This window comes from Bradyrhizobium sp. B025 (assembly GCF_042257955.1).
Taxonomy (GTDB): domain Bacteria; phylum Pseudomonadota; class Alphaproteobacteria; order Rhizobiales; family Xanthobacteraceae; genus Bradyrhizobium; species Bradyrhizobium diazoefficiens.
In genome coordinates, this window is record NZ_CP170150.1 from 8,359,951 (window position 1) to 8,414,820 (window position 54,870).

Here is a 54,870-nt window from a genome sequence, read left to right on the forward strand (position 1 = left end):
CCTGGAGCGCGCCGAGCGAGGAGAAATCCAGCTTCGAATTGCGCCATTGCAGCATCTTCACGCTGTCGAAGGTGTGGTTCTGCAGCGCGTTGACGAGCTCGGGCTCGAACGGCGCGCAGCGGCCGGTGGTACCGAACGTTCCATTTCGCGTGGCGCGGCCGGCACGGCCGGCAATCTGCGCGAACTCAGACGGCGTCAGGCGGCGGAACTGGTAGCCGTCGAACTTGCGGTCGGAGGCGAAGGCGACGTGGTCGACGTCGAGATTGAGGCCCATGCCGACGGCGTCGGTGGCGACGAGATAGTCGACGTCGCCGTTCTGGAACATCGACACCTGCGCATTTCTGGTGCGCGGGCTGAGCGAGCCGAGCACCACGGCGGCGCCGCCGTGCTGGCGGCGGATCAGCTCGGCGATGGCGTAGACTTCATCCGCCGAGAACGCGACGATGGCGGTGCGGCGCGGCTGGCGGGTGATCTTGCGGTCGCCGGCAAATTCCAGCTGCGACAGCCGCGGCCGCGTGATCATGGACACGCCGGGCAACAGCCGCTCGATGATCGGGCGCATGGTCGCAGCGCCCAGCAGCAGCGTCTCGTCGCGGCCGCGACGGTTGAGGATGCGGTCGGTGAAGACGTGGCCGCGCTCGAGATCGGAGGCGATCTGGACCTCGTCCACGGCGAGGAAGGAGACGTCGAGATCCCTAGGCATCGCCTCGACGGTGGAAACCCAGTAGCGCGGGTTCTTCGGCTTGATCTTCTCCTCGCCGGTGATCAGCGCGACGCTCTCCACGCCCTTGCGATCGGCGATCTTGTTGTAGACCTCGCGCGCGAGCAGGCGCAGCGGCAGGCCGATCATGCCGGAGGGATGCGCGAGCATCCGCTCGATGGCGAGATGGGTCTTGCCGGTGTTGGTCGGCCCGAGCACCGCAGTGACGCCCGCGCCGGGTGCGCGCTCGGAGGCGAAGGGGGAAGGGGGAAAAGCCATTCTGTACGATTAGGTAGTGCCGATTTCGGCGAATGTCAGTGCTGTTTGGGGCGGCGCGGCGGCTGGGCGCGATTAGGGCTAGGCGCGAAGCGCTTGGAAGTCACCTCGCCCCGCTTGCGGGGAGAGGTCGGATCGCGAAGCGATCCGGGTGAGGGGGACTCTCCACGAACCAGCTATCACCTATTCCGTGGAAGCAGCCCCTCACCCCAACCCTCTCCCCGTAAGAACGGGGCGAGGGAGAAGAAGGAGCCGCCCGAACCTCGCGCAACTGTCTCACTTTGCGACGCTTTTCCCTGTGTCCTTAAGCTTCGGAACGACTCTAGAACGAATCGCGGCCGAATCGCTGACTCCCTGTTGAGTCCTGTTACGTTCACGCAACATGTCGCGGCGCCCTGTGCTTGATTGCACTAGATGGAGTTTTGGGCTGCCGCACAAGCGACGTTTCGATGGCGGGTTCCTTAAAATTGGGGACGGCGCGGAGTCGAATCAGAATCGGGGAGGAGTCAAATGGATTCACGGATCGAGGGCGCCAAAACAAAAACTGCGAAAACAACCCCATGCACAGTAGAAACGGCGCGCGCGGGATTGGCGGGGGTGACGGCGGGTAAGGCGTTGGAGCTGCGTGCCGAATCGCTCCGCTCGTCATTCCGGGGCGCGACGCTGGTCGCGAGCCCGGAATCCATCAGGCCGCAGGGTTTGTCTCACCATGGATTCCGGGTTCGCGCCAAGTGGCGCGCCCCGGAATGACGGAGGAATGGTAGCCCGTATGGCGCGGCTTTTACTGCGTCTTCGCGACCCGCGGCGGCTGGGCGGATGTGATGAAGCTGGTGGCTTCGAGCATCGCGGGGCCGAGCGGCGTCGGCACTTTCAGCCAGAACGGAACCAGGATGCGGGTGCCGGCGACGGGCGCAAACGCGATCTCGATGTTGCGCTGGGCGGCGAGGTATTTGATCACGGGGCGGTCGGGGATGTAGCCGGCGACAGGCACGAAATAGAGCGCGCAGACCACGACCGGGCCGCGATAGCCCTTCTCCGCCTTCACGGTCTCCATGCGCTTGAAATCGAGCTTGAGGTCGTAGCGCATGCGGCCATCGAACACCGGCGCTGCGTTGTGGCAGGCGTCCGGCGTCACGGGGTCGCCGGTGCCGGGCACGCGCAACAGCGAGGCCGTCATCGGATCCCAGACGCCGCGGCGATGCGCCTCGGTGACGACGATACGATCAGGGTCGACCGGCGGCTCCGGCACGATGCCGAACTCCTTCACATTGCCCTTGTCGAGCGTGATGTGGATCTCTTCGGTCTTCTTCGAGGTGGTGGTGGAGGCCTGGTAGCCGGTCGCAACCAGCGCGCCGTTGACGACCCGCCCCTGGCTGGCGCCGGTGCCGGACCCGCCCGCGAACGACTTGAGCAGCCCCGTGGTGCCGCCGGAGGCGGCCGCGGCAAACACGTCGTCCTGGATGTCGATGTTCCAGGCGCCCCGGCCGACCGGAATGCCTGCCAGCGTCGCCTCATACTGCGCCTCGAGCTTGCCTTGCGCGGCGGCCGGCTTCGCCTCCCAGGCGAAGACCAGCCCGCACAGGGCCGCCATGGCCAGCCGGACGGCGGACCGCGGGCTGGCGATGCGCGGCTTGGGCGCAAATCGGGAGGAAATGGGCACGAAACGATCCAATCGGGGCGCGACGGTTGTTACTTAAGCCAAAAACCGCGGCAAACAATGTGTTCGGGCGCAACAAGCGCGGAACTCCACCTGATACTTCGGGGGCGAATACGCCCTTTATGTGATGGTAAGGCACTTTAAACATTGCCGTTTTGGTGATCGGGGCGCTTAGCCGCGGACTCTGAAACCTCTCCCGCTTGCGGGAGAGGTCGGCGCGTAGCGCCGGGTGAGGGCTCTCTCCCCTTGGGGACACCAACCGTAATAACGACTGCCCCTCCGCGGAGGCACCCCCTCCCCGGCCCTCCCCCGCAAGCGGGAGAGGGAGGACACCGCCCGGGCGGCCTCAAATCCCGCCCCAAAAACTTGACGTCCCGCCGCTTCCCCCCTATACGTCCGCCGCTCCCTGCAAGGACAGAGAATTTGCCCCCGTGGCGCCCCGAATGGCGGCCGCAAATCGTTGGGGGCTTAGATTGAGGAATTGAGACATGTCTCGCCGCTGCGAACTGACGGCCAAGGGCCCCCTCGTCGGCCACAAGGTCAGCCACTCCAACATCAAGACCAAGCGCCGCTTCCTGCCGAACCTCGTCAACGTGACGTTCATCAGCGAAGCCCTGGAGCGCAACGTGCGCCTGCGCGTCTCGACCAACGCGGTGAAGAGCGTGGACCACAATGGCGGCCTGGACGCCTTCCTGCTCAAGGCCAGCGCCGACGCCCTGTCGCCGCGCGCCCTCGAGCTGAAGCGCGCCATCCAGAAGAAGGTCGGCGTCACCGCCCCGGTCAAGAAGGCCAGCTAAGCGATTTTTTCGAGTTGGGCGGGGGCTAAGTAGCGTCGCGTGGCGTAGGCTTAGCCAGTAGAGTTTTGTGTAGCGGCCGGATCGGAAGATCCGGCCGTTTTTGTTTTTGCAGTGCACTTGATCCGCCGAAAGATTGAGTGGCTGTTCGGCATTATTTGCTGGATTCGGTGCCGCGATAGGATAATCAGGAAGAATACTCAGGGTTGTACCACTGATTCCAATAATTACATTGCGAGGGGAACGTGATCGATTTCTTGCTCAACCATGCAAACGAGATTGGAGCGTTCATCGGCGGCCTCGCGACCGGCGGTGCAGGCGGATCGTGGCTAACTTTGCGCATGTCGCGCAAGAACCAACTCTCAGGAGCTGGATCAATAGTTGACCAGAGCGGCGCACGCGCCGGAGGCAATCTTGCCGGGCGCGACAACACCACGATCAACAACCGACGATGAGTTGCTCAAATGCCGATTGAGCATGGCGGAACAGTTGCTGTCTCCGTTGACCAATCCAATGCTACGGCGGAAGGCCATATTGCCGGACGCGACGTCTATAACATCACCAACAATTTGGGGGAGAGATCGGCTCCACGGGCCGCCGGAATCGTTGAGCAACTGCTACAGAGACTGGACGAGGAACTAAAGAACGACCAGAAGGCACAAAACACAATCGAGAAGCTGCAGAGATATCACCGGAACAAAGCTCTCGATGGAGTCGTAGGCCTTGAAGCGAAGCTGAAATATGCCGGCCGCGAGGCTAACTACTACGATGCCATCGAAATGAAGGAGATGTTCGTCAAACTTCTCCATCAGTGGTCACTCTACGCATCGGCCCAGCAGATCTTTGTCTATCTCCTTGCGCGAGCAGAGCGGAACTTCAACGATATCATCTTGCCTCAAATCCCAGCCTTAGGAGTTGCGCAAGTAAATTCGCTCGTGAACGAACTAATCGTCGAACCGACCGTCAGCGAATGCGGAGCCAGCGTCTTTGAAATAGATCACAACACGGCCCTCGGCATGGTCTACTGGCTGGCTGAGCAGTGCTTCGTGCGGTGGCACAAATGAGCCAGCTTGTATTTCAACCCGCGCTCGATCCGTTTCACGCCGTATTCCGACTTATACGCCTGTTGCCGCTTTTGAAAACTGCAGGGCCTCTTCCGATCGACCACGTTCGAATTCTGGATTTCTATCTGCTATTCCCATTTCGAATTCGCTTGATTCGACTTGCGCAAAGCCACCAACACTTCAAGACACTCTCTGAAGAGTACGCGCACCTAGCGCCGTACGGCGAGCAACCCGACCCACCCCTCCTGTTCGAACGCATGCACCCTCTGCAATTGGCCGCAATCGAAACCCTAGCCGCCAACAACTACATCGATAAGGACGCCTTTCTCGATGACACTTTCAAAACGTCCGACGCAAAGGTGCCCGAGGCAATTTTCTCTCGTGCAGAAGAACTCAACGCCGCTCAAGCCAATCTAATGGAGTTTATTCGTACGCTCGCCGAACACTACACGTTATCCGATGGACTAAATGGCCTGAAAGCGCGAACCGGGCTGATGGAGTATCGCTATGATGCGATATGAGCCAACACTGATCGTAACACGAATGGTGATCTACCGTTCGGACAAAATCGTTTACGACGCAGCGTTCCATGCTGGCGTAAATATCGTGCGCGGAGAGAACTCGTCTGGCAAATCCACCGTACTTAACTTCATATTCTACGGGCTTGGTGGCGACCTTACCGATTGGAGCACAGTCGCTCGACTCTGCTCGAGAGTTGTCCTTGAAGTCAGCTTAAATGGAAAAAAAGCCACGCTAAGCCGCGACGTCTCCGAAGCTGGCACTATGCAGCCAATGGAAATATTTGGCGGCTCTTATCTCGATTCGATAAAGGCGCCCAGATCGCAGTGGATCAAATATCCGTACCGAAGCGGCGAAAATCGAGAGAGCTTCTCCCAAGCCATTTTCGGTCTATTGGGGATCCCCGAGGTCTCAAGCGATCTATCCGGTCACATTACGATGCACCAGATTCTTCGCCTGCTTTATGCGGATCAACTTAGTCCGGTAGAGCAGCTCTTCAGGGCCGTTCCATTCGACCGGGCGGACTTACGAGACACCGTCGGAAGATTGTTGTGCGGAGCTTACGACAGCGCTGTTTACGACAACGAACAAAAGATACGAGAACTCTCGAAAGAGTTCGACACCATCAACGGGCAACTTCGCAGCCTTTTTTCGGTCCTTGGAAAAGCAGACCAGGGATTTACCCTTGAGTGGATTGACGCCCAGCGAACGTCACTCGAGCAAGAGCAAGCGGCAACGCAGCGCCTCATCGAGGAGGCAGAACAGAAGCTCTACACATCAACTAAGAACGATAAGCTGACACTTTCGCAGCAAGAAAACGTTTATAAGGCTGTTCAAGCGCTACAAAGCGAATTGATACGACTAAAACAAGATCGGGACGCGCTAGCCCTTACCATTGCGGACTCGAATGCATTCTTGGCCGCCCTAAAAAACAAAATCGAGGCACTGCGCGACTCCTCCGCCGTCGTCGACCATATCGGTGAGGTAAGATTTCAATGTTGTCCTGCTTGCTATTCTCCGATCGATGGCGAGCTCGCAAAGCATGCGTGCCACCTTTGCAAGACGCCATTTGAATCAGAGCAAACTCGCAGCAGAATAGCCGCGTTGATATTGGATACTTCACTCCAGATTAGACAATCTACTCTCTTGCAAAGTAGGCGCGAAGACCGAGCACGGACGGTAGACCAAGAAATCAGAGATACAGAGACCAAGTGGAAAGACGCATCACGCCGACTTTCCGCCCTCCAATCCCTTCCCTCAACGAATGACCGCGGGAAGCTTAGGGATCTTCATCGTCGGTCTGGATACTTGCAGCGGCAAATTGAGGATCTGGATCAAAAAGCTCAACTGGCGGCGACGGTTCGGCAATTGTCGGACCGCAAGTCGGAGCTCCAAGCAACGATAACAAAGTTACGCAACACCAACGACACACTGCGAGCACAGCAGGCCTCTACCCTTGCGAAGGCCTACACTTTGATCGCTGACGAGGTAAAGAAGCTACTAGTTCAGGACCTAAGGCGGCAGGACGTGTTCGAGGACCCAAGAAGCGTGAACTTCACATTTGAAGGCAACCAAATAACCGTCGACAACGAAAGCTACTTCTCGGCCAGTTCTAGGACAATCCTACGGAGCAGCTTCTTTCTAGGCTTCCTTGCGGCGGCAACAAAGAATCCCTTCTTCCGCCATCCGCGCTTCTGCATGATAGATAGTCATGAGAACATGGGTGTCGAAGCCATTCGTAGCCAGAATTTTCAGCTGCAGATTCTGCGAGTTTCAAAAGAAAGCAAAGTAGAACATCAGATCATATTCGCTACTGCCATGATCGAGCCCGAACTTGAAGATGAAGCGTACACTGTGGGCGCATTCTCAACGAACGTAGACAAGACAATCGGAATCAAACTCGACTGAACGCCCGCGTTCGGGACGCGCCTGCAAATCGGCCAACCGATCAAGATCAGGCAAGAGCTATTCGACAGGACAGGAAATGGCTCTAGATCACTATGTTTCGCAGGTTCATCTAAAGCGTTTCTATTCCCCATCGCTTGATGAACTCATGCACGCGACGCGCAAAAGCGACCTTAAAACGTTTACACCGAGATCGAACGATGTGTGCCGGACCGACGAAGGAAATACAAACGATTTCCTGACCGAGCCTCGAGCAATCGAAGAGTTCTTAAAAACGGTTGAAAGAAAATACAATGATGCCGTCACGCTTCTAGAGACCGGAAGGCCTAACAACGAAGCGATATACGTAGTTGCAGGCTTCCTGAGTTATCTACTGACATGCACTCCGGCCGCCATGCGCATGAATGCAAATCTAGTCGAAGAGCATATCGAAGCGATGACAAAGGCCGCTGACGCTAAAGCAGCGTTCGAACCGCCACCTAGCGAACTGGCGGGAGATAGCCTGACCGAATTGCTGGACAGCGGAGGAATCAAGGTCGTGGTGGATCGAAAAGTGCCTCAAGCAGTCGGCATCGCCACCATCCTGAGTCACGTCGCCTCGTTCGGAAATTCCTCTTGGGAAATCCTGGTCAACAACAACAAAGATTGCCCATTCTTCACAAGTGACTTTCCAGTCGCGAACGAGCAATCCGAAAATCAGTTCATCCTAAATCGAGTTGTTCCTTTGACCCCCACGCTAGCAGTCAGGATCAAGCCAGACATCAACCATAACGCCCCCGATTTTAGCTTTGAAAATTTCTCGTATGTAAGACGGCACATTTCTCGGCAAGAGGCGATCGAAATCAACAGGTCACTCGTTCGATCCGCTGAAGACACTGTGTTCTACTCTGAGGCTCAGGGTTGGGTTAGTACCTTTGTAGAGAAGAACCGCAACCACCGTATGGAGACGCAGGAGGTGAACCCCGGTACGGGCCCTCTCAAGCATTACCGACAAGTCGCGGCAAAGTTCGACCGTGCGGCTCAACAAAAGGAGCAGTCGGCGAAGATGGCCGCTCCAATTTCAAGGGCTACGGCAACCGATGCACCTAGCGGCGTTGCGCCGAGGAAAGGCATGACGTTCTCAACGTGGACGAGGCGTGGCGAGCCAAAGCCTCTAAAGTAGACAGTCCCAGCGCCCCACTTCGGGCTCGCCAACAACATGTCCGCAGCTCCGTAAGCCCGCCTCCCCCTACCCCCGAAAATCAATGCTCCGAAGCACGATCCCCGGCGGGGTGCCCTCGAACTCCGTCGCCCGGTACTTGCTCGCGGCGCGCGCTTCGATGCGGTCGCGCAGGCGGGTGAACTGGGCTTCGCGCTGCTCGGGGCGGGCGCGCACGCCCGGCGTTAGTGTCCCCCGCGCGTTAACCGTCCATTAACCAACGCAGCCTAGCCTGCTGTAATCGTCCAGCCATCATTAGCCCGAAATGCCTTCCCGGTTCGCTCCAGGAGAAGCGCCGATGTGCGTTGCGTTGTTGACGTATGCTGATCTGGGTGCCCGCCTCAAGATCTCGCGCGAGGCCGCTCGTTCGCTGGCGAGACGTCGCCGGTTGCCGCGCTCGCGGTCGGATGATGGCAAGGCCCTGATCAGCGTTGATTTCTCCGAGCTCCGCTACACGTCCCGCCCGCGACGTGCCCGCCAGGCAGGCCACATCGATGCCGCCATGGCAAAGATCGAGGCGGTAGAGCCATTTCCGTTCCGACGAAGTCGGAACGGGGCTCTAGATTCCTGTTCTGACGCGTTTTCTTCACGCGAACCGGCACCCACTTCGCTCGAAAACGCTCTGGAGATCAACGCACTCAAGGCGGAGGTCGCGCGGCTCGAAGAAGTCGCAGCCGCCTACAGGGCCGTGTTCGAGCGAGAGCGTGAGCGCGCCGATCGCCTGGCCGTCGAGCTGATGCAGGCGGCGGCCGAGACGGCGGCAGCCAATGCGTGGGCGGCACGACTGGAAGACGAAGTGGCGGACTTACGGACCGGTCGCCGCCCTGGCGGCGGGATCGCGGGACAAGCCGCGCTTCGATTGGGACATCTGGCCGCTGCGATCGTGCAAGCAGATCGCGCGGCTCGCAGGTAGCACTCGAACCTTTCCCCATTCCCGGCCGCCGGAGCAACCGCGAGGACAGAATGACTGGCATCACCGACATTCGCGAGATGAAGGCCCGCATCGTCGTATTCGGCGTCGGCGGCGCCGGCGGCAACGCCGTCAACAACATGATCACGGCCGGGCTGCAAGGGGTCGAGTTCGTCGTCGCCAATACCGACGCGCAGGCGCTTGCAATGTCGAAGGCGACGCGCCTCATCCAGCTCGGCACAACGGTCACCGCAGGCCTCGGCGCCGGCTCGCAGCCGGAATTGGGACGCGCCGCAGCCGAGGAGGTCATCGATACGATCCGCGAGCACCTGACCGGCGCGCACATGGTGTTCGTGACGGCCGGCATGGGCGGCGGCACCGGCACCGGGGCTGCACCGATCATCGCCAGGACCGCGCGCGAGCTCGGCATCCTCACCATCGGCGTGGTCACCAAGCCGTTCTACTTCGAGGGCCAGCGCCGCATGCGCTTCGCCGAAGCCGGCGTCGAGGAGCTGCTGAAGACGGTCGACACCCTCTTGATCATCCCGAACCAGAACCTGTTCCGGGTGGCCAGCGAGAAGACCACGTTCGCCGATGCCTTCGCCCTTGCCGACCAGGTGCTCTATTCGGGCGTGGCCTGCATCAGCGACCTCATCGTCAAGGAAGGTCTGATCAATCTCGATTTTGCCGACGTCCTCTCCGTCATGAAGGAGAAGGGCAAGGCGATGATGGGACGGGGCGAGGCTTCCGGCGAGAAGCGCGTGCTCGCCGCCGCCGTGGCCGCGATCTCCAATCCGCTGATCGAGAATCCCTCGATCAAGCGCGCCAGTGGCCTCATCATCTCCATCACCGGCGGCAGGGATCTCATGCTGTACGAGGTCGACGAAGCCGCGACCCGCATTCGCGACGAGGCCGACCCGGACGCCAACATCATCGTCGGTGCGTCGTTTGACGAAAGCCTCGAAGGCATCGTCCGCGTCTCCGTGGTGGCGACCGGAATCGATAATCTCGATCCGGCGCAGCAGGCGCTACCGGTGGAAACCGCCCTCACCCAGCTCGCCGGCAGGCTGCGCAACGACGGCCGTCGCATCGCCGATCGCATCGAGCGCAGTGCCCCCCTTCCGCAAGCGGCAAGCCCGCCGCTCCGCCCGCAGCCGCACCACCCCGTGGGGCCACCGGCAAGGCCGGGTCTGGACTATGCGCCGCAGGCGGCGCTTCAGCCGCTCGATCCTTACGGCCGCGCCCCTGCGCGCAATCTGCCCGACGAGGCCGCTCTCGATATCCCGGCCTTCCTGCGCCGCGCCGCCAACTGAGCGGTGGCGAGCGGGGGAGTTACCTGCTCGGCAACCAGCGAGCCCAACAACAGCTCGTCATCCCGGGGCGCGACGAAGTCGCGAGCTAGGATGCGCAATTGCGCACCTGAGGATCCATTTGGCCGCAGTGCGTGTTGAGGGATGGATTCCGGGTTCGCGCCAAGAGGCGCGCCCCGGAATGACGGCGTAGAGCGTGCGCAGCGCGCCGATGTTTCAAGCCGCCGTGCTGCGCGGGCTCTCGGCGGTGTCCTTCTTGTCCGTCTCCCTGTCGCGGGACAGCCACGCCGGAAAACGAAGCAGGCGCTCGTTGGTGTCCTTTGGCAGCTCGATGGGCGGCGCTTCAATGGCCGAACTCGGCAGGTCCAGCGCTGCCTGTCCGGTTCGCACCGCATCCGCGCGCTGATCCAGTTCGCGGAGCAGGGGATCGAGCACGCTGTCGATCTCGGTCGCCACCGACACCAGGAAACTATTGAGCTCGCGCGCCTCGGGCACAACCGCCGCAGCCTGCTCGACCGCCCTCGAGAGACCATCGACGACAGGCGCAAACGCGCCCGCGGCTTGCTTGATTCGCGTCTTGATCGCTTCGACCTCGCTCAAGACGCGCTCACGCTCACGCCTTTTCTTTTCCTCCGAAAGACGGGCTTCAATTTCGGCGATCTGGGCCGTCAGGGTCGTGGCTTCGGATGCAAGCGCATCTCGTCTTCCGCGCGCGCGATCGAGATCGCGGCTGAGATTGTCCACTAAGTCGTCCTTTCCGAACATGGCTTTGCTCCGTGGGACAGGCGCTTTGCCCTGTAGGACGGCCTTGGCGCGAACCGCCAGCCTCGCCACCGACCGGATGGCCGGATCGGCCGAAACAGGCATCAACCTCGGTCGCGTCACATGGGCCGACATGGTGATCCCCCATCGTCAACATTAGGCAACCGCATGGTTAACAGACGGTTAATGTCAACAGACGATGCGGCCATGGGGCGTGACGGCACCGGCAACGAGATCCCGAAGAACATCTCCAACGTCCCGAAGCTCCATCGCTGCCTGCGCAAGACGGACAAGTCGCAGCCGCGGTAGCCCGCCTCCCCTACCCCCGAAAATCAATGCTCCGCAGCACGATCCCCGGCGGCGTGCCCTCGAACTCCGTCGCGCGGTACTTGCTCGCGGCGCGCGCCTCGATGCGGTCGCGCAGACGGGTGAACTGGGCTTCGCGCTGCTCGGGCCTCGCCTGCGGGCCGCGCTCGAGATAGTCCATCGCGGAGGTCGAGATCGCGCAGGCGATCTCCTTCGATCCGTCCTGCATCAGGAACTGGACGATGCCGCGGTCCTGTTCGTAGCCGACGAAGCGGCTGCTCGTGAGTGTCATGGCTTACTCCCTTACGCGATTGCACCTTGACGGTCGCCGCGGGGCTTCGATGCCGCCGCGGCCCGCGAATTCTCCGACGTCGTCCCGGCCTGGTGCGCAATTGCGCACGGGAGCCAGGACCCATTATCCCGGTCAGCGTTGTGGAGGCTCGCTGTGGCCGCGTTCGTTCACAATAACTCGGTTCGGCGGTTATGGGTCCTGGCTTTCGCCAGGACGACGGCTGTGTTCCACGAGCGCGCGGCCGTTGCCGCGCTGCGGCCGGCCTGCCGCAATCGCCATTGAGCCTCAGCTGTCGCCACTGAGCCTGGCGAAATCGTCGAACAGCGCCGTCACCAGCGCGCGGTGGCGGGTGTCCTCGGTGGAGAGGCTGGCGGCATAGAGGTTGAGCAGATAGCGCGCCTTCACCGCGGCCTCGGGCCACGAGGTGGCGGGCACGGTCATCAGGCGATTCTCGAGATCGGCCTCGCGCTCGCGCAGCTCCCTGACATTGTTCTCGACCTCGGCCAGCGCGCGGCGCAGGTCGGTCGCCTTCTGGGCGGCCATGCCGCGATGCCTGTCGAGATCCACCGGGACGTCAGTCATGGGCGACCCTCTGGGCGACGCTCGCCGGCGCGGCCTGCGCATCCGCGGCTTGCGCGTCCGCGAGGTCGACCGAGCCGATCGACAACATTTCCGTCATGCCGGCGCCCCCGCTTTCGGCCGGCACCGTGATCATGGTGGCGACACGCCGCCAGCACGGGAACGACAGGCCCTCGATCATCTCTTCGTCGGTGACGACGTCATAGCTGCCCGCGGGCAGCAACCGGTCGATGCCGTTGATGCGGAACGGATGCCTGAAGGTGACGGTTTCTCGCCGCGAACGGATGGTCATGGACGCCTGCCTTCCTGCGAGCGAAGCCCCAACCGACGCCGGCTGTGACAAGCATGCGCTCCCTGGGCGGATATAGCCAGCACTATCGTCGCCGCGCCGCGCGCGGCGTTTTAGTCCTCGCTATTGGCATGGGGTAGGCGTAGGCTCGCTTCTATCACCGCACTTCCTGCAACGGCATCGACCGGTGACTGAGGGTCACGTGCGCTCCCGCCGTAGGACCAGTTAGCGGAGCATGGTGTTGCCCTGCTCTGGCAGGAGCGTGCGATGTCGCGGTTTCGCGTCCCGGAATGGATCGTTCCACAGGTCGACGTCGCGCTGTTCCTTCTGCTCCTGGTCTGCGCGGCGGCCATCCTCAATGGCTAGGACAATGCGCGTGCCCTATCTCGTCAGCGGCACCAACGAATATGGCTGTTCCAATCTCGGCCGCGGCAGCGCCACCGTCGCGCTGCGGCTGGCGCGGAAGCTGCTGCGCGAGGGCTACATGGACGTGCGCGTCTGCACGCCGCGCGGACGCGTGCTGCAATCGGACGAACTGGACGAACTCAAACCCCCACAGGAGACCGACGCCATGGCCAAGGGACAGCAACGCGGCAACCGCGAAACCAAGAAGCCGAAGAAGGACAAAACCAAGGTGATCGCCGCGGCCCCGAGCCGCAAGGACGCGGCGTGGCAGCCGGATTTCGGACCGGCGAAGAAGAAGTAGGGCTTCTTTCGCCTCTCCCCGCTTGCGGGGAGAGGCCGGGATTTGCGCAGCAAATACCGGGTGAGGGGGACTCTCCGCGAGTCCAGCTCTCACCTCCCCTGCGGAGACTCCCCCTCTCCCCGCAAGCGGGGCGAGGGAGCGCACCTTCGCTGCGGCAACCACCACCGTCTCCTCGCCGTCGCGCTTTTTTGCTATACTCGCCCCGGTAGCATTGCCGGGAGGGGCCGACCTGTGGAGCACGAGCGCAGAACCGAACCGAAGACCGAGCCGAAGCACCTCGTCATCTGCTGCGACGGCACCGGCAACGAGATCAGCGAGAACATCTCCAACGTCCTCAAGCTCTATCGCTGCCTGCGCAAGACCGACAAGACGCAGCCGCGGCAGATGGTGTTCTACGATCCCGGCGTCGGCACGGTGACGGAGCCGACGACGTGGCACCGCCTCAAGGCCAACGTCAATCTGGTGCTGGGGCTCGCCACCGGCTACGGGCTCGATGACAACGTGCTGTCGGCCTATTGCTTCCTGGTCGAGCATTACGCGCCGGGTGACAAGATCTACCTGTTCGGCTTCTCGCGCGGCGCCTATACCGTGCGCGTGCTGGCGGGGCTGATCCACAAGGTCGGCCTGATCTCGCCGGAGCAGGCCAACCTCGCAGGCAGCGGCCTCGTCGCCTACAAGCAATATTCCGGCTCGGGGCGCGGCAACGACATCGCGGACCTCAAGGACGTCGGCTCCGACGACGACGGGCCGCTGCCGCAGGACAAGTTCGACCTCGCCGCGCAGTTCGCGCGCATCACCTCCTCGCGCTGGCCGACCATCCATTTCATCGGGGTGTGGGACACCGTGGCGAGCGTGATCGTGCCGCGTCCCGACCGGCTGTACTGGCCGAGCTTCGAGGAGCTCGCCTTCACGCTGCGCAATCCGAGCGTGAAGATCTTCCGGCAGGCGATCGCGATCGACGAGCGGCGCTGCATGTTCCGCCTCAAGCAATGGCGGGAGCCGCAGGAATATTGGAGCAACCGCTTCGTGCCCGACGACAAGAAGGAGCCGCAGGACATCATGCAGGTGTGGTTCGCCGGCGTGCACAGCGACGTCGGCGGCGGCTATCCGGAGGCCCAGAGCGGCGAGTCGAAATATCCGCTGATCTGGATGATCGACGAGGCGGGAAAGGCCGGGCTAAACTTCAACCCGCGCACCGTGAACCAGCTCGCCTGGGGCGTCCATCGCAAGAACTCCCCGTTCCAGTACGTGCCGCCCGCCTACACCGGCAAGACCGGCGAATTGCACAATTCGATGACGGCGGCCTGGCGGCTGCTGGAATATTTGCCGAAGAGCGCGAAGTACAAGGAGTGGCCGGAGCGAAAGGTGTTTCTCGGCTTCTACATCCCCGATTGCGAGCCGCGCCTGATTCCCGAAGGCGCGCATGTGCACGAGAGCGTCGTGAAGCGGATGGCGGTGGAGCCGGACTACCGGCCGGTGAATCTGCCGAAGACCTACGAGACGGTGCCGATGCCGGTGCCGCCACATGTGGGTGTGGCGCCGGAGGCGGAGACGGTGACGGGGTGAGATGGAGCGCTGGCGCCGACGGCGGAGCTTGAGGCAACGCCGTCGCACCCCGCTACCGCCGCTTTCGCCATTCGCCGCTACTTTTCATTAAAATTCTCCCGCCCACCTTAGTCGGATCGCATCAACTCCCGTCGATCATTGGGAAGAGACCACCCGCGCTATCCGCGGAATTGGAGGAGATGTGCCAATGCATCCGCGAAAGTTCGCCCGTGTAAAACCCGCAGGGCTGGTATCGCGCCAGGCCAAGATCATCACCGACCCGCGCGCGCCGGTGATCCCCTGCACGCTGATCGACTATTCGCCCGGCGGGGCCTGCGTCGATCTCGGCGGCCAGGTGAGCATCCCCGACAGGTTCGAGCTGCTGCACGTCAACACCAAGAAGCGCTGCCGCATCGCCTGGAAGCGCGGCTCGCGGGTCGGCGTGGTGTTTTGAGGCGCGAGCTGCCTCCTTGGCTCTGCCGTAGCCTCTCGCTCCATGGTCGTCCTGGCGAAAGCCAGGACCCATACCGCGGAATCTATCGGTTGTGGATGGTAGGCGTACCGGACGACGAGTCTCCGCCAAACTTCTCCCTGGGGTAATGGGTCCTGGCTTTCGCCAGGACGACACCGGAATTTGCGGCGACGGCTTTGCCTACGTCCGCATCCTGGCCTTCGCACCGGCGACGATCTGCATGGCGACGCCGCCGATCCAGCCGAACAGGGAGAGCCAGGTCCAGGCCAGGTGCGGATCGAGCCGCAGCACGATGACGGCGACGGAGGCGAGCGCGGTGAGCGTGGCGCAGAGCGTGCCGGCGGAGCTCAAAAATTCCGCGGCGTCGATGGCGCTGTGCGCCTCGTCGAAGGGCAGCTGCGGCGTGTCGATGCCGAGATAGAAGCCGACCGCGCCCAGCGCCATCATCAGCACCAGGAAACCCTGCGTGGTGAGCACGGGGATTGCCGACCCGACATAGGCGCCGACGAACAGTCCGCACGCCGCGCCTGCCATCGCTAGGCCCACGCGCTCGAAGATGTGAGCAGCTTTGCGGACAGGATAACGCATGGCGGGCCTCCGTGAGGCGTTGAACGTGCGAAGGTTAGGCCAGTTTTGCGGGAGGTGGAAGCCGAGGGATGTTACGGATGCGTGAGGGAACGGCTGCGATCCCGCAACTTAAACCTATCGAGTTACTCCCTGTGGTGATGCCGCTGTCCTTGCGCCTCGCATGCGCCCCCTACCTCGCCCCGAACGTCGTCTTGCCGAACAGCGCCTTCTGCGTCGACGGCTGCGAGCGCCAGTATTGCGGCGGAGCTTCGACCTCGCCGCCGAGCTCGGCAGCGGCGTGCCAGCCCCAGCGCGGGTCGTAGAGCATGCCGCGGCCGAGCGCGACCATGTCGGCCTTGCCGGAGGCGACGATCTCCTCGGCGTGCTTGGCATCGGAGATCATGCCGACGGCGATGGTGGGCAGTCCCGTCTCGCGGCGGATGGCGTCTGCGAAGTGCACCTGATAGCCGGGGCCGAGCGGAATCTTCTGCAGCGGCGAGACTCCGCCGGAGGAGGCATCGATCCAGTCGATGCCGCGCGCCTTCAGCGCGCTGGCGAATTCGATGGTCTGCGCCAGATCCCAGCCGCCCTCGACCCAGTCGGTCGACGACACCCGCATGCCGATCGGCTTGTCGTGCGGGAACACGGCGCGCACCGCGTCGTATACCTCGAGCGGGAAGCGCATGCGGTTTTGCAGGCTGCCGCCATATTCGTCGGTACGCCGGTTCGAGATCGGCGACAGGAACTGATGCAGGAGATAGCCGTGCGCGCCGTGCAGCTCGATGGCGTCGATGCCGATCCGCTCCGCGCGTATCGCAGCCTCGACGAAGGCCTCGCGGATGCGCGTCAGGCCCGCGGCATCGAGCGCGAGCGGCGCGGCCTCGCCCTCCTTGTGCGGCAGCGCGCTTGGGGCCACCGTCTGCCAGCCGCCGTCACTGACCGGGATCAGCTGGCCGCCGTCCCAGGGCCGCGCGCTGGAGGCCTTGCGGCCGGCATGGGCGAGCTGCATCGCGACCGCGGTCGTGGAATGCTTGCGCACGGAGGCGAGAATCTGCTTCAGCGCGGCTTCGGCGGCGTCGCTGTAGAGCCCGAGGCAGCCCGGCGTGATGCGGCCGATCGCTTCCACATGGGTCGCCTCGATGCAGAACATCGACGCGCCCGAGAGCGAAAGATTGTTGATGTGGGTGAAGTGCCAGTCGGTCGGAACGCCCTCGTCGGCCGAATACTGGCACATCGGCGACACCACGACGCGGTTCTTCAAGGTCAGGCCGCGCAGCTTGATCGGGGAAAACAGGGCGCTCATGCAGGGAGTTCCGGGGGATGGAGGGCAATCATGGAAGTGTAGTGAGCGGATGCCGGATTGCTAGCCGCGCGGCGGACATGCCCGCCCGTGGCGGCATGCATTGCGCGCGTCATATGATCACGGGATCGCGACATCAACTCAGCCGCCGCCCTACTCCAGCTCCTCGAACTGGCCCGCCCTGGGCTTGCCCATGCGGATGCGGCCGTCGGGCAGCAGCTCGCCGTCGGCCTCGGCGGAAAACTGGATCGTGGTGCGGCCATCCTTCATCGCCGTCGCCTTGCCGAGCGGGCCGAGCTTGTCCGCGAACGCGGTGTCGTCGAGGACGAACACGCGGTAGTCGGTGAGATGGAAGCGGCGCTGCGCCTGCCATGTCAGCGCGGGTACCGATGTGCGCATATCGCCGTCGGTCTTGCGATCGATGCTGCGGCCGGTCGCGTCGCGGAACAGGTCCGGCGCATCGACGAGGCGCGCGCGGCGGTCGTCGACGGCGTAGAGGTTCAGCGTGACGATGTGGCGCTCGCTGCGGAAGGTGACGGCGACGTAGCGCGAGTCCGCCGACCAGGCGGCGTGGAACGCATCCGGCGCAGTGTCGAGGATGTTGTCGTCGTTGACGTTGTCGAGCGTCATAAGTCGGCGATGACCCGGCTCCGCCATCAGATAGGCGTGAAATTTATCATGCGCGCCGTCGCCCTCACCATGGACGGCGATGGCGAGCCGCTTGTTCGGCGCCCACCCGCCCGAGATGATGCCGTACTCGCCCTTCGCATAGGTGTGCTCGGCCGTGGCGTGCGCCTGCGGCAGGTCGGCAAGCACGACGAAGAGCGCAGCAGCGATGGCACAGCGGAATTGCATGATGGTTTGTCGCGGCCAAAAGCCACCGCGTTCAACGATGACTTCACTCCACCAGCGTGAACTGGAGCAGCAGCGTACGCTGGAGCATTGAAAAATTGTCGTCCGAGACCAGCGTCAGCACGGTGTCGCCCGCGGGCGTGACGTGGGCGTCGATGCCTTCCATGTTGTCGATCTCCTGGCCGAGATCGGCCTTGAACAGCGCAGGGCCGTCGACCACCGCGCCCGGCGCGATCGATTTCAGGGGAATCGAGCGGATGCGGATGTCGACGCCGGTGAACCAGGAGAATTTGCGTTCGAGAATGAGCAGCTCGCCCGACGGCAAGAGCACCGCGTCGCTGATGTCGAACTTCTCGGTGCGGCGGACGCTGAACTGGCCGGGCGTGGGGCCGCCGATCAGGAACGCGACCAGATTGCCGTCGGCGTCCAGCCCGCGCTCGGAGAAGGCGATCAGGGTGCCGGCGAGCGGCTGGCCCTTCGGGACGAAGACCAGCCCCTCGAGCCCCTTGTTGTGCGGCAGCTTGCGCAACGCGGGCGGCACCTGGATCACCTCGCCGCGGGCGCGCGTGCCGCCTTTCGAAAAATCGTAGCGCAGGATCTGGTTGACGCGCTCGAGCCCGACATAGACGACATTGCCGTCGCGCGTCAGCGACTCCGAATCCCACCAGAGGCGCTTTTCCGTGATCGGCCGTCCCTCCGCATTGAGCAGCGGCGCGGCCTCGACGTCGTCGAGCCCGGTCATCCTGCTGCCGGAATAGCGGATGGCCCCGGTGAACCAGCCGCCCTGGTCGGAGACCGCAAGGAAACGTTCGCCTTTCGCATCCAGCCGGATGCCGGACAGGCCGCCGAAGCCGCGATAGGGCGAGGTCAGCACCAGGCCGCTGCGATACTCCAGCGAACCGAAGCGCGTGCGCGAGCGGTCGCGCGGCTCGAAATTCGGGATCGGCCGCGCGTTGACCTCGATGCTGACGGGCTCGGCGACGGCGCGCTCGACCTGGAGCGGCCGCGGCGGCGGCTCGGTCGTGGCTTGCGCCTGCGCAAATCGGGACAGTGCGAAAGTGGAAAATCCCGCCGCCGCGTGGCCAAGGAAGCTGCGGCGGGATCGAAGCGTGCTCACGAATGCAGTTTGCGGCGCGGACGGCTTGCCGAGGGCTGCGGTGCGGTCGCCGTCTCGCTGAACAGCTCGGCAAGCTTCTCGGTGATGGCGCCGCCGAGCTCCTCGGCGTCCACGATCGTCACTGCGCGGCGATAGTAGCGCGTGACGTCATGGCCGATGCCGATCGCGATCAGCTCGACCGGCGAGCGGGTCTCGATCTCCTCGATGATGTGGCGCAGGTGCCGCTCGAGATAGTTGCCGGCGTTGACCGACAGCGTGGAATCGTCGACCGGCGCGCCGTCCGAGATCATCATCAGGATCTTGCGCTGCTCGGGCCGGCCGAGCAGGCGCTTGTGCGCCCAGTCCAGCGCCTCGCCGTCGATATTCTCCTTGAGGAGTCCCTCGCGCATCATCAGGCCGAGGTTCTTCCGCGCACGGCGCCAGGGCGCGTCGGCGGACTTGTAGATGATGTGGCGGAGATCGTTGAGACGGCCGGGATTGGCCGGCTTGCCGGCCGCAAGCCACGCTTCACGCGACTGCCCGCCCTTCCAGGCGCGCGTGGTGAAGCCGAGAATCTCGACCTTGACGCCGCAACGCTCCAGCGTGCGGGCGAGGATGTCGGCGCAGGTCGCCGCCACCGTGATCGGGCGGCCGCGCATCGAGCCGGAGTTGTCGAGCAGCAGCGTCACCACGGTGTCGCGGAACGTCGCCTCCTTCTCGTGCATGAAGGACAGCGGGTGATAGGGATCGGTCACCACGCGCGACAGCCGCGCGGGGTCGAGGATGCCCTCTTCGAGATCGAACTCCCAGGCGCGATTCTGCTGCGCCATCAGCTTGCGCTGCAGCCGGTTGGCGAGGCGGGCGACGATGCCTTGCAGATGCGCCAGCTGCTTGTCGAGATAGGCGCGCAGGCGCTCCAGCTCGTCATGGTCGCAGAGGTCTTCGGCGGCGATGACTTCGTCGAATTTCGGCGCGAAGGCGTGATATTCCGGCCCGCGCGGCTCGTTCTTCCCGTGCGCGTTCGGACGCGTCGCCTCGCCCGGCGTCTCGTCGTCGCCGAGCTCGCCGTCGTCGAACGTGTCTGACGTCGAGGCCTGCGCGCTTTCCATCGCGCTCTCGCTCATCTCCTCGCTCGACGCCTGCGCCTGGTCGGCGCTCATCTCCTGGGCGGCATCGGAATCGGGCGAGCCCTCGGCGCCGGACTGGTCGTTGTCGCCGTCGCGGTTTTCGTCGTCGTCGTCATTCTCTTCGCTGTCGGCGTTGCGCTCGTCGCCGAGCTCGAGCGCCGACAAGAGGTCATGCACGGCGTCGCCGAACCTGGTCTGGTCCTCGACCACGCCGTCGAGCCGGTCGAGGCGCTTGCCGATCTTGTCTTCGAGAATCGGCCGCCAGAGATCGACCATCTTCTTCGCAGCCGTCGGCGGCGCCATGCCGGTGAGGCGCTCGCGCACCAGCATCGCCAGCGCATCGGCCAGCGGCGCGTCGGCGCGGTCGGTGATCTCGTCGAACTTGCCGCGATGGAAATGGTCGTCGAGCATCGCGGTGAGGTTTTTCGCAACGCCCGCCATGCGGCGCGCGCCGATCGCCTCCACCCTCGCCTGCTCGACCGCTTCGAACACACCGCGTGCCTGCGGATTGCCCGGCATCAGCTTGCGATGCAGCTTCGGATCGTGACAGGCGAGCTTCAGCGCGATGGAATCGGCGTGGCCGCGCACGATGGCGGCATCGCGCTTGGTCATCTTGCGCGCCGGCTCGGGCAGCCGCGCCTTGCCGGGCGCAAGGCCCGGCCGCTCGGCGGCAAAGGAGACCTCGAGCTCGGGCGATTTCGCGATCGCCTTCAGGCAGGAAGCCACCGAGCGCTTGAACGGCTCGGTCGGCGCTTCCTTGCTGTTACGGAATTTGGAATTGGATGATGATGTGCTCATAGCGACTTCGTAAACGAATGGCGCGTCACGCCGCCGGGATAGCCCTTGAGAGTGCCGAATTCCTCGTACCCGCAGGAACGATAGAAGCCCGGCGCCTGGAAACTCATCGTGTCGACATAGGCCTGGATCGCGCCATGCCGTCTCGCCTCATCCTCGATCGCCGCGATCAGCTTCGTCCCAAAACCCTTGCCGCGCTGCTTCTGGTCGATCCAGAAGTACTGGATGAACAGAACCGCGGCCCAGAGATGCCCGACGATGCCGCCGACGATCTTGCGGCGGTCCTTCAGTGAGACCGCGATGCTCCTGACCTTCTGCTTCCCAAAGTGCTCGTCGTTATAGGCGCCGAGCCCGGCGAGCACAGCCTTCTTGGTCGTCCCAATGGTGCGCTCGACGGTGATGGTGGCCATGGGTCAGCTGAGCGCCACGTTGACTGCCGATTCCGGCAGCTCCGCATTGAAGCAGCGCTGGTAGAACTCCGCGACCAGGGGACGCTCGAGCTCGTCGCACTTGTTGAGGAAGGTGACGCGGAAGGCGAAGCCGATATCGCCGAAAATGTCGGCGTTTTCCGCCCAGGTGATCACCGTGCGCGGGCTCATCACCGTCGACAGATCGCCATTGGCGAACGCGTTGCGGGTGAGATCGGCGAGGCGCACCATCTTGTTGACGATGTCGCGACCTTCCTGGGTGCGATAGTGCTTGGCCTTCGCCAGGACGATCTCCACTTCCTCGTCGTGGCTGAGATAGTTCAGCGTAGTGACGATCGACCAGCGGTCCATCTGGCCCTGGTTGATCTGCTGGGTGCCGTGATAGAGGCCCGAGGTGTCGCCAAGGCCGACCGTGTTGGCGGTCGCAAACAGCCGGAAGGACGGATGCGGCTTGATCACCTTGTTCTGATCCAGGAGCGTCAGGCGGCCGGAGACTTCCAGCACGCGCTGGATCACGAACATCACGTCCGGACGGCCGGCGTCGTATTCGTCGAACACCAGCGCGACGTTGTGCTGGAGCGCCCAAGGCAGGATGCCGTCGCGGAATTCGGTGACCTGCTTGCCGTCGCGGACCACGATCGAGTCCTTGCCGACGAGGTCGATACGGCTGATGTGGCTGTCGAGGTTGACGCGCACGCAGGGCCAGTTCAGGCGGGCGGCGACCTGCTCGATATGGGTGGATTTGCCGGTACCGTGATAGCCGGTCACCATCACGCGGCGATTGCGGGCGAAGCCGGCGAGAATGGCGAGCGTGGTGGCGCGGTCGAAGCGGTAGTCGGAATCAACTTCAGGCACATGAGGATCGACTTCGGAATAGGCCGGCACTTCGAGATCGCTGTCGATCCCGAACACCTGGCGCACCGACACCTTCATGTCGGGCAAACCGGAAACTTCCTCAACTTTGGACATGGCGGCGGTCGTCATCAATCCTCCGAGGCCCCGGGCGATCCCGAGACCAGTTATTGCACGGTGGCTGCGGCTGGGTGCGTTTGCGAACCTATCAGAGACAACGTGCGGGCAGAAGCCCGCCCTCCAATCAAAGTTCCGTTGTCTTTTCATTTAGATAGGCAAGGAACGCGATTTTTGGAAGGCTGCCCTGCGAATCACGCTCGAATTTCGGGCGGACCAGCTGGCCTGCCCACGCGAATGGCACTTTTACCGCCTCTCCTTACTTATGTAGGGTCTGGACCGGCGTAACCCCTCCCACCACGAAAGACGACGTGACGTCATTCCTCGATCCCTTCATCGCTTTCGTCTCGGCCCACGCGTGGCTGGCTTATCTGACCCTGTTCCTGGCAGCGCTTCTGGAAGCCGTTCCGGTGGTGGGATCGGTGGTCCCGGGCTCGACCATCATCCTGGCGCTCAGCGCCCTGATCCCGGGCGGCGAGCTGAAACTCGGCTGGGTGCTGCTGGCGGCCGCGCTCGGGGCCGTGCTGGGTGACGGCTCGGCCTATTGGATCGGGCACCGGCAGCAGCGCGAGATCCTCAACACCTGGCCGCTGACTAATTATCCGCGCGTGGTCGAGGAGAGCGAAAACTTCTTCCTCCGCTTCGGCACCTGGGCCGTGTTCTTTGCCCGCTTCGTGCCGCCGATCCGCGCATTTGTCCCGGTCACGGCCGGCGCGCTCGGGATGCCCCCTGCCCGCTTCTACGCGATCAACATCCCGGCGATCCTGGTCTGGGCCCCCGCGCATGTGCTGCCGGGCGTGCTGGCGGTGTCGGCCCTGCACGAATATGCCGGGCTGCCGCACCATGAGCATGTCGGCAAGCATATCTGGATGCTCGCCGTGATCGGCGGTGCGATCGTGCTGAGCGTGACGGTTTGGATCTATCGTCGGCGGAGCGGTGGTGGTGTCGCGGCGGCCAAGCCGCGGGTCTGATTAGCTTTGGCTGCCACGGCGGACGGAGGTGCGCTCCCTCCCCCGCTTGCGGGGGAGGGTTGTGGGGGAGGGTGCATCCACAATCGAGAACCCCCAAGAGGAGGGAGCCCTCACCCGCGCCTCCGGCGCGACCTCTCCCGCAAGCGGGAGAGGTTAGGACCCGCCCGTCCGCCGCCCCGGCGCGGGTCCAACGTACCGCGCGCGCGGGCGGATCAGCTTGCCGAACTGCAATTGCTCGCTGGCGTGCGCAATCCAGCCGACGCTGCGGGCCATCGCAAACAGCGCGAGCTCGCTGCCCGCAGGCAGGCGCAGGGCATGCACGAGGACGGCGAGCGCATAGTCGATATTGACGAATTCGCCGGTCGCCTCGGCGATCCGCTCCGGCACTTCGCGCGTGAATTTGCGCGGCGCGCCGGCGCGCGACAGCGCATTCAGCAGCGATTGCGCGCGGGGATCGCCGCGCTTGTAGACGCCGTGGCCGAAGCCGGCGAAGCGCTCGCCGAGCGCGACGCGTTCGCGCACCACGGGAGCGACATCGCGGTCGACCAGCGTTTTCACCAGTTGCGAAGCCAGCACGCCGGCGCCGCCGTGCTTGGGTCCCTTCAGCGCGGCGAGGCCGGCGATGACGGCGTCGTAGAGATTGAGGCCGGTCGAGGCCGCGCAGCGCGCGGTGAAGGTCGAGGCGTTCAGTTCATGATCGGCGAGCAGAACGAGTGCGCGGCGGATCAGATCGGGCGCATGCTTGTTGTCCGCCGCCCAGACGCGCGCGACCTGCTGGTGCAGCGGCTCGGCCGAGGCTTCCGCATTGAGCATGGTCGCAACCAGCAGGCGGACGATGCGCGCGCCGACCATGGCGCGGCCATCGGGGGCGCGGGTGAAGGCGCGGGGATCGGCGCTCGCGGCCAGCGCCAGCACGGCGATGGCGCGGTCGATCGGCGCAGCGCGGCGCGCGGCGCCTGCGATCGTGCGCATCTCCTCGGATATCTCGGGCTGATTGTCAGGCGCAAACGGATCGACGCCGGAGACGTCCCAGAGCAGCGTCGCCGTGTGCTCCAGCGTGTCGTTCTCGGCGAGGTCGACGCAATTGACACCGCGATAGATCGCGCCCTCCTCGGTGATGGTCGAGATCTCCGTGTCCATGACCGGCAAGTCGGCATCGAAGCTGCGCAGCCCGCGCGGCTCCGGCGACGGCACCCGGCGCTCCTTCAGGGCGCGGACGTCCTCGGCGCGGTAGCGGTTCTTGCGCGAATCCGGCGTCGGCTCGGAGCGGATCAGGCCGCGGCTGACATAGGCGTAGAGCGTGGCCGGCGAGATCGCGAGTTCGGCGGCCGCCTCCCGGGCGGAGAGGTAGAGCTCATCAGAATTTTTCATATTGATTTATGTAATCAAGATTGATCAATCTGTCGAGAGGCCCGATTTTTGACCTGCGTAGAACAGGAGATTTGGGCCATGAACATCCACCTCACCAAAAGTCAGATCGGGCTGGACGGCGTTCCCGCGGCCGAGACCGTGCTGAGCCATGTCGACGGCGAGCGCGGCGAGCTGATCATCGCCGGCGAGCATGTCGGCCGGCTGGCCGCCAAATCGAGCTTTGAGGGCGTCACCGCCCGGCTCTGGAACGGCGCCAGCAAGACCTCGCTGAGCGAGGCCAATGTGCGGGCGAGCCTGGGCGCCGCACGCGAGCGCGCCTTCGCGCGGCTCGCCGAGCTGCTGCCGGCGACGCACGGCATGGGAATCGTCGATGGGTTTCGCGCGGCCGTCGCGGGCCTTCGCGCCGAACACGGGCTGGAGCATGAGGCGACCATCGTCGGCGCCTTTCCGGTGATATCAGGCGCGCTGGTCCGGCGCGCCAAGGGGCTCGAGCCGGTCGCGCCCGATCCGAGCGCGAGCCACGCCGCCGACACGCTGCGCATGCTGCATGGGCGCGCGCCGGCAACGCGCGAGGTCACGGCGCTGGATGCCTATCTCGTCACCGTCTGCGACCACGGCATGAACGCCTCGACCTTCACCACGCGCGTGGTGGCCTCGACCCAGGCCGATCTGTTCGCAGCCGTCACCGCCGGCTATTGCGCACTGACCGGTCCCTTGCATGGCGGCGCGCCGGAGCCGGTGCTGGAAATGCTCGATGCGATCGGCTCGCGCGAGCGGATCCAGCCCTGGGTGGATGCCGCGCTCGCACGCGGCGAGCGGATGATGGGTTTTGGGCATCGCGTCTATCGCGTGCGCGATCCGCGCGCCGACGTGCTGAAGACCGCGATCGAGGCCCTCGCCTCCAACGGCGCCGACCTGCCGTTTGCCGGCGAGGTCGAGGCCTATATCCGCGCAGCGCTGCGCAAGAAGAACCCGGACCGGCCGCTGGAGACGAATGTGGAGTTCTTCACCGCGATCCTGCTCGATGCGCTCGCGATTCCAAGGCAGGCGTTCACGCCGATCTTCGCGGTGGCGCGCGCCGCCGGCTGGACCGCGCATGCGCGCGAGCAGCAGCGTACCGGGCGGCTGATCAGGCCGAGTTCGTCTTATGTGGGGGCGGTGCCGGAGGATTCGGGCGAGTAGCGTGTAGCGGGAGCATGACGGCGGGGCCAATTACTCCGCCGTCGTCCCGGCGAAGGCCGGGACCCATACCGCGTGATTTATCGATTGCAACAAAGTAGGCGTGCCGAACGCCGAGTCTTCGCCAAACTACTCCCTGGGGCTATGGGTCCCGGCCTTCGCCGGGACGACATGGGAGAGTGTAGCGGCGGTTATCGCAACATTGACACGTGGAGAGGCTTACGCCTCCCGCACCACCGTCTTCAGATAATTATACGCCTTGATGATCTCGATCAGGCGGTCTTCGGTCGAGCGGTCGCCGCCGTTGGCGTCGGGGTGGTGCTGCTTCACCAGCGCCTTGTACTTGCTCTTGACGTCGGCGAGCGTGGCACTGGGGCCGAGGCCCATGACCTGGAGCGCCTTGCGCTCGGCGTTCATCACCTTGCGCGTCTCGGCCTTGGGCTGGGCGTCCGGACCCTTCCGCCAGTTGGCGCGGCCATTGATCTCAGAGAACATGCTGAACGGATCGGACGCCATGTCGATATCGGCTTCCGCACCCTTCTTGCCGCCGTTGGCGCCCATCTTCCAGGTCGGGCGGTGGCCGGTCAGCGCATCCTTCTGGTAGCGCGCGACGGCGTCGGCATTCATGCCGGAGAAGAAATTGTAGTTCTGGTTGTACTCGCGCACGTGATTGAGGCAGAAGTGCCAGTACTCGCGCTGGTTCTCACGCCCCTTCGGCGCGCGGTGTGCGCCCTTGTTCTGGCATCCGGCCCATTCGCACGCGACCGCGGTGTCGCGCGGCTTCACCTCGGGCTGCTTGCCCCGCGGCTTGACGCGGATGGAGTCGAAGAACTTTGATGAATCGATCGGCATGGCTGACTTTGACTACGCAATGCAAAAACCTTCAAGTCTTGACATTGCAATTAGCTGCGAACCCGGCAAATAACGGAGTGCGACCTCTGCACCTGAATGGCACACACATGGCTATGAGCGACATTATCAGCAACAAGTTGCAGGAAGCTTTCACGCCGGAAAGCCTGCAGGTTGTCGACGAGTCACATCTGCATGAGGGCCATGCCGGCCATCGGCCCAGCGGCGAGACGCACTTTCGCGTTTATATTGTGTCTCAAGCCTTCAAAGGGAAGAGCCGGGTCGATCGCCACCGCATGATAAATGCGGCGCTGGCCGCGGAACTCTCCGGCAGCGTGCACGCGCTCGCCATCCACGCGCAGGCGCCGGGGGAAGGGTAGCCCAGTCATTCCGGGGCGATGCAAAGCATCGAACTACGGGGCGCAATTGCGCCCCTGAGAATCTCGAGATTCCGGGTTCGCCCTTCGGGCGCCCCGGAATGACGATGCAAGTCGGCAACGTAAGCAGAACTAGAACGACGTCCCCGCCCTTCTCGGCTTGGCTTCCTCCATCTCGGCCTCGCGCGGCACCGGTGAAATACGGAGCGCGGTGATGCGGTTGCGTTCGCGGCGCAGGACGCGGAAGCGGAAGCCGTGAAACGTGAAGCTCTGGCCGCGATCGGGGATCGAGCGGGCCTCGTGAATGACGAGGCCGGCGACCGTGGTTGCCTCTCCATCGGGCAGATGCCAGTCCATGGCGCGGTTGAGATCGCGGATCGGCACCGAGCCGTCGACCACGACCGAGCCGTCCGGCTGGGCGCGCACGCCGGCGACCACGACGTCGTGCTCGTCGGAGATGTCGCCGACGATCTCTTCCAGAATGTCCTCCAGCGTCACGAGACCTTCGACTTCGCCGTACTCGTCGACGACGAGCGCGAAATGGGTCTTGCGGCGGCGGAACGCCTTGAGCTGCTCGGACACGGGGCGCATCTCCGGCACGAACCAGGGCGGCAGCGCGATGGTGGAGACGTCGATGCGCGAGGTGTCGCCTTCGGAGGCGCGGATCGCGCGCAAGAGATCCTTGGCGTGGAGCACGCCGATGATGTTTTCCGGCTTCTCGCGCCAGAGCGGAATGCGGGTGTATTCGGTCGCCAGCACCTCGCGCAGCAGCTCCTCCGGCGGCAGGTCGGCGTTGATCATCATCATCTCGGTGCGATGGATCATGACGTCGGAAACCTGGAGCTCGCGCAGGTCGAGCAGGCCGCCGAGCATGTCGCGGTCCTGCTTCTCGAACTTGCCCTCGTGATGCAACAGGTCGACCGCGCCGCGCAGGCGCTCGGTCGGCGACAGGATGGCTTGGTGCTCGCCGGCAAGGCCGAACAGGCGCATCAAGAGGCGCACGATGACTTCGACGATCTTGAGGAGCGGCCCCAGCACATACATGGTCAGCCGCATCGGGCGCGCGACCGCAAGCGCCATGCGGTCGGGCGCGTTGATGGCGATGGTCTTGGGCAGCACCTCGGCGAAGATCACCACCAGCGCGGTCATCACGCCGGTGGCGTAGAGCACGCCGACATCGCCGAACCAGGACGTGAAGATGGCGGTGGCGAGCGCGGAGGCGCCGATATTGGCGATGTTGTTGCCGAGCAGCAGCGCGCCGATCAGGCGCTCGCGCATGTCGAGCAATTGGGAGACGACGTCGGCGTCGTGATTACCCTGCTTGGAGAGCCGCAGCATGCTGGCGCGCGAGGCGCCGGTCAGCGCGGTCTCGCTCGCCGCGAAGAACGCCGAGACCAGCAGGCAGAGGACGACGATGGTGAATCCGAGCCAGTCCATGCACCACTCGAGTTTCTTGTCTTGACGCGTTTTCCTTGCGCGAACCGGTCCCCACTTCGCTCGAAAACGCTTTCACGAAATTCAGCCGCGCATCAGGCCTTCTGCGCGAGCTTCTCTTTCAGGAAGTCGCGCACCGGGGCCGGCTCGACGTCCTTTGCGATCACGGCGCGCCCGACCGCCTCCAGCAGGATGAAGGTGAGCTTGCCGCGCTTGACCTTCTTGTCCTGCGCCATCAGGGCCATCAGCGCGTCGGCATCGGCAAGCCCTTCCTGCGAAAAGCCCGCGATGTCCTGCAAGCGGGTCGGCAGGCCGGCCTCGATGAGATGCCGCTCGACGCGCGCCGCGTCGGCCTCGCCGATCATGCCGAGCTTGGCCGAGAACTGCGCCGCCAGCGTCATGCCGATCGCGACGCCCTCGCCGTGGAACAGACGGTCGGAGAAGCCGGTCGCAGCTTCCAGCGCGTGACCAAAGGTGTGGCCGAGATTGAGCAGCGCGCGTTCGCCGGTCTCGCGCTCGTCGCGCGAGACGATTCCGGCCTTGGCACGGCAGGAGGTGGCGATCGCGTGCTCGCGCGCTGATCCGCCCTTGAAGATGTCGGAATGGTTCTTTTCCAGCCAGGTGAAGAAGGCCTCATCGCCGAGCACGCCGTATTTGGCGACCTCGGCATAGCCGGCGTGGAACTGGCGCGGCGACAGCGTGTCGAGCACGGCGGTGTCGGCGATGACCAGCACCGGCTGGTGGAAGGCGCCGAGCAGATTCTTGCCCTGCGGCGAGTTGATGCCGGTCTTGCCGCCGACGCTGGAATCGACCTGCGCCAGCAGCGAGGTCGGCACCTGCACGAAATCGACGCCGCGGCGCAGGATCGCGGCGGCAAAGCCGGCGAGATCGCCGACCACACCGCCGCCGAGCGCGATGACGAGATCGTTGCGCTCGATCTTCGCGGCGATCAGGGCTTCGCTGACCTTTTCCAGGCCGGCATAGGTCTTGGAGATCTCGCCTTCCTCGACGACGATGCGCGACGTCGGGATGCCGGCGGCCGCGAGCGATGCTTCGGCCGGCTCGAGCCAGTGCTTTGCAACGGTACGGTCGGTGACAACAGCCGTGCGCACGCCTGGGCGCAGCGCTGCGACCCGTTCGCCGAGCGAGGCCAGCACGCCGCGGCCGATGACGATGTCATAGGCGCGGTCGCCGAGCGCGACGTCGACGTTGACGGGATCGGAATGTTTCAACGGCGCAGTCATCGTACGGCACTCGCAACGTCGGCAGGTGGTTGGGCGGCCTGTTCGCCGCAGAGATGGGCGCGCAGCGTCTCGATACACTCCTCGACGATCTTGTCGTGCGGCACGTCGCGCGAGGCGATGGTGAGGTCGGCATGGCTGTAGACCGGCTCGCGCTCGGTGAGCAGGCGCGTCACGGTTCCCTCGGGGTCGGCGGTCTGGAGCAACGGGCGGTCGGCGCGGCGGCGGACGCGGCGCATGATGACGTCGTGGTCGGCCTTCAGCCAGATCGAGACCGCCTTGGCCGCGATGCGTGCGCGCGTCTCCTCGCGCATGAAGGCGCCGCCGCCGGTCGCCAGCACCACCGGGCCGCCGTCGAGCAGGCGCGCGATCACGCGGGCCTCGCCGTCGCGGAAATGGCCCTCGCCATGGCGCTCGAAAATCTCCGGTATGGTCATGCCGGCCGCCGCCTCGATCTCGGTGTCCGCATCGACGAAGGGCAGCTTGAGCCGGGCCGCCATGCGGCGGCCGATGGTGGATTTGCCCACCCCCATCATGCCGACGAGCACGATCGAGCGCGCCCCGAGCGCCGACAGGATGTCGGCCTCAGGCGATGCTTGTATCGGCAACGCGGCGTCGGACATGGGTCTCGCTCTGGATCTCGCTCGATCTGCCGCCAAAAACGGCCTGCTTTGGCCACCTATACGACCCCAAAGGGGGCCTCGCCAGAGGACTCTTGCCACGAAACGGCGAACATGTTGGATGATTTCATTGGTTAATTTGCCTGCCAAGTCCCCTACAGAGACCCCAGACCGATGCCCAGCCTGTTCCGCTTCCTGACGGTCGTCGCCGTGATCGCCGGCATCGTCTATGGCGTGATTTTCGCGCTGGCGAACTTCGTCAATCCCAAGCCGCGGGAAATGTCGGTGACGATCCCGCCGGATAAGTTTCTCAAGAAATAGGGGTTAGCCTCCAGGGCATGCGTGCAAAGCCCTCAGACGCCAAGCTCACCGGCCTGTTCCTCGACATGCTCGCGGCGGAACAGGGCGCCGGCCCCAATACGCTCGATGCCTACCGCCGCGACCTCACGGACTTCTCCGAGTTTCTGGGCCGCGTCGGCCACAGTTTTGCGGACGCCGAAACCCAAACGCTGCGCGACTATCTCGCCGATCTCGACACGCGTGGCTTCAAATCCACCAGCGTCGCGCGCCGCCTGTCGGCGATGCGGCATCTCTACCGCTTCCTGCTGAACGAGCGGATTCGCGGCGACGATCCCGCCGCGATCCTGTCCGGCCCGAAACGCGGCCGCGGCCTGCCAAAGGTGCTGTCGATCGCGGATGTCGACCGCATGCTCCGCCGCGCCAGGGAATTGAGCGAGGCGGAGGATGCCTCGCCCTCGAAGCGGCTGCGCGCCTTGCGGCTCTATTGCCTGCTCGAGGTGCTCTACGCCACGGGCCTGCGCGTCTCCGAGCTGGTGGCGCTGCCGCGCACGGCGGCCAAGCGCGACGCCCGCATGATCGTCGTGCGCGGCAAGGGCAACAAGGAGCGACTGGTGCCGCTGAACGAGGCCTCGCGGCAGGCGATGGCGGATTATCTCGCCGCGACCGAAGCCGCGAAATCCGACAAGAAGACCAGCGTTGCCGCCTCGAAATGGCTGTTCCCCTCCTTCGGCGAGAGCGGGCATCTGACCCGGCAGCATTTCGCCCGCGACCTCAAGGAGCTCGCGGTCGCCTCCGGGCTTCAGGCCCGGCTGGTCTCCCCGCACGTGCTGCGCCACGCCTTTGCCAGCCACCTCCTGCACAACGGCGCTGACTTACGCATCGTGCAGACCCTGCTCGGCCACACCGACATCTCGACCACCCAGATCTACACCCATGTGGTCGAGGAGCGGCTCAAGAGCCTGGTGCGCGACCTGCACCCGCTGGCGGAGAAGTAGGCCTGCCGCAGCCGAAACCGCCTTGACTTCGGCCACATCTCCGCAGAAAGAGCCGTGGCCTCACGATTGAATTGGCGGGCTGCCCAGAAGCCCACAAGCCAACTCATTGAAGAGGCTACACTTCTTTCCCCAGGTCCGAAATCGCTTCGCCGCCTCGCCCCGTCCTCCCTATATTGAGTTGATGCAAGACCAGATGCGCAGCTATCTCGACTTCGAAAAGCCCGTCGCCGAGCTCGACTCCAAGGTCGACGAGCTGCGGACGCTCGCGGCCTCCGGGACCGACATCACCGACGAGATCGGGCGGATCGAGGACAAGGCGGCGCAGGCGCTGGCCGACCTCTATACGAACCTGTCGCCGTGGCAGAAGACGCTGGTCGCGCGTCATCCGCAGCGGCCGCATTTCAACGACTTCATCAAGGGCCTGATCACCGAATTCACGCCGCTCGCCGGCGACCGCAAGTTCGGCGAGGACGAGGCCCTGGTCGCCGGCTTCGGCCGCTTCCGCGGTGAGCCGATCTGCGTGATGGGCCAGGAAAAGGGCGATTCCACCGAGAGCCGCATCCGGCACAATTTCGGCATGGCGCGGCCCGAGGGCTATCGCAAATGCGTGCGGCTGATGGAGATGGCCGAGCGATTCGGCCTGCCGGTGCTGTCGCTCGCCGATTCCGCCGGCGCCTATCCCGGCATCGGCGCCGAGGAGCGCGGCCAGGCCGAGGCGATCGCGCGCTCGACCGATGCGTGCCTGTCGCTGGGCGTGCCGAACGTCGCCATCATCACCGGTGAAGGCATGTCGGGCGGCGCCATCGCGATCACCACCGCCAACCGGGTGCTGATGCTGGAGCACGCGATCTACAGCGTGATCTCGCCGGAGGCCGCCTCCTCCATCCTCTGGCGCGACGGCACCAAGGCGCAGGAAGCCGCCAACAACATGAAGATCACCGCCCAGGACATGCTCCGCTTCGGGGTGATCGACAGCATTTTGAAGGAGCCGGTCGGCGGCGCCCACCGCGACCCCGCCGCCATGATCGCCACCACGGGCGAGGCCATCGCCAAGGCGTTTGACGAGCTCCGCGGCCTCGACGGCGACGCCATCCGCAAGCAGCGTCGGCAGAAATTCCTCGATATCGGCCGGAAACTGGGCTGATTCGGGCGGCCTCGACGTCGTCATTCCGGGACGATGCGAAGCATCGAACCCGGAATCTCGAGATTCAGGATCCGCCCTTCGGGCGCCCCGGAATGACGGTTGGAGCCCGGTAACCCCGCATTAACCCTTTTTTTGCCCAAATCGGCGATCTGAGTCCCAATTGGGCCGGAAGGCCCAAGTAAGGCCCAAAGTCGCGTCCATTTAGTCTCTGTTGACCATGCTACTGGGCCAACGGGCTCGTGATCCCCGCTCGGGTTGCGACCACATGACCCAGAGGTTAGAATTTTAATCAATGGCTTCAGGGCACAAGCGCTGGAGCGTGGTTTGAAAAAGCCCGTCACGACGGGTCCGGATCTCCGGTCGGATCATGCTCCAAAGAATTGGGGTTCGCGCTCTCTGCCCGGCACGGTGTGGGGTCCATCTTGATTTCTCGTTCGCTTGCTCGCGCGCTCTTGGCTTCGGTTGCGCTGCTGACGGCCAGTGTCCTGCTGGCCGGCTGCGACACCGACCAGGTTTCGCTCGCGACCAACGCCAAGGCCAACCAGCCGGTGCCGCCAAAGCTTCTCGCCGCGATGGTCGAGAAGGACATGGATCTGCAGTCCCCGATCCTGGTCCGCCTGTTCAAGCAGGAAGCCGAGCTCGAAGTCTGGAAGCAGACCCGCAACGGCCAGTTCGCGCTGCTCAAGACCTATCCGATCTGCCGCTGGTCGGGCGATCTGGGTCCGAAGGTGCGCGAAGGTGACCGCCAGGCGCCGGAAGGATTCTACTCGATCAATCCGGGCCAGATGAATCCGCAGTCGGCCTATTACCTCTCGTTCAACACGGGCTATCCGAACGCGTTCGACAAGGCTTTGGGCCGTACCGGCTCGCAGCTGATGGTGCATGGCGATTGTTCTTCGCGCGGCTGTTACGCCATGACGGACGAGCAGATCGCGGAGATCTATTCGCTCGGCCGCGAGTCCTTCTTCGGCGGCCAGAAGGCGTTCCAGCTGCAGGCCTATCCGTTCAAGATGACGCCGGTGAACATGGCCAAGCACCGGAACAATCCGAACATGCCGTTCTGGAAGATGATCAAGGAAGGCTATGATCATTTCGAGGTGACGCGGCAGGAGCCGAAGGTCGATTTCTGCGAGAAGAAGTACGTCTTCGACGCAGCGAAGACGCCCGATGCCAAGCGCGATCCGGTGTTCGACGCCTCGGCAAAGTGCCCGGCCTATGTGATCCCCGAGGACATCGCGAGCGCCGTGCGCGAGAAGGACGCGCGCGACCAGGCCGAGTACGCCAAGCTCGTCGCCAAGGGCACGCCGGTGGCGCGCATGAACACCGGCATCGACGGCGGCATGAACAAGATCTTCGCCGCCAAGATTCCGGAAGGCTCGACCGGCCTGTCGGAGGGCGCCGAAGGCACCACGCTGCAGATGCTGGCAATGGCGAAGGCGCCGGGCACGATCCCCGGCCACGTCAATCCGCCGAAGCCGAATTTCGACGCGGCCGCTCCCTCGCCGCAGGAAGAGCCGGTCGTCGCCGTCAGCGCGCCCGCGACCAGCACGCGCGTCGCGGCCGCCGCGCCCGCCGAGAAATCCCAAGAGAAATCCCAGGGCGGCGGCTTCTTCTCCAACCTCGGCCGCAAGATGGGCCTTGGCACCGCCGACACGACGGCGACCACGCCTCCGCCGTCACAAGCCACGGCGTCCGTGGCCCCGGCCACAACGTCCACGACGCCGCCGACGGCAGCGTCCAGGCTGAAGGCCGCAGTCACCCGGTTCGTGCCGGGACATGACAAGTCCAAGGATGCAGCGAAGGACGCGCCGAAGCCGGCTGTGGCCGCCGCCAAGCCGGCAGAGCCGGTGAAGCCCGACACGCGCCTCGCCGCAACGCGTCCTGCGCTGAAGCCGTCGGTGTCGGATGGTGCGGGTGACAGCGGCCAGATGGCAGGCGCGGCACCTGTGGTGTCGTCGAACTCGTTCGACAGCCGGTTTGGGGCGGTGAAGTAAGCGCGCGGCCTCTCCGCGCGTTCTCTCCGGTCCATTCCAGCCTGACGCCGTCATTCCCCGCGAAGGCGGGGAATCCAGCATTCCAGAGGCACCAATTAGCGATCGAGAAGCCGCGGCGTACTGGATGCCCCGCCTTCGCGGGGCATGACAGGTGAGGTGGGACGAGAGTACCGCGCCTCACTCGCAGGTGAGCAGCGCTACTTTACGGCGCCAGATACCGCAGCAGTTCCGGATTGCCCCTCACCTCGCCCGCCTCGCCCTGCAGCGCGACCCTTCCGCGATCCAGCACGTAGGCATAATCGGCAACGCGGAGTGCGAGGTCGAGGTGCTGCTCGACGATGATGACGGCGATCTCTTTCGCGAGCTCGATCAGGCGCTCGGTGATCTCCTCGATGACGCCGATCCAGACGCCTTCGGTGGGCTCGTCGAGCAGCAGCAGTTTTGGATCCCCTAACATGGCACGGCCGATGGCGAGCATCTTGCGCTCGCCGCCGGAGAGCGTGCCGGCGGGCTGGTCGAGGCGCTGGCCGAGCTTCGGGAAGATGGTCAGCACGTGATCGACTGCGTCGGCCTTGCTGCTCGCGAGCGAGCCGACCGCGAGATTGTCGCGCACCGACAGGCGCGCGAACACCGAATGCTCCTGCGGGACGTAGCCGATGCCGGCGCGCACGCGCTCCTGGGTCGCGCGGCGGCTGATGTCGCGGCCGTCGAAGGCGACCTCGCCCTTCCACGCCGGCAGCTCGCCGACGATGGTCTTCATCAGCGTGGTCTTGCCGGCGCCGTTGCGCCCGAGCACGGCGACGCCGCCGCGCCAGGGAATGCCGAGGTTGACGTCGAACAGGACCTGGCTGCGGCCATAGCCGGCGTCGAGATGCTTGATGTCCAAAAATTCAGGCACGGCGCAGATAGATCTCCTGGACGGATTTGTTGGCCTGGATCTCGGACACGGTGCCTGACGCCAGCACCTTGCCCTGGTCGAGCACGGTCAGGCGATCGCAGATGTCGCGGATGAAATCGAGATCGTGCTCGACGATGACGAGCGAGCAATGTTTCTTGATCGGCTGGAGCAATTCGCCGGTGACGCGGCGCTCCTCGAGGCTCATGCCGCCGGTCGGCTCGTCCAGCAGCAGGAGCTTTGGTTTTCCGGCAAGCGCCATCGCGATCTCCAGCCATTGCTGCTGGCCGTGCGACAGCGCCGCCGCCGCGTCGAAGGCGCGGTCGGCGAGACGAAACTGCGTCAGCATGGTCATGACCTGGTCGTGCAGCGCGCCGCGCGTGCGCGAGAACACGAGGTCGAGCAGCGAGGATTGCGCCTGGAGCGCGAGCAGGATGTTGTCGTACAGCGTCAGCGTCGGCAGCACGCTCGTGATCTGGAATTTCAGGCTCATGCCGGCGCGGGCGCGCTCGGTCGGCGTGAACGCGGTGATGTCGGTGTTGATAAAACTCACCTTGCCCTGCGTCGGCACCTCGGCGCCGGCAATGCACTTCATCAGCGTGCTCTTGCCGGAGCCGTTCGGACCGATCAGGCCGTGAAACTCGTTCTCGCCGACGGTGAGGGCTGCGCCGTCGAGCGCGGTGAGCTTGCCGAAGATCTTTTGGATGCCGGCGGCCTCAAGGAGCGGCATTGCGCTTCTCCTTTGGCGTGGCACCGAAGCTGCCGACACGCTCGCGCTCACCGAGCGCGAAGCTGATCAGGCCGAGCGGCCGGAACAGGATCACGAGCAGCAGCAGCAAGCCCAGGATGATAGGCCAGATGTCACGATAATTGTCGGACAGCCAGAAGCTGACGCCTTCGACGATGATCGCGCCGATGACCGCGCCGATCAGCGTGCCGGGGCCGCCGAACAGCACATAGAGCACCACCTGTGTCGAGACGACGACGCCGACCATGTTGGGCCAGACGAAACCTTCGTGGAAGGCATAGAGGCTGCCGGCAAGGCCGGCGACGCCGCCGCCGATGGTGAAGATGATCGCTTTCAGATGCTGCGCCTTGTAGCCGAAGAAGGCGATACGCTGCTCGTTCTCGCGCAGGCCCGCCAGCGCGAGGCCAAACTGCGAGCGCACCAGGAAGCGGCAGAGCAGGTAGACTACGACGAGGATGCCGAGCACGAGATAGTAGAAGGCGGGCCCTTCCGAGAATTCGTAACCACCGAGCGTCATCGGCGCGATCGAGGGAATACCGTTCTGGCCGCCGAGATAGTACCAGCCGCGCGCGAGGCGGTCGGCGGCGTAGGAGCCGGTGAGCGTGCCCAGCGACACGAAGATCACGCTGGAGGGATGCCGTCCCAGCAGCAGGAAGCCGCCGAGCAGCAGCGCGAAGGTGAGGCCGATGATGGTGCCCGCGGGGAGCACCAGGAAGATGTTGGTGATGTCGAGGTCGCGCGCGAGCAGCGCCACGCCATACCCGGCCGAGCCGAAGAACAGGGCCTGGCCAAAGCTCATGATGCCGGCATAGCCCCAGACCAGATCGAACGACAGGGCGAACAGCGCGAGGATGATCACGCGCGTCGCGAACACCGTGAGATAGTCCTGCAGCACCAGCGGCGCGAGCAGCGCGGCGACGAGCACCACGCCCTCCACGATCGGCAGGACTCTTCGTCCCGCCGCGACCTGTCCCGCCGCTTCGCGTTCAGCCATCGCATCGTCCGCTTCGTCGCCGGCGATGGCTTCCCTTACCACACTCATCGACTTCGGCATTCCGCCTCAGCATTCCTTGGGATCGACGAGCCCGTCGCTGCGTCCGACGATCTCGTAGTTTCCGCCCTTGGCGACCGCGGTGTACATCTTCATCTTGCAGTGCCGCTTGCCCGGCACCATTTCGGCAGGTCCGCCGGGACCTTCGGCGATCTTGGCGTGGTCGAGCGCGGCGGCGACCGACTCGCGGTCGAGCTTGCCCGCTTCTTTCACCGCCGCTTCCCACAGCTTGAGGCCGCGATAGGTGCCGGTGGCGGCGCTGCCGGCGGCGAACAGGAAGTTGCCCGGAAAATCCTTCTCGTAGGCCGCCAGGATTTTTGCGTCGAACGGGTTCTCCTTGGTCAGCACCTTGAAATAGTCGAGGCAGCTCGCGAGGCCCTCGATCTCGCTCGCCTGATTGATGTTGAGCGTGTTCTCGTCATAGTAGACGCAGGCGAGACGGCCGCCGTTCTTGAGGAAGCCCGCTTCGTAGAGCTGCTTGAAGAACGGGCCGACGCCGGGCGGAATGACGGTGTTGAAGACGACGTCGACCTTGTTGGAGATGATGCGGTTGACGGTCGAGGAGAAGTCGACCTGGTCGAGTGGATAGTACTCCTCGAACACGACCTCACCGCCGTTGGATTCGATCACCTTGCGGGCATAGACGTTGAGCGTATGCGGCCAGACATAGTTGGCGCTCGGCAGCGCGAATTTCTTGCCGCCGTTCTTGATCAGCCAGGGTATGAACTCGTCGCATTGCTGCGCCGGCGTCGGGCCGGTGCAGAACAGATAGGGCGTGCACTCCTTGCCTTCGTAGAGCTGCGGATAGATGTAGAGCGTCTTGCCGCGCGCCACGATCGGGTCCTTGATCGCGTTGCGCATCGAGGAGGTGATGCCGCCCAGCACCATGTCGACCTTGTCGCGCTGGATCAGCTTGCGCACGTTGCCGACCGCGACGGATTCGTTCGACGCGGTGTCCTCGATATAGAGCTCGAGCGGACGGCCGAGCATGCCGCCGGCGGCGTTGATCTCCTTGATCACCATTTTTGCGACGTTGGCGTCGGCATTGCCGGCGTACGCAATTGGGCCCGTTAGATCTGTGGCGATGCCGACCTTGATCGGGGCTTCGGCCGCATTGGCCCAGGGGGCCGGGATTACCCAGCTGCCGACGCCGGTCGCGACCGCGCCCGACGCAAAGGCGAAATTGGAGAGGAAGCGGCGGCGTGAGAGCTGCGTACGATCGAACATATGACTAAACCCCTTTGCCAGCGATGAGGCCCTGCGGCCGGAATTTGATGAAGATAATGGCGAGCACAAAGACGAGGACGTCGGCGACGACGGGCGCCATCACCCAGGGCAGCGCGGCACTCAGCGTGCCGATGACGCCGGCACCCGCCACCGGCCCGATGAAGGAGCCGACGCCGCCGACCATGACCGCGACAAAGCCCTGGATCAGGAAGCGCAGGCCGAGATCGGCGAACAGGCTGAAGACAGGCACGATCAGCGCGCCGGCAAGGCCGGCGAGCGCCGCGCCGAAGGCAAAGGTGGCGCCATAGATCAGCGGCGTGGAGATGCCGGAGGCGCGCGCCAGCGAGGGATTTTCCAGCGTGGCGCGGACGCGCAGGCCGAAGCTCGTGCGAGAGAGCAGGAGATAGCAGCCACCCATCACCAGCAGCGTGATGACGATGATGGTGAAGCGCCAGGCCGAGATGTGCATCGCGCCGATGTCGATCGAGCCGCCGATCGGCTCGGGCACGGTGAGATAGAAGCCGCCGATCAGGCCGCGCACGGATTCGCGGATGATCAGGCCCAAGGCGTAAGTGCCGAGCATCGCCACGATCGGCGCGGCGTAGAAGCGGCGGATGATCAGCGCCTCCAGCACGAAGCCGAGCGCGCCGACCACGAAGGGCGCCGCGACCATGCCGGCCCAGATCGGCAGGCCCCTGGCGTAAGCGAGGTAGGTGATGTAGGCCCCGAGCAGGACGAACTCTCCTTGCGCGAAGTTGAAGATGCCCATCATGCTGGCGATGATCCCGAGCCCCAGCACGATCAGGACGATGATCGCGCCGAAGCTCAGGATCTCGAACGCCGCGACGAACGCGTTAGCCATGCGTTGGATTCTTGTTTTTGCGCGTTTTCTTGACGCGAACCGGTATCCACTTCGCTCGAAAACGCTCTGGTCCGTCCGTCTGCATCGACGCCTCGCTCACATCTTCTTCCAGTCGCCGATCTGCTCGAAGGCGTGCGCGGCGCGATAGATGGTCGATTCCTCGAACATGCGGCCGACCAGCATCAGGCCGACGGGCAGGCCGTCGACCATGCCGCAGGGCAGCGACATCGCGGGATGATGGGTGATGTCGAACGGCGCGGTGTTGCCGATCATCTCCAGCGCACGGGCGACGTAATCCTCGCGGCTGGCATTGGGCTCCGGCAGCTTGGTTGCCTTCATCGGCGTCGTCGGCAGCAAAAGCAGATCGTAATCCCCAAACGCCTTGTCGTAGGCGGCGGTCAGCCTGCGGGAGATATTGAGCGCCTTGCCGTAGAAGCGTGGACCGAAATTGTTGTTGATGTAGGTGCCGAGCATCATGAACAGCTTCGTGGTCTCGGACAGCGAGTCGGCCTGCCGGCGCCAGCCGCGATGAAAATCCATCAGCGAGGTCGAATAGAGATCGCCGCGGCTGAGGCCGTAGCCGTCGCCGAACATCATGGTCTGGGTCAGGCCTTCGGTGCCGATCGGGGTCCAGATCGCGCCGCCCAGGAGATGCATCGGGATTGAGACCGTCTCTACGGTGGCGCCAAGATCCTTGAAGCGCTTTGCCGCCTCGCGCACGCTTTCATTCACCGCGGCTTCTGCGACCGGCTGCTCAAAGCCTTCCTTGAGAATGCCGATCTTCATGCCCTTGACGCCCTGGCCGAGCGCCTTGGTGTATTCCTCGACCTTCGGAGCCTTGATGCGCGGATCGTAGCCGTCATCGCCGGCGAGCACTTCAAGCAGCAGCGCGTTGTCAGCGACGGTCGCGGTCATCGGACCGGTATGGTCGACATAGATCTCGATCGGCATGATCCCGGTGTAAGGCACGAGGCCCCAGGTCGGCTTCATGCCGTAAATGCCGCAGAACGAGGACGGCATGCGGATCGAGCCGCCCTGATCGCCGCCGATCGCCATGTCGACCTCGCCGAGCGCGACCACGACGCCCGAGCCTGACGACGAGCCGCCGGCCGAGTACCCCATCTTGTGCGGATTATGCACGGGCCCGTAAGAGCCGGTATGGCTGCCGCCGGACAGGCAGAAGTGCTCGCAATGCACCTTGCCCTTGATCTCGGCACCGGCATCCAGCATGCGCGTGACGATGGTGGCGTCGAAATCGGGCACATAGCCTTCCAGCGTCGACGAGCCGTTGGTCATGGGCACGCCGGCCAGCATGATGTTGTCTTTCAGCGCGACGGTCTTGCCCTTGAGCTTGCCGCCGGCGGCGCCCTTCACCGTCGACTTGCGATACCAGGCGTTGCGCGGGTTCTCCTCGGGCGAGGGCCGATAGCCCGGCGTGCGTGGATATTTCACCTCCGGTACCTCGTCCGGCATCGCGGCAACGAGATTGTAGGCTTCGATCGAGCCCTGCATCAGGCCGCGGAACGAGGCGACGTCGTCGTCGGTGAGCGAAAGGCCGCACTGCTCGGCGACGCTGCGAAGTTGGGCGGGCGTGGGAAGGACAACTGTCACGGCGCTCTCCTTGAGGTTTCTTGATCCCTGGCTTTGGATGGAGGCCGCTCGCTCGCGCCTGCACGGCGCGAGCCAGCCGGCTTCGCCTCGATATTACAGACGGAAATATTTTCCTTTTCAAGTATTATTTCGAAGCTCGGCCGTGACGGACGAGCGGCCGGATCTCAGAGCGTCTTGATGAGTTTGAAGTCAAGACCGTCCGCTTCGGCAAGATACATCGGCATCTCGGCGCGGCCATCGCGGATGGTGACGGGTCCGCGGCCCGCCGAATAGACGGTGTTGCGCGCGGCCTTGAGCAGCGGGCGAAAGGCCAGCGAGCCGGCGCGGTTGGCCACGGATTCCAGGAACCGCAACCCCTCATAATTCGACTGGCCGACCGAGCCGACCGGCGGCGCGTGCGGGCCGAACATGGCCTGATAGCCACTTAGGAACTCGTCGTTGGCGCGCGAGGCCATGCAGTTGAAATAACCGGAGGCGCAGAACAAATTCTCGGTGTTGTCGGCGCCGATGCCGAGCAGCACGGTCTCGTCCATCGCGCCCGCGAGCCGCAGCGTCGAGGTGGCAAGCCCTGCCTCGGCGAAGGCACGGTTGAAGGTGATGCTGTCGGTGCCGATCAGCGAGATCAGCACCACGTCCGGCTTGGCAGCGTGGATGCGCGCCAGATGCGCCTCGTGATTGTCCTCGCCGACGGGAACGAACTCCTCGCCGACGACTTGGCCGCCGGCCTCCTTGATGTAGCGCTTCACCGCGCGATGCGACTGCCAGGGCCAGACATAGTCGCTGCCGATCAGATACCAGCGAGCCGCCTTCTTGACGTCGGCCAGCCAGTGGATGGCGGGGCGGCTCTGCCAGCGCGGCGTCTCGCCGATCGCCATCACGCCCGGCGTGCGCTCGCCGCCCTCATAGACCGGCGTGTAGATGTAGGGGATGCGATTGCCGGTGACCTTGCGCAGCGCGACGCGGACCGCGCTGATATGCGAGCCCATGATGAGGTCGACCTCGTCGAAGGCGATCGCCTGCTCCGCGCGCTGCACCACCTCGTCGATCGGGCCGCCGGAATCGTAGATCGACAGCTCCAGCTCGCGGCCCAGAATGCCGCCGCGCTTGTTGATCTCGGCGACCGCCAGCATCGCGCTGTTGGTGGAGGTCGGGCCCCAGATCCCGGGCGAGCCGGTGAAGGTGAGGAAATTGCCGATGCGCAGCTTGTTGCGCGCACCACGGCGCTTCATGAAATGCGCGTCAACCGGAGACAGGTCGAAGTCGGCCGCCGACGACGACAGATTCCTGAACAGCAAGGACGGCGGCAACGCCGGGCCGCCGTGAGCCGGGAAGTTTACCGTCGCGCGCACGCCAACTCCTGTCTGGCACCAGACCTGAAAGCACATTGAGCAGGCGGCCGCGGCTTCCGCCCTTTTGTTGGGCAATGATCCTATTTTGAAAATATTGAATATTCAAGAATTGAAGTGCATATAGATGCAGCATTGATTGCAAGACATTCACTCATTTGGGTCAAGACGAAGTCTTAGCCGTGGCAAAACCGTCGAAAGAAAACACTCCGATCACCGAACATCTCGCCTACCTGCTCGCGCAAGCCAACCGGGAGATCAACCGGCAGCTGGAACTGCGCTTGAGCAAGGAAGGTGTTCCCGTCGAGCAATGGCGCATCCTGAAAGTGCTGTCGGATGGCAACGGCCATTCGATGGGCGAGCTTGCGGACGCCGTGCTGCTCAACCATCCGACGCTGACCAAGATGATCGACCGCATGGTCTCCGACACGCTGGTCTATCGCGTGCAGGACCCGAACGACCGCCGCAAGGTGCTGATGTTCATCTCCGACCGCGGCAAGGTGCTGTGCAAGAAGCTCAACTCGCTCGCGGTGGACCAGGAGGAGCACATCCTGGAAAGCTACGGCGACAAGTCGACGAGCGAATTGAAGCGGCTGTTGGAGAGCTTGATCGACAGCTCGAATTGAGCTCGTCGTTTCGGACGCGATTTCTCAACCCACGTCGTCCTGGACAAGTGCAGCTCGCGACAACGCGCAGCGTTGTCTCGAGCGGAGCGCTGATCCAGGACCCATTACCCCAGGATTGGGTTTGACGAAGACTGCTAGTTGCGCTTCTTCGCGCGGTACAACGACTGCATGCTCTCGATAGATTCCGCGGTATGGATCCCGGCCTTCGCCGGGATGACGACGGGATGTGCTGCAGCGGTGTCGCGCTTAACTAGCGCCGCGGCGTACTGGATGCCGCCCCGCTTTCGCGGGGGCATGACAGTGGGGCCTAGCGGTTACGCATACCGCCCGTGGCAGTGCTTGTACTTCTTGCCCGAGCCGCACGGGCAATCCTCGTTGCGGCCGATCTTGCCCCAGGATGCCGGGTTCTTCGGATCGCGCTGGGCGGCGTCGGAGGCCGGCGCGCCGAGCGTGACGCTGGCGAGCGCCATCTCGTCCTCGCCGGTGTTCGGGTCGAACTTGTGCGCTTCCATCGGCGGCAGCACGGGCGCTTCCTGCTCCGGCGGGACGATCTCGACCCGCATCAGCTGCGCGGTGACGGCCTCGCGCAGGTGCGCGCTCATCTCCTGGAAGAGATTGAAGGCCTCGGTCTTGTACTCCTGCAGCGGATCGCGCTGGCCGTAGCCGCGCAGGCCGATGACCTGGCGCAGATGGTCGAGCATGATCAGGTGCTCGCGCCAGAGATGGTCGAGCGTCTGGAGCAGAATGGTCTTCTCGACGTAACGCATCACGTCGGGGCCCCACTGCCCGACCTTGGCGGCCATGTGCTCGTCGGCGCGGTTCTCGATGCGGTTGAGCAACTCCTCGTCGGCGATGCCCTCTTCCTTGGCCCAGTCGTCGACCGGCAGGTCGAGATCGAGCACGCGCTTCAGCTCTTCCTTCAGGCCGGCAACGTCCCACTGCTCGGCATAGGCATGCTCGGGCACGTGCTTGGCGACGAGGTCGTCGATGAAGGCATGGCGCATGTCGGTAACGGTCTCGGCGACGCTGTCGTCCTTCATCAGGTCGACGCGCTGGTCGAAGATCACCTTGCGCTGGTCGTTCTGGACGTTGTCGAACTTGAGCAGGTTCTTGCGGATGTCGAAGTTGCGGGCCTCGACCTTCTGCTGCGCCTTCTCCAGGGCCTTGTTGATCCAGGGATGGATGATGGCCTCGCCCTCTTGCAGGCCGAGACGCTGGAGCATGCTGTCGAGGCGATCCGAGCCGAAGATGCGCATCAGATCGTCTTCCAGCGACAGGAAGAACTTCGAGCGGCCGGGGTCGCCCTGACGGCCGGATCGGCCGCGCAGCTGGTTGTCGATGCGGCGGGATTCGTGACGCTCGGAGCCGATGATGTAGAGACCGCCCGGCTTCGTCACGGTCTTGGCGGGCTTGGAACCCTTCGCCGGCTCGATCTCGACGATCTCCTCGGCCTTCAGCACGATCTCGCGGAAGCGCTCGACGTCGGCCTTGATCTGCTCGATCTTCCTGGCCTTCTCGGCCTCGTCCTCGATGCCCGCGGTTTCCTTCGGGACGCGCATCTCGAGCGAGCCGCCGAGCTTGATGTCGGTGCCGCGGCCGGCCATGTTGGTCGCGATCGTGATCGCGCCGGGCACGCCGGCTTCCGCGACGATATAGGCTTCCTGCTCGTGGAAGCGCGCGTTCAGGACCGCGAACAGCTTCGACGGCTTGCCGGCACGGGCCGCCGCATAGAGCTTGTCGAGCGCGTTCTCCTTGCCGAAATCGATCTGCTTGTAGCCGTTCGACTTGAGGAACTCGGCGAGCACCTCCGACTTCTCGATCGACGCCGTGCCGACCAGCACGGGCTGGAGCCGCGCGTTCGCCCGCTCGATCTCGGCGAGAATGGCGGCGTATTTTTCCTTCTGCGTGCGGTAGACCTCGTCGTCCTCGTCGAGACGCGCGACCGACAGGTTGGTCGGGATCTCCACGACCTCGAGCTTGTAGATGTCGAACAGTTCGTCCGCTTCGGTCGCGGCGGTGCCGGTCATGCCCGCAAGCTTCTCGTACATGCGGAAGTAGTTCTGGAAGGTGATCGAGGCCAGCGTCTGGTTCTCGGGCTGGACCTGGACGTGCTCCTTGGCCTCGAGCGCCTGGTGCAGGCCTTCCGAATAGCGCCGGCCCGGCATCATGCGGCCGGTGAACTCGTCGATGATGACGACCTCGTCGTCGCGGACGATGTAGTCCTTGTCACGGGTGAACAGCGTGTGGGCGCGCAGGGCCTGGTTGATGTGGTGCACGACGGAGACGTTCTCGACGTCGTAGAGCGACTCGCCCTTGAGCTGGCCGGCGTCGCGCAGCAGGGTTTCGATCTTCTCCATGCCGGCTTCGGTGAGCGTCACCGTGCGCTGCTTCTCGTCGACGTCGTAGTCGGTCTTGTCGAGCTTGGGCAGGAAGCCGTCGATGGTGTTGTAGAAGTCGGAGCGGTCGTCGAGCGGGCCGGAGATGATCAGCGGCGTGCGCGCTTCGTCGATCAGGATGGAGTCGACTTCGTCGACGATGGCGAAGAAGTGCGGCCGCTGGACCATGTCCTCGAGCCGGTACTTCATATTGTCGCGCAGATAGTCGAAGCCGTATTCGTTGTTGGTGCCGTAGGTGATGTCGCAGGCATAGGCCGTCTTGCGCTCGGCATCGTCGAGACCGTGGACGATCACGCCCGTGGTCATGCCGAGGAAGCCGTAGATCTGGCCCATCCAGCCGGAGTCGCGGCGGGCGAGGTAGTCGTTGACGGTGACGACGTGGACGCCCTTGCCGGCGAGCGCGTTGAGATAGACCGCAAGCGTCGCCACCAGCGTCTTGCCTTCGCCGGTCTTCATCTCGGCGATGTCGCCCTCGTGCAGCACCATGCCGCCGATCAGCTGGACGTCGAAATGGCGCTGGCCGAGCGTGCGCTTGGCGGCCTCGCGCACGGTCGCGAAGGCCGGCACCAGCAGGTCATCGAGCGTCTTGCCCTCGGCGAGCTGCTTCTTGAAGTCGGCCGTGCGGGCCTTGAGCTCCTCGTCGGAGAGCTTGATGAGCTCGGGCTCCAGCGCGTTGATCGCGTTGACGCGGGACTGATATCCCTTCACCCGCCGGTCGTTGGCGGAGCCGAAAAACTTGCGGGCGAGCGCGCCGATCATGCCTAGTTCCTGTGTTCGCGATTTAACCGCGTTGCAGCCAAGAAGTTGTCCCCCGCCTGCCTATCAACTCACCGTGACGCTGATGGCGCCAGAGCCCGGACTGCGGGGGGTCATCCGCCATATGGGTGGGAATTGGGCAAGTCTGGGTTCAACGGCCAAAAACGCAGCAAAATAAACGCCATCGCCATGGTCGCGACCGGGCAGAGATATGGCCCGGTCAGGGCCTTGTCAACGGCGGGCGCATTGCGGCTAATTCATCATTTTGACAGACTTTTCGCGTTGCCAAGCCCCCCTGAATTGGGCGAGTGTCCGCCCCGCTCGAGCAGCCCCCTGCTTCAACAAAAGGATTTTCCATGACCACCTCGTTCCCGGTAACCAAAACCGGCCTGCGCTTCGGCCTTGCCACCGCCCTCGTGGGCTGCCTTGCGCTGGCGCTGATCGCGGGTCCCGGCCGGGCTGCCGACGATCCGGTCCTGGCGAAGGTCAATGGCGCGGAAATCAAGAAGAGCGACGTCGCCATGGCCGAGGAGGAACTCGGGCCGAGCCTCGCCCAGATGGACCCGGCGACCAAGGACGAGAACGTCCTGTCCTTCCTGATCGACATGAAGATCGTGTCCAAGGCCGCCGAGGACAAGAAGGTCGCCGACAGCGAGGAGTTCAAGAAGCGCCTGGCGTTCGCCCGCAACCGCCTCCTGATGGACAGCCTGCTCGCCAACGAGGGCAAGGCCGCCACCACCCCCGACGCCATGAAGAAGGTCTACGAGGAGGCCTCCAAGCAGATCACCGGCGAGCAGGAGGTGCGCGCCCGCCACATTCTGGTCGAGACCGAGGACGAGGCCAAGGCGGTGAAGACCGAGCTGGACAAGGGCGCCGATTTCGCCGAACTCGCCAAGAAGAAGTCCAAGGATCCGGGCTCCGCCGACGGCGGCGACCTCGGCTTCTTCACCAAGGAGCAGATGGTGCCGGAATTCTCGGCGGTGGCCTTCGCGCTGGAGCCGGGCAAGATCTCCGACCCCGTGAAGTCGCAGTTCGGCTGGCACATCATCAAGGTCGAGGAAAAGCGCAACCGCAAGGCGCCGGACTTCGAGCAGGTCAAGGCCCAGATCGAGCAATACGTCACCCGCAAGGCCCAGGCCGACTACGTCGCCAAGCTGCGCACGGAAGCCAAGGTCGAGCGGCTGGACCAGCCCGCCGCGGACGCCAAGCCGGCCGACGCGGCCAAGCCTTCCGATGCGAAGCCCTCCGACAGCAAGATGGCGCCCCCTGCGAAGAAGTAAGAATTCGCTGTCACTTCGCGGACGCCAATAGTATCTAACGTCGCAATGGCCGGGCAAATGCCCGGCCATCTGCATATCCAGACCCCACCAAGGCGCCCCGCGATGTCCTCCTCCGTCTCTCCCCTCGCTCCCAAGACTGTTCCCGACATGCCCGTGATCGCGGGCGTCCGCCTTGCGACGGCCGAGGCCGGCATCCGCTACAAGAACCGCACCGACGTGCTTCTGGCGGTGATGGACAAGGGCACTGCGGTCGCCGGCGTCTTCACCAAGTCGAAATGCCCGTCCGCGCCGGTGGAATGGTGCCGCGCCAAGCTGAAGGGCGGCAAGGCGCGCGCCCTCGTCGTCAATTCCGGCAATGCCAACGCCTTCACCGGCAAGACCGGCCGCAGTTCCACCGCGCTGACCGCCAAGATCGCGGCCAAGGCCGTCGGGTGCAGCGAGAGCGAGATTTTCCTGGCCTCGACCGGCGTGATCGGCGAGCCGCTGGACGCGACCAAGTTCGACGGCGTTTTGGGCCGACTGGCCGAGACCGCCGAGCCCGGCGACTATCTCGCCGCGGCCAAGGCGATCATGACCACCGACACCTTCCCCAAGGTCGCGACCGCGACCGTCAAGCTCGGCAAGGCCAAGGTCACCATCAACGGCATGGCCAAGGGCGCCGGCATGATCGCGCCCGATATGGCGACGATGCTGTCGTTCGTCTTCACCGACGCGCCGATCGCGCCGGCCGCCCTGCAAGCGTTGCTCAAGAGCGGCGTCGAGGACACCTTCAACGCGGTGACGATCGACGGCGACACCTCGACCTCGGACACGCTGCTGGCCTTCGCGACGGGCACCGCCGCCGAGCACGGCGCGCCCAAAATCAGCCGCGCCAGCGACCCCAGGCTGAAGGCCTTCGTCAAGGCCTTCAACCAGGTGCTCGCCAACCTCGCCGAGCAGGTCGCCCGCGACGGCGAAGGCGCGCGCAAGCTGGTCGAGATCACCGTCGAAGGCGCCAAGACCAAGGCGTCGGCGCGCAAGATCGCGATGTCGATTGCGAATTCGCCGCTGGTGAAGACCGCGATCGCCGGCGAGGACGCCAATTGGGGCCGCGTGGTGATGGCCGTCGGCAAGGCCGGCGAGCCGGCCGACCGCGACAAGCTCTCGATCTCCTTCAACGGCATCCGCGTCGCCAGGAGCGGCGCGCGCGATCCCGACTACGACGAAGCGCAGGTATCGGAGGCGATGAAGGCGCCGGAGATCGCTATCAAGGTCTCGCTCGGCCTCGGCAAGGGCCGCGACCGCGTCATGACCTGCGACCTCACCAAGGAGTATGTCGCGATCAACGGGGATTACAGGTCGTAGTCTCCATGACCCCTCTCAAGCTCACACTGGTGGTGGCCTGCGCGCTTGTCGACGCCGACAAGCGCGTCCTGATCGCGCAGCGCCCCGAGGGCAAGGCGCTGGCCGGCCTCTGGGAATTTCCCGGCGGCAAACTCGAGCCCGGCGAGCGGCCGGAGCAGAGCCTGATCCGCGAGCTGCATGAAGAGCTCGGCATTACCGTCGCCGAGCCGTGCCTGGCGCCGCTAACCTTTGCGAGCTACGGCTACGAGACCTTCCACCTGTTGATGCCGCTCTACATCTGCCGGCGCTGGGAGGGGATGGTCACCGCACGCGAAGGCCAGACCCTCGCCTGGGTCCGTGCCAACAAGCTGCGCGACTACCCGATGCCGCCCGCGGACATTCCATTGATCCCGCATTTGATTGATTTGCTGATGTGAAGCCGGACCTCATCCTGAGGGGACCGCGTTCGCGGTCGTCTCGAAGGATGGCCACACGGCAAGAGCGGGGCCTGCATGGTTCGAGACGGCGCTTACGCGCCTCCTCACCATGAGGATCACTCTTCCCCCGCCTTCTTCACTGCCTCCGCGAGGCTCGCCTTGGCCGACCCCGGCTTGAGCGGCTGCTGCTGGCTCGCATGCGGGGCCCAGCCTGAGAGCCAGATGATGTCGAATGTCGCGCGGATGCGGCCGTCGGAATCGGCAAAGCGTTCGGCATAGATCTCGGCCATCCGCAGCAGCGTCGCGCGCCGGCTCGGCGTGCGGCGGCGTTCGATCAATACATTGGCCGCGCCCATGCGCCTGATATCCTGCATCAGCGCGAAGGCGTTGGCGTAGCGCACCACGACACGGTCGACGTCTGTGACCGGCAGCGCAAAGCCCGCGCGCTGCAACAGCGCGCCGATGTCGCGCAGATCGGCGAACGGCGCGACGCGCGGCGACACGCCGCCTTCGCATTCGGCTTCGGCGGCAGCAAAGGCCTGGCGCAGCTCGGTGAGGCTGTCGCCGCCGATCATCGCGGCCAGCAGCAAGCCATCCGGCTTCAACGCGCGCCGGACCTGCGCCAGCACGCCCGGCAGGTCGTTGACGAATTGCAGCGCCAGTGCCGAGACGACGAGATCGAGGCTCTCGGGCGTGAAGGGCAGCTTCTCCTCGCCGGTTTCGCCAAGTGCAATCCGCTGAAGTGACGGCAGCCGCGCGCGCAGGACCGCGAGGCCTTCACCGGGCGTCCAGAGATCGGCCGGAGCGTGAAACTCCCGCATCACCGCGGCGAGCCGGTCGGACATGTCCTCGGTCACCTGATCGAGCAGGAAGCTCACGGCGCCTTGCGCGTGCGCACGGCGCTGCCGCGCGTGCAGCAAGGCCCGATCGAACAGGGCGGGCGGGGTTTGCACGTTCTGAGCCATGCCGCTGGTTACGCCGATCCAAGTCGTTCTGGCAACCGTGTCCCGGACGCAGTGCGGCACCAAGTGACGCGCCGCGCTGCGTCCGGGGCACGAGACCGAGCCGCTTGAGCGGATTGTCGCAGAGCGCTAGCCTTCCCGGATGGAAGCCGACGCCGCTCCTTCCCGTTCGATCGCGGCCCCTCTGCGTGCCGCATGGACGGCCGGTCGTCACGCGCTGGCGCGCGCGGCACGGCTCGCGCTCGACATTGCGCTGCCGACCTTGTGCGTGTCCTGCCGCGAGCCGGTGGATGGCGAGGGCGTGTGCGCGGCCTGCTGGGCGCGGCTGTCATTCATCGAACGGCCCTATTGCCCGCGGCTCGGCATCCCCTTTGTCTACGATCCCGGCCCCGACATGCTGTCGATGGAGGCGATCGCGAGTCCGCCGGCCTACCAGCGGGCGCGCGCAGCGGTGCGCTATGACGACGTCGCACGCACGCTGGTGCATGCGCTGAAATACCAGGACCGCACCGATCTGGCGCCGGCGATGGGCCGCTGGATGGCGCGCGCGGGCGGCGAGCTGCTCACCGGGGCCGACATGCTGATCCCCGTTCCCCTGCACTGGCGACGCGCCTGGCGCCGCCGCTACAACCAGTCCGGGGCGCTGGCGCGAAGCATCGAGCGGCAAAGCGGAGTGAAAGTGCGGGGCGAGGTGCTGCGCCGGGTGCGCGCCACCGAGCAGCAGATCGGCCTGTCGCGGGCCCAGCGCGCCACCAATGTGCAGGGCGCATTCCAGGTATCTCCCGACCGTCAGGCCGAGGTGCAGGGCCGCCGCATCGTCCTGATCGACGACGTCCTGACGTCAGGGGCGACGCTGGATGCCTGCGCCCGTGCCTTGCTGCGCGCCAAAGCGGCCCAGGTGGACGTGCTGGTCTTTGCCCGGGTTGTGGAGGTCAGGTGAAGTCCCATATAATTCAATGAATTCATGACATGAGAGCGCCAGACAAGATGACCGCCGCTGTCGAGATCTACACCAGACCAGGCTGCGGCTATTGTTCCGCGGCCAAATCGCTGCTGACCCGCAAGAAGGCGACCTTCACGGAATTCGACGTCGCCAGGAACCCGTCCTGGCGCGACGAGATGTACGACCGCGCCGGCGAGGGCTCGACCTTCCCGCAGATCTGGATCGGCGGTAGCCATGTCGGCGGCTGCGACGACCTCTACGCCCTCGACCGCGAGGGCAAGCTCGACGGCATGCTCGAAAGCGTGAAGGCCGAATCATGAGCGACAACAGGACCTTCACCGCCGCGATGGTGCAGATGCGCACCGGCCTGATGCCCGAGCCCAGCCTCGCGCAGGCTACCAGGCTGATCCGGCAGGCAGCGGCCAACGGCGCCGACTACGTGCAGACGCCCGAAGTCAGCAACATGATGCAGCTCAACCGCAAGGCGCTGTTCGAGCACCTCCAGAGCGAAGAGAACGACGCCTCGCTGAAGGCTTATCGCGCGCTCGCGGCGGAGCTGAAGATCCACATCCATGTCGGCTCGCTGGCATTGCGGTTCTCGGACGAAAAAGCCGTCAATCGCTCGTTCCTGATCGGGCCCGAGGGCAATGTGCTCGCGAGCTACGACAAGATCCACATGTTCGACATCGAGCTGCCGGACGGCGAGAGCTATCGCGAATCCGCCAATTACCAGCCGGGCGAGACCGCCGTGATCTCCGACCTGCCCTGGGGCCGGGTCGGGCTGACGATCTGCTACGACGTGCGCTTCCCCGCGCTCTACCGTGCGCTGGCCGAGAGCGGCGCATATTTCATCACGGTGCCGTCGGCCTTCACGCGCAAGACCGGCGAAGCGCACTGGCACGTGCTGCTGCGTTCGCGCGCGATCGAGACCGGCTGTTTCGTGTTCGCCGCAGCGCAGGCCGGCCTGCACGAGAACAAGCGCGAGACCTATGGCCACTCGTTGATCATCGACCCCTGGGGCGAGATCCTCGCCGAGGGCGATGTCGAGCCCGGCATCATCATGGCCACGATCGATCCCGCCAAGGTCGAGACCGCGCGCCGGGCGATCCCTTCGCTCCAGCACGGCCGCCGCTTCGGCGTCGCCGACCCCAAGGCCGGGCCGGATCATCTGCATCTGGTGCGGGGATCGGCATGATTCGCTACGCGCTTCACTGCGACCGCAACCACGCATTCGAAAGCTGGTTCCAGAGCTCGTCGGCCTACGATTCGCAGGTGAAGCGCAAGCTCGTGACCTGTCCGATCTGCGGCTCGGCCAAGGTCGAGAAGGCGATCATGGCCCCGCGCATCGTCGGCAAGAAGGGCCGCGGGCCGGCCACGCCTCCGCCGGAGCCCGCTTCAACACCCGTGCCCGAGGCTGCGCCGTCAGGACCGACCTCGCTGCTGATGGCGCAGGGGCGCGAGCTGCGCGCCAAGATCAAGGAGCTCCGCGACCACATCGTGAAGAACGCCGACAATGTCGGCGAGCGCTTTGCGAACGAAGCCCGCGCGATGCACTACGGCGACAAGGAGCATCGGCCGATCTACGGCGAGGCCTCGCCCGACGAGGCCAAGTCGCTGATCGACGAAGGCATCGAAGTCTCGCCGCTGCCGACGCTGCCGGAAGACAGGAATTGACGCGCGAAGCGCGTCATCCCCCGATGGTCCGAAGGACCAGACCTCAGATGCGCAATTGCGCATCGGGGGATCTCGAGATTCTCAGGAGCGCAATTGCGCTCCATAGTTCGCCCTTCGGGCGCCCCGGAATGACAGTCAACTACGCCCCCACCAACACCGCCACGCCGACCACGATCAGCGCGATGCCAAAGATCTCGCGTGGCGCGATCGGCTGCTTGAACGAGTAGTACGCCACGCCTTGTGCGAACAGCACCTCGATGAGGGCGAGCGTGCGGACATTCGCGGCCGCGGTCAGCGCGAACGCCAGGAACCAGAACTGCGAGGAGAAGGCGCCCATGAAGCCGGCGAACAGCGACGGCTTCCACAGGCCAAGGATCGCCTGCAGTATCTTGGGCGCGCGCCAAAGCAGGTAGATCGTCAGAATCAGAGTCTGCACGAACAGGCCCAGCACCAGCGTGAAGGACGCCGCCGTTACGAAAGACACGTTCGGCACCGTGATGATGGCGCCGCGGAAGCCGACCGCGGACAGCGCGAATGCCGCGGCCGCCACAAGCCCCAGAATGGTCGGCTTCAGCTCGGCAAAGCTTTTCTCACCGCCGGGCCGCAGCGCCGTGATGACGACGCCGACGGTCGCAACCACGATCGCCAGTACCTTCAGCAAGGTGAGATGATCGCCGAGGAAGACGAAGCCGAAGATCGCGGTCTGGATCGCCTCGGTCTTGAGGTATGCCGTCGTCACCGCGAAGGAGCGATCGTTCATCGCCAGCAGCATCAACCCGGTGCCGACGATCTGGCTGAGCGCACCGAGCAGCAGCCACGGCCAGAACACCGACGGCGGCATGCCGAGATGATCGCCTGTCGCGACCAGCACGACGCCAAGAAACAGCAGCGAGAACGGAAAGCCGAACAGGAAGCGGATATTGGTCGCGCCCCACGTCCCCAGCGGCTTCGTCAGCGACCGCTGCATCGCATTGCGCGCGACCTGCCCGAGCGCGGCAATGACGGTGAAGGGAATCCAGAGGCTGGTGATGGTGAGCATGGGGGTGGGTGGGGATGGTGTGGCGGGAGAGGATTTGCAGCCAACCTGCCGCTAGCAGCAAAGCAGGTCAATCACAGGGATGTCATGGGTGCGATGCTCTCGCTACAAACGCCGATGTCGTCCCGGCGAAGGCCGGGACCCATAGCCACTTGATTTGGTTTGGCGAAGATTCGTGGTGACGAGCTTCGCGCTGCAACTTCTCCTGGGGGTATGGGTCCCGCCCTTCGCCGGGACGACACCGTGGGTGTGGATGCAGCTGGGCCGCCACGAACAGCCCCTCACACCATCCCTTCCGCCACCACCATGTAGTTCACGTCCATGTCGGAGGAGAGGGTCCACTTGTCGGCGAAGGGTGAGTAGACGACGCCGGTCTGCTCGGTGATGACGAGGCGGTTGTCGAGCAGGTATTTCGTCAGCTCGTCGGGGGTGACGAACTTGTTCCATTCGTGGGTGCCGCGCGGCAGCCAGCGCAGCACGTATTCGGCGCCGACGATGGCGAGCGCAAAGCTCTTCCAGTTCCGGTTCAGCGTCGAGACCACCATCAGCCCGTTGGGCTTGAGCATCGCGGCGCAGCGCTTCAGGAAAACGCCGACGTCGACGACGTGCTCGACCACCTCCATCGCCAGCACGATGTCGAAGCGCTCGCGCGGGTCGATCTCCTCCACCGTGGTGCAGCGGTAGTCGATCGCAAGATGGCTCTTGTCGGCATGCAGTTTTGCGGCCGCAATATTGCTCTGCGAGGGATCGACGCCGATGACCTGGGCCCCTAGCCGTGACAGCGGCTCGCAAAGCAGGCCGGCG

General features: G+C 64.5%; 56 protein-coding genes and 1 pseudogene (2 of these 57 cut by a window edge). 27 read left to right on the forward strand and 30 right to left on the reverse strand.

What is annotated here, in order from left to right; translation table 11 throughout:
• Both ACE10W_RS39625 and ACE10W_RS39630 read right to left on the reverse strand, forming a co-directional pair.
• Window positions 1-979 carry the 5' end (the start) of a helicase-related protein gene (locus tag ACE10W_RS39625; RefSeq protein WP_304549286.1) on the reverse strand. Its footprint begins 2,396 nt before the window's first position, so 979 of the gene's 3,375 nt are visible here — the first part of the coding sequence; it begins with the start codon at window positions 977-979; the stop codon falls past the left edge of the window.
• A gap of 778 nt (window positions 980-1,757) precedes the next feature.
• Entirely contained in the window at window positions 1,758-2,567 is an 810-nt protein-coding gene (locus ACE10W_RS39630; protein ID WP_038966645.1) for a DUF3108 domain-containing protein, read from the reverse strand.
• A gap of 554 nt (window positions 2,568-3,121) precedes the next feature.
• On the opposite strand from ACE10W_RS39630, the gene rpmB reads away from it, so the two are divergent.
• The 6 genes from rpmB (at window position 3,122) to ACE10W_RS39660 (ending at window position 8,077) form a co-directional block, all read left to right on the forward strand.
• Window positions 3,122-3,430: a 50S ribosomal protein L28 gene (gene rpmB / locus ACE10W_RS39635; protein WP_011082994.1), complete on the forward strand. Its 309-nt coding sequence runs from the start codon at window positions 3,122-3,124 to the stop codon at window positions 3,428-3,430.
• A gap of 242 nt (window positions 3,431-3,672) precedes the next feature.
• Complete coding sequence (locus ACE10W_RS39640; RefSeq protein ID WP_304549288.1) at window positions 3,673-3,882, forward strand: hypothetical protein; 210 nt, start codon at window positions 3,673-3,675, stop codon at window positions 3,880-3,882.
• Window positions 3,883-3,891: 9 nt separating this feature from the next.
• Window positions 3,892-4,491, forward strand: a complete 600-nt coding sequence (locus tag ACE10W_RS39645) for an ABC-three component system protein (protein ID WP_304549290.1) — start codon at window positions 3,892-3,894, stop codon at window positions 4,489-4,491.
• Window positions 4,488-5,012, forward strand: coding sequence for an ABC-three component system middle component 5 (locus tag ACE10W_RS39650; RefSeq protein ID WP_304549291.1), 525 nt, complete (start codon window positions 4,488-4,490; stop codon window positions 5,010-5,012). The genes ACE10W_RS39645 and ACE10W_RS39650 overlap by 4 nt, the downstream gene beginning before the upstream one ends.
• On the forward strand, window positions 4,999-6,918 hold the full coding sequence (locus tag ACE10W_RS39655) for a hypothetical protein (protein WP_375762489.1): 1,920 nt from the start codon (window positions 4,999-5,001) through the stop codon (window positions 6,916-6,918). Before ACE10W_RS39650 ends, ACE10W_RS39655 begins: the two co-directional genes overlap by 14 nt.
• A gap of 76 nt (window positions 6,919-6,994) precedes the next feature.
• The gene (locus ACE10W_RS39660) at window positions 6,995-8,077 is read left to right on the forward strand and encodes a DUF4238 domain-containing protein (RefSeq protein WP_304549294.1); all 1,083 of its coding nucleotides are present in this window, start codon (window positions 6,995-6,997) and stop codon (window positions 8,075-8,077) included.
• Between the two features lie 66 nt (window positions 8,078-8,143).
• Here ACE10W_RS39660 and ACE10W_RS39665 read toward each other — a convergent pair.
• Window positions 8,144-8,284, reverse strand: a pseudogene (locus tag ACE10W_RS39665) (DUF1488 domain-containing protein); the annotation flags it as partial.
• 127 nt (window positions 8,285-8,411) lie between these two features.
• On the opposite strand from ACE10W_RS39665, the gene ACE10W_RS39670 reads away from it, so the two are divergent.
• The gene (locus ACE10W_RS39670) at window positions 8,412-9,026 is read left to right on the forward strand and encodes a hypothetical protein (protein ID WP_304549296.1); all 615 of its coding nucleotides are present in this window, start codon (window positions 8,412-8,414) and stop codon (window positions 9,024-9,026) included.
• Window positions 9,027-9,076: 50 nt separating this feature from the next.
• Window positions 9,077-10,336, forward strand: a complete 1,260-nt coding sequence (gene ftsZ / locus ACE10W_RS39675; RefSeq protein ID WP_304549297.1) for a cell division protein FtsZ — start codon at window positions 9,077-9,079, stop codon at window positions 10,334-10,336.
• Window positions 10,337-10,549: 213 nt separating this feature from the next.
• On the opposite strand, the gene ACE10W_RS39680 is transcribed toward ftsZ, so the two are convergent.
• The gene (locus ACE10W_RS39680; protein WP_271613125.1) at window positions 10,550-11,230 is read right to left on the reverse strand and encodes a hypothetical protein; all 681 of its coding nucleotides are present in this window, start codon (window positions 11,228-11,230) and stop codon (window positions 10,550-10,552) included.
• A gap of 51 nt (window positions 11,231-11,281) precedes the next feature.
• Between ACE10W_RS39680 and ACE10W_RS39685 the strand changes: the two genes are divergently transcribed.
• Window positions 11,282-11,404: a hypothetical protein gene (locus ACE10W_RS39685; protein WP_271556239.1), complete on the forward strand. Its 123-nt coding sequence runs from the start codon at window positions 11,282-11,284 to the stop codon at window positions 11,402-11,404.
• A gap of 10 nt (window positions 11,405-11,414) precedes the next feature.
• Here ACE10W_RS39685 and ACE10W_RS39690 read toward each other — a convergent pair whose 3' ends face one another.
• The 3 genes from ACE10W_RS39690 to ACE10W_RS39700 all read right to left on the reverse strand — a co-directional run bounded on the left by ACE10W_RS39690 (window position 11,415) and on the right by ACE10W_RS39700 (window position 12,564).
• The gene (locus ACE10W_RS39690; RefSeq protein ID WP_011083000.1) at window positions 11,415-11,693 is read right to left on the reverse strand and encodes a DUF1488 domain-containing protein; all 279 of its coding nucleotides are present in this window, start codon (window positions 11,691-11,693) and stop codon (window positions 11,415-11,417) included.
• 285 nt (window positions 11,694-11,978) lie between these two features.
• Entirely contained in the window at window positions 11,979-12,275 is a 297-nt protein-coding gene (locus ACE10W_RS39695) for a hypothetical protein (protein WP_027545228.1), read from the reverse strand.
• A complete protein-coding gene (locus tag ACE10W_RS39700) occupies window positions 12,268-12,564 on the reverse strand; it encodes a hypothetical protein (protein WP_304549300.1) in 297 nt (98 codons plus the stop codon). Before ACE10W_RS39700 ends, ACE10W_RS39695 begins: the two co-directional genes overlap by 8 nt.
• 367 nt (window positions 12,565-12,931) lie before the next feature.
• On the opposite strand from ACE10W_RS39700, the gene ACE10W_RS39705 reads away from it, so the two are divergent.
• From ACE10W_RS39705 to ACE10W_RS39715, 3 genes are all read left to right on the forward strand, one after another.
• On the forward strand, window positions 12,932-13,267 hold the full coding sequence (locus ACE10W_RS39705; RefSeq protein WP_038966647.1) for a hypothetical protein: 336 nt from the start codon (window positions 12,932-12,934) through the stop codon (window positions 13,265-13,267).
• Window positions 13,268-13,498: 231 nt separating this feature from the next.
• Entirely contained in the window at window positions 13,499-14,833 is a 1,335-nt protein-coding gene (locus ACE10W_RS39710) for a DUF2235 domain-containing protein (RefSeq protein ID WP_304549302.1), read from the forward strand.
• Between the two features lie 187 nt (window positions 14,834-15,020).
• Window positions 15,021-15,266: a PilZ domain-containing protein gene (locus tag ACE10W_RS39715; protein WP_028175824.1), complete on the forward strand. Its 246-nt coding sequence runs from the start codon at window positions 15,021-15,023 to the stop codon at window positions 15,264-15,266.
• A gap of 198 nt (window positions 15,267-15,464) precedes the next feature.
• Here ACE10W_RS39715 and ACE10W_RS39720 read toward each other — a convergent pair whose 3' ends face one another.
• The 7 genes from ACE10W_RS39720 to cobS form a co-directional block, all read right to left on the reverse strand.
• The gene (locus ACE10W_RS39720) at window positions 15,465-15,872 is read right to left on the reverse strand and encodes a hypothetical protein (protein WP_304549304.1); all 408 of its coding nucleotides are present in this window, start codon (window positions 15,870-15,872) and stop codon (window positions 15,465-15,467) included.
• 169 nt (window positions 15,873-16,041) lie between these two features.
• Window positions 16,042-17,154, reverse strand: coding sequence for an NADH:flavin oxidoreductase/NADH oxidase (locus ACE10W_RS39725; protein WP_304549305.1), 1,113 nt, complete (start codon window positions 17,152-17,154; stop codon window positions 16,042-16,044).
• A 150-nt stretch (window positions 17,155-17,304) separates the two neighbouring features.
• The gene (locus ACE10W_RS39730) at window positions 17,305-18,006 is read right to left on the reverse strand and encodes a hypothetical protein (RefSeq protein WP_304549306.1); all 702 of its coding nucleotides are present in this window, start codon (window positions 18,004-18,006) and stop codon (window positions 17,305-17,307) included.
• Window positions 18,007-18,049: 43 nt separating this feature from the next.
• Window positions 18,050-19,120, reverse strand: a complete 1,071-nt coding sequence (locus ACE10W_RS39735; protein WP_304549308.1) for an esterase-like activity of phytase family protein — start codon at window positions 19,118-19,120, stop codon at window positions 18,050-18,052.
• Window positions 19,117-21,024, reverse strand: a complete 1,908-nt coding sequence (gene cobT / locus ACE10W_RS39740) for a cobaltochelatase subunit CobT (protein WP_011083010.1) — start codon at window positions 21,022-21,024, stop codon at window positions 19,117-19,119. Before cobT ends, ACE10W_RS39735 begins: the two co-directional genes overlap by 4 nt.
• Window positions 21,021-21,431: an N-acetyltransferase gene (locus tag ACE10W_RS39745; RefSeq protein ID WP_304549311.1), complete on the reverse strand. Its 411-nt coding sequence runs from the start codon at window positions 21,429-21,431 to the stop codon at window positions 21,021-21,023. The genes cobT and ACE10W_RS39745 overlap by 4 nt, the downstream gene beginning before the upstream one ends.
• A 3-nt stretch (window positions 21,432-21,434) precedes the next feature.
• Window positions 21,435-22,418: a cobaltochelatase subunit CobS gene (gene cobS / locus ACE10W_RS39750; protein WP_370139181.1), complete on the reverse strand. Its 984-nt coding sequence runs from the start codon at window positions 22,416-22,418 to the stop codon at window positions 21,435-21,437.
• A gap of 311 nt (window positions 22,419-22,729) precedes the next feature.
• On the opposite strand from cobS, the gene ACE10W_RS39755 reads away from it, so the two are divergent.
• Window positions 22,730-23,389, forward strand: a complete 660-nt coding sequence (locus ACE10W_RS39755; RefSeq protein ID WP_304549312.1) for a DedA family protein — start codon at window positions 22,730-22,732, stop codon at window positions 23,387-23,389.
• A gap of 153 nt (window positions 23,390-23,542) precedes the next feature.
• On the opposite strand, the gene ACE10W_RS39760 is transcribed toward ACE10W_RS39755, so the two are convergent.
• The gene (locus tag ACE10W_RS39760) at window positions 23,543-24,760 is read right to left on the reverse strand and encodes a citrate synthase family protein (protein WP_011083014.1); all 1,218 of its coding nucleotides are present in this window, start codon (window positions 24,758-24,760) and stop codon (window positions 23,543-23,545) included.
• Window positions 24,761-24,838: 78 nt separating this feature from the next.
• On the opposite strand from ACE10W_RS39760, the gene ACE10W_RS39765 reads away from it, so the two are divergent.
• Entirely contained in the window at window positions 24,839-25,942 is a 1,104-nt protein-coding gene (locus tag ACE10W_RS39765; protein ID WP_304549314.1) for a citrate synthase/methylcitrate synthase, read from the forward strand.
• 216 nt (window positions 25,943-26,158) lie between these two features.
• On the opposite strand, the gene ACE10W_RS39770 is transcribed toward ACE10W_RS39765, so the two are convergent.
• A complete protein-coding gene (locus ACE10W_RS39770; RefSeq protein WP_011083016.1) occupies window positions 26,159-26,791 on the reverse strand; it encodes a J domain-containing protein in 633 nt (210 codons plus the stop codon).
• Between the two features lie 107 nt (window positions 26,792-26,898).
• Here ACE10W_RS39770 and ACE10W_RS39775 point away from each other — a divergent pair, with 107 nt between their 5' ends.
• Window positions 26,899-27,168 (forward strand): BolA family transcriptional regulator, encoded by a 270-nt coding sequence (locus tag ACE10W_RS39775; RefSeq protein WP_304549316.1) that lies wholly within the window; start codon window positions 26,899-26,901, stop codon window positions 27,166-27,168.
• 129 nt (window positions 27,169-27,297) lie between these two features.
• Here ACE10W_RS39775 and ACE10W_RS39780 read toward each other — a convergent pair whose 3' ends face one another.
• From ACE10W_RS39780 to ACE10W_RS39790, 3 genes are all read right to left on the reverse strand, one after another.
• Complete coding sequence (locus ACE10W_RS39780) at window positions 27,298-28,602, reverse strand: HlyC/CorC family transporter (protein ID WP_011083018.1); 1,305 nt, start codon at window positions 28,600-28,602, stop codon at window positions 27,298-27,300.
• Between the two features lie 92 nt (window positions 28,603-28,694).
• Complete coding sequence (aroB, locus tag ACE10W_RS39785) at window positions 28,695-29,843, reverse strand: 3-dehydroquinate synthase (RefSeq protein ID WP_028175816.1); 1,149 nt, start codon at window positions 29,841-29,843, stop codon at window positions 28,695-28,697.
• Window positions 29,840-30,463: a shikimate kinase gene (locus ACE10W_RS39790; protein ID WP_028175815.1), complete on the reverse strand. Its 624-nt coding sequence runs from the start codon at window positions 30,461-30,463 to the stop codon at window positions 29,840-29,842. Before ACE10W_RS39790 ends, aroB begins: the two co-directional genes overlap by 4 nt.
• A 171-nt stretch (window positions 30,464-30,634) precedes the next feature.
• On the opposite strand from ACE10W_RS39790, the gene ACE10W_RS39795 reads away from it, so the two are divergent.
• The 4 genes from ACE10W_RS39795 (at window position 30,635) to ACE10W_RS39810 (ending at window position 34,893) form a co-directional block, all read left to right on the forward strand.
• Window positions 30,635-30,781 (forward strand): hypothetical protein, encoded by a 147-nt coding sequence (locus ACE10W_RS39795; RefSeq protein ID WP_011083021.1) that lies wholly within the window; start codon window positions 30,635-30,637, stop codon window positions 30,779-30,781.
• Window positions 30,782-30,798: 17 nt separating this feature from the next.
• The gene (gene xerD / locus ACE10W_RS39800; RefSeq protein WP_028175814.1) at window positions 30,799-31,755 is read left to right on the forward strand and encodes a site-specific tyrosine recombinase XerD; all 957 of its coding nucleotides are present in this window, start codon (window positions 30,799-30,801) and stop codon (window positions 31,753-31,755) included.
• Between the two features lie 181 nt (window positions 31,756-31,936).
• Entirely contained in the window at window positions 31,937-32,899 is a 963-nt protein-coding gene (locus ACE10W_RS39805) for an acetyl-CoA carboxylase carboxyltransferase subunit alpha (RefSeq protein WP_011083023.1), read from the forward strand.
• Between the two features lie 422 nt (window positions 32,900-33,321).
• Window positions 33,322-34,893, forward strand: a complete 1,572-nt coding sequence (locus ACE10W_RS39810; protein WP_162185884.1) for a murein L,D-transpeptidase family protein — start codon at window positions 33,322-33,324, stop codon at window positions 34,891-34,893.
• 202 nt (window positions 34,894-35,095) lie between these two features.
• Here the strand turns inward: ACE10W_RS39810 and ACE10W_RS39815 are convergent, their stop codons facing one another.
• From ACE10W_RS39815 to ACE10W_RS39845, 7 genes are all read right to left on the reverse strand, one after another.
• Window positions 35,096-35,791: an ABC transporter ATP-binding protein gene (locus ACE10W_RS39815; protein ID WP_028175811.1), complete on the reverse strand. Its 696-nt coding sequence runs from the start codon at window positions 35,789-35,791 to the stop codon at window positions 35,096-35,098.
• Complete coding sequence (locus tag ACE10W_RS39820) at window positions 35,784-36,518, reverse strand: ABC transporter ATP-binding protein (RefSeq protein ID WP_028175810.1); 735 nt, start codon at window positions 36,516-36,518, stop codon at window positions 35,784-35,786. Before ACE10W_RS39820 ends, ACE10W_RS39815 begins: the two co-directional genes overlap by 8 nt.
• Window positions 36,505-37,590, reverse strand: coding sequence for a branched-chain amino acid ABC transporter permease (locus ACE10W_RS39825; RefSeq protein ID WP_304549319.1), 1,086 nt, complete (start codon window positions 37,588-37,590; stop codon window positions 36,505-36,507). The genes ACE10W_RS39820 and ACE10W_RS39825 overlap by 14 nt, the downstream gene beginning before the upstream one ends.
• A 6-nt stretch (window positions 37,591-37,596) precedes the next feature.
• Window positions 37,597-38,814 carry a substrate-binding protein gene (locus ACE10W_RS39830; RefSeq protein ID WP_304549321.1) on the reverse strand — a complete coding sequence of 406 codons (1,218 nt, stop codon included), beginning with the start codon at window positions 38,812-38,814 and terminating at the stop codon, window positions 37,597-37,599.
• A gap of 4 nt (window positions 38,815-38,818) precedes the next feature.
• Complete coding sequence (locus ACE10W_RS39835) at window positions 38,819-39,676, reverse strand: branched-chain amino acid ABC transporter permease (protein ID WP_304549322.1); 858 nt, start codon at window positions 39,674-39,676, stop codon at window positions 38,819-38,821.
• Window positions 39,677-39,772: 96 nt separating this feature from the next.
• Window positions 39,773-41,287, reverse strand: a complete 1,515-nt coding sequence (locus ACE10W_RS39840) for an amidase (RefSeq protein ID WP_304549324.1) — start codon at window positions 41,285-41,287, stop codon at window positions 39,773-39,775.
• A gap of 164 nt (window positions 41,288-41,451) precedes the next feature.
• Entirely contained in the window at window positions 41,452-42,636 is a 1,185-nt protein-coding gene (locus ACE10W_RS39845; protein ID WP_028175807.1) for a substrate-binding domain-containing protein, read from the reverse strand.
• A gap of 179 nt (window positions 42,637-42,815) precedes the next feature.
• Between ACE10W_RS39845 and ACE10W_RS39850 the strand changes: the two genes are divergently transcribed.
• Complete coding sequence (locus ACE10W_RS39850; protein ID WP_018643508.1) at window positions 42,816-43,259, forward strand: MarR family winged helix-turn-helix transcriptional regulator; 444 nt, start codon at window positions 42,816-42,818, stop codon at window positions 43,257-43,259.
• 314 nt (window positions 43,260-43,573) lie between these two features.
• Here the strand turns inward: ACE10W_RS39850 and secA are convergent, their stop codons facing one another.
• Window positions 43,574-46,414, reverse strand: coding sequence for a preprotein translocase subunit SecA (gene secA, locus ACE10W_RS39855; protein ID WP_161532601.1), 2,841 nt, complete (start codon window positions 46,412-46,414; stop codon window positions 43,574-43,576).
• A gap of 353 nt (window positions 46,415-46,767) precedes the next feature.
• Here secA and ACE10W_RS39860 point away from each other — a divergent pair, with 353 nt between their 5' ends.
• The 3 genes from ACE10W_RS39860 (at window position 46,768) to ACE10W_RS39870 (ending at window position 49,451) form a co-directional block, all read left to right on the forward strand.
• Window positions 46,768-47,691, forward strand: coding sequence for a peptidylprolyl isomerase (locus ACE10W_RS39860; RefSeq protein ID WP_304549330.1), 924 nt, complete (start codon window positions 46,768-46,770; stop codon window positions 47,689-47,691).
• Window positions 47,692-47,793: 102 nt separating this feature from the next.
• Window positions 47,794-49,035 (forward strand): bifunctional glutamate N-acetyltransferase/amino-acid acetyltransferase ArgJ, encoded by a 1,242-nt coding sequence (gene argJ / locus ACE10W_RS39865; protein WP_304549332.1) that lies wholly within the window; start codon window positions 47,794-47,796, stop codon window positions 49,033-49,035.
• Window positions 49,036-49,040: 5 nt separating this feature from the next.
• The gene (locus tag ACE10W_RS39870) at window positions 49,041-49,451 is read left to right on the forward strand and encodes a (deoxy)nucleoside triphosphate pyrophosphohydrolase (RefSeq protein WP_028175803.1); all 411 of its coding nucleotides are present in this window, start codon (window positions 49,041-49,043) and stop codon (window positions 49,449-49,451) included.
• 116 nt (window positions 49,452-49,567) lie between these two features.
• Here the strand turns inward: ACE10W_RS39870 and ACE10W_RS39875 are convergent, their stop codons facing one another.
• Window positions 49,568-50,416 carry a methyltransferase domain-containing protein gene (locus ACE10W_RS39875; RefSeq protein WP_304549334.1) on the reverse strand — a complete coding sequence of 283 codons (849 nt, stop codon included), beginning with the start codon at window positions 50,414-50,416 and terminating at the stop codon, window positions 49,568-49,570.
• A 139-nt stretch (window positions 50,417-50,555) separates the two neighbouring features.
• On the opposite strand from ACE10W_RS39875, the gene ACE10W_RS39880 reads away from it, so the two are divergent.
• From ACE10W_RS39880 to ACE10W_RS39895, 4 genes are read left to right on the forward strand one after another with little or no spacing between them, the layout of a single operon-like run.
• Window positions 50,556-51,353, forward strand: a complete 798-nt coding sequence (locus ACE10W_RS39880; RefSeq protein ID WP_304549336.1) for a ComF family protein — start codon at window positions 50,556-50,558, stop codon at window positions 51,351-51,353.
• Between the two features lie 47 nt (window positions 51,354-51,400).
• Window positions 51,401-51,676, forward strand: coding sequence for a glutaredoxin 3 (gene grxC, locus ACE10W_RS39885; RefSeq protein WP_028175800.1), 276 nt, complete (start codon window positions 51,401-51,403; stop codon window positions 51,674-51,676).
• Entirely contained in the window at window positions 51,673-52,551 is an 879-nt protein-coding gene (locus ACE10W_RS39890; RefSeq protein ID WP_060909843.1) for a carbon-nitrogen hydrolase family protein, read from the forward strand. Before grxC ends, ACE10W_RS39890 begins: the two co-directional genes overlap by 4 nt.
• Window positions 52,548-53,030, forward strand: a complete 483-nt coding sequence (locus ACE10W_RS39895; protein WP_375762490.1) for a DUF1178 family protein — start codon at window positions 52,548-52,550, stop codon at window positions 53,028-53,030. Before ACE10W_RS39890 ends, ACE10W_RS39895 begins: the two co-directional genes overlap by 4 nt.
• A gap of 139 nt (window positions 53,031-53,169) precedes the next feature.
• Here the strand turns inward: ACE10W_RS39895 and ACE10W_RS39900 are convergent, their stop codons facing one another.
• The gene (locus ACE10W_RS39900) at window positions 53,170-54,069 is read right to left on the reverse strand and encodes an EamA family transporter (protein WP_375762491.1); all 900 of its coding nucleotides are present in this window, start codon (window positions 54,067-54,069) and stop codon (window positions 53,170-53,172) included.
• Window positions 54,070-54,347: 278 nt separating this feature from the next.
• Window positions 54,348-54,870: the 3' portion of a bifunctional 2-polyprenyl-6-hydroxyphenol methylase/3-demethylubiquinol 3-O-methyltransferase UbiG gene (gene ubiG, locus ACE10W_RS39905; RefSeq protein ID WP_038966657.1), read on the reverse strand. 245 nt of this gene lie beyond the right edge of the window; only the last 523 of its 768 coding nucleotides appear in the window; its start codon lies beyond the right edge, outside the window; its stop codon occupies window positions 54,348-54,350.

What these genes read in the sequence shown, in the direction of transcription:
- ACE10W_RS39630 (WP_038966645.1), bottom strand. Translation starts at nt 2,567, where the DNA reads ATGGCGGCCCTGTGCGGGCTGGTCTTCGCCTGGGAGGCGAAGCCGGCC.
- rpmB (WP_011082994.1), top strand. Translation starts at nt 3,122, where the DNA reads ATGTCTCGCCGCTGCGAACTGACGGCCAAGGGCCCCCTCGTCGGCCAC.
- ACE10W_RS39645 (WP_304549290.1), top strand. Translation starts at nt 3,892, where the DNA reads ATGCCGATTGAGCATGGCGGAACAGTTGCTGTCTCCGTTGACCAATCC.
- ACE10W_RS39650 (WP_304549291.1), top strand. Translation starts at nt 4,488, where the DNA reads ATGAGCCAGCTTGTATTTCAACCCGCGCTCGATCCGTTTCACGCCGTA.
- ACE10W_RS39655 (WP_375762489.1), top strand. Translation starts at nt 4,999, where the DNA reads ATGATGCGATATGAGCCAACACTGATCGTAACACGAATGGTGATCTAC.
- ACE10W_RS39660 (WP_304549294.1), top strand. Translation starts at nt 6,995, where the DNA reads ATGGCTCTAGATCACTATGTTTCGCAGGTTCATCTAAAGCGTTTCTAT.
- ACE10W_RS39670 (WP_304549296.1), top strand. Translation starts at nt 8,412, where the DNA reads ATGTGCGTTGCGTTGTTGACGTATGCTGATCTGGGTGCCCGCCTCAAG.
- ftsZ (WP_304549297.1), top strand. Translation starts at nt 9,077, where the DNA reads ATGACTGGCATCACCGACATTCGCGAGATGAAGGCCCGCATCGTCGTA.
- ACE10W_RS39680 (WP_271613125.1), bottom strand. Translation starts at nt 11,230, where the DNA reads ATGTCGGCCCATGTGACGCGACCGAGGTTGATGCCTGTTTCGGCCGAT.
- ACE10W_RS39685 (WP_271556239.1), top strand. Translation starts at nt 11,282, where the DNA reads ATGTCAACAGACGATGCGGCCATGGGGCGTGACGGCACCGGCAACGAG.
- ACE10W_RS39690 (WP_011083000.1), bottom strand. Translation starts at nt 11,693, where the DNA reads ATGACACTCACGAGCAGCCGCTTCGTCGGCTACGAACAGGACCGCGGC.
- ACE10W_RS39695 (WP_027545228.1), bottom strand. Translation starts at nt 12,275, where the DNA reads ATGACTGACGTCCCGGTGGATCTCGACAGGCATCGCGGCATGGCCGCC.
- ACE10W_RS39700 (WP_304549300.1), bottom strand. Translation starts at nt 12,564, where the DNA reads ATGACCATCCGTTCGCGGCGAGAAACCGTCACCTTCAGGCATCCGTTC.
- ACE10W_RS39705 (WP_038966647.1), top strand. Translation starts at nt 12,932, where the DNA reads ATGCGCGTGCCCTATCTCGTCAGCGGCACCAACGAATATGGCTGTTCC.
- ACE10W_RS39715 (WP_028175824.1), top strand. Translation starts at nt 15,021, where the DNA reads ATGCATCCGCGAAAGTTCGCCCGTGTAAAACCCGCAGGGCTGGTATCG.
- ACE10W_RS39720 (WP_304549304.1), bottom strand. Translation starts at nt 15,872, where the DNA reads ATGCGTTATCCTGTCCGCAAAGCTGCTCACATCTTCGAGCGCGTGGGC.
- ACE10W_RS39725 (WP_304549305.1), bottom strand. Translation starts at nt 17,154, where the DNA reads ATGAGCGCCCTGTTTTCCCCGATCAAGCTGCGCGGCCTGACCTTGAAG.
- ACE10W_RS39730 (WP_304549306.1), bottom strand. Translation starts at nt 18,006, where the DNA reads ATGCAATTCCGCTGTGCCATCGCTGCTGCGCTCTTCGTCGTGCTTGCC.
- cobT (WP_011083010.1), bottom strand. Translation starts at nt 21,024, where the DNA reads ATGAGCACATCATCATCCAATTCCAAATTCCGTAACAGCAAGGAAGCG.
- ACE10W_RS39745 (WP_304549311.1), bottom strand. Translation starts at nt 21,431, where the DNA reads ATGGCCACCATCACCGTCGAGCGCACCATTGGGACGACCAAGAAGGCT.
- cobS (WP_370139181.1), bottom strand. Translation starts at nt 22,418, where the DNA reads ATGTCCAAAGTTGAGGAAGTTTCCGGTTTGCCCGACATGAAGGTGTCG.
- ACE10W_RS39760 (WP_011083014.1), bottom strand. Translation starts at nt 24,760, where the DNA reads ATGAAAAATTCTGATGAGCTCTACCTCTCCGCCCGGGAGGCGGCCGCC.
- ACE10W_RS39765 (WP_304549314.1), top strand. Translation starts at nt 24,839, where the DNA reads ATGAACATCCACCTCACCAAAAGTCAGATCGGGCTGGACGGCGTTCCC.
- ACE10W_RS39770 (WP_011083016.1), bottom strand. Translation starts at nt 26,791, where the DNA reads ATGCCGATCGATTCATCAAAGTTCTTCGACTCCATCCGCGTCAAGCCG.
- ACE10W_RS39775 (WP_304549316.1), top strand. Translation starts at nt 26,899, where the DNA reads ATGGCTATGAGCGACATTATCAGCAACAAGTTGCAGGAAGCTTTCACG.
- ACE10W_RS39780 (WP_011083018.1), bottom strand. Translation starts at nt 28,602, where the DNA reads ATGGACTGGCTCGGATTCACCATCGTCGTCCTCTGCCTGCTGGTCTCG.
- aroB (WP_028175816.1), bottom strand. Translation starts at nt 29,843, where the DNA reads ATGACTGCGCCGTTGAAACATTCCGATCCCGTCAACGTCGACGTCGCG.
- ACE10W_RS39790 (WP_028175815.1), bottom strand. Translation starts at nt 30,463, where the DNA reads ATGTCCGACGCCGCGTTGCCGATACAAGCATCGCCTGAGGCCGACATC.
- ACE10W_RS39795 (WP_011083021.1), top strand. Translation starts at nt 30,635, where the DNA reads ATGCCCAGCCTGTTCCGCTTCCTGACGGTCGTCGCCGTGATCGCCGGC.
- xerD (WP_028175814.1), top strand. Translation starts at nt 30,799, where the DNA reads ATGCGTGCAAAGCCCTCAGACGCCAAGCTCACCGGCCTGTTCCTCGAC.
- ACE10W_RS39805 (WP_011083023.1), top strand. Translation starts at nt 31,937, where the DNA reads ATGCAAGACCAGATGCGCAGCTATCTCGACTTCGAAAAGCCCGTCGCC.
- ACE10W_RS39820 (WP_028175810.1), bottom strand. Translation starts at nt 36,518, where the DNA reads ATGCCGCTCCTTGAGGCCGCCGGCATCCAAAAGATCTTCGGCAAGCTC.
- ACE10W_RS39825 (WP_304549319.1), bottom strand. Translation starts at nt 37,590, where the DNA reads ATGCCGAAGTCGATGAGTGTGGTAAGGGAAGCCATCGCCGGCGACGAA.
- ACE10W_RS39830 (WP_304549321.1), bottom strand. Translation starts at nt 38,814, where the DNA reads ATGTTCGATCGTACGCAGCTCTCACGCCGCCGCTTCCTCTCCAATTTC.
- ACE10W_RS39835 (WP_304549322.1), bottom strand. Translation starts at nt 39,676, where the DNA reads ATGGCTAACGCGTTCGTCGCGGCGTTCGAGATCCTGAGCTTCGGCGCG.
- secA (WP_161532601.1), bottom strand. Translation starts at nt 46,414, where the DNA reads ATGATCGGCGCGCTCGCCCGCAAGTTTTTCGGCTCCGCCAACGACCGG.
- ACE10W_RS39860 (WP_304549330.1), top strand. Translation starts at nt 46,768, where the DNA reads ATGACCACCTCGTTCCCGGTAACCAAAACCGGCCTGCGCTTCGGCCTT.
- argJ (WP_304549332.1), top strand. Translation starts at nt 47,794, where the DNA reads ATGTCCTCCTCCGTCTCTCCCCTCGCTCCCAAGACTGTTCCCGACATG.
- ACE10W_RS39870 (WP_028175803.1), top strand. Translation starts at nt 49,041, where the DNA reads ATGACCCCTCTCAAGCTCACACTGGTGGTGGCCTGCGCGCTTGTCGAC.
- ACE10W_RS39875 (WP_304549334.1), bottom strand. Translation starts at nt 50,416, where the DNA reads ATGGCTCAGAACGTGCAAACCCCGCCCGCCCTGTTCGATCGGGCCTTG.
- ACE10W_RS39880 (WP_304549336.1), top strand. Translation starts at nt 50,556, where the DNA reads ATGGAAGCCGACGCCGCTCCTTCCCGTTCGATCGCGGCCCCTCTGCGT.
- grxC (WP_028175800.1), top strand. Translation starts at nt 51,401, where the DNA reads ATGACCGCCGCTGTCGAGATCTACACCAGACCAGGCTGCGGCTATTGT.
- ACE10W_RS39890 (WP_060909843.1), top strand. Translation starts at nt 51,673, where the DNA reads ATGAGCGACAACAGGACCTTCACCGCCGCGATGGTGCAGATGCGCACC.
- ACE10W_RS39895 (WP_375762490.1), top strand. Translation starts at nt 52,548, where the DNA reads ATGATTCGCTACGCGCTTCACTGCGACCGCAACCACGCATTCGAAAGC.
- ACE10W_RS39900 (WP_375762491.1), bottom strand. Translation starts at nt 54,069, where the DNA reads ATGCTCACCATCACCAGCCTCTGGATTCCCTTCACCGTCATTGCCGCG.